This is a genomic window from Mesorhizobium sp. M0296 (assembly GCF_040321675.1).
In the GTDB taxonomy this organism is placed as follows: Bacteria; Pseudomonadota; Alphaproteobacteria; order Rhizobiales; family Rhizobiaceae; genus Mesorhizobium.
Window position 1 is genome coordinate 1 of the sequence record NZ_JAMYRZ010000011.1, and the last position, 55,448, is coordinate 55,448.

The 55,448-nt window shown below is 62.4% G+C and carries 57 protein-coding genes and 1 tRNA gene (1 of these 58 running past the window's edge); 27 read left to right on the plus strand and 31 right to left on the minus strand.

Annotated elements, in window-relative coordinates:
* Positions 1-571: 571 nt before the first annotated feature.
* Together secB and NKI97_RS12915 are read right to left on the minus strand one after the other, a co-directional pair.
* Positions 572-1,075 (minus strand): protein-export chaperone SecB, encoded by a 504-nt coding sequence (gene secB / locus NKI97_RS12910; protein WP_352453643.1) that lies wholly within the window; start codon positions 1,073-1,075, stop codon positions 572-574.
* Between the two features lie 113 nt (positions 1,076-1,188).
* Positions 1,189-1,680, minus strand: a complete 492-nt coding sequence (locus NKI97_RS12915) for an FxsA family protein (protein ID WP_023675916.1) — start codon at positions 1,678-1,680, stop codon at positions 1,189-1,191.
* Positions 1,681-1,879: 199 nt separating this feature from the next.
* Between NKI97_RS12915 and NKI97_RS12920 the strand changes: the two genes are divergently transcribed.
* The 4 genes from NKI97_RS12920 to NKI97_RS12935 are packed head-to-tail and all read left to right on the plus strand — an operon-like array spanning position 1,880 to position 4,669.
* Positions 1,880-2,587, plus strand: a complete 708-nt coding sequence (locus NKI97_RS12920; RefSeq protein ID WP_352453662.1) for a Tim44/TimA family putative adaptor protein — start codon at positions 1,880-1,882, stop codon at positions 2,585-2,587.
* Between the two features lie 23 nt (positions 2,588-2,610).
* Positions 2,611-3,717, plus strand: a complete 1,107-nt coding sequence (gene mltA, locus NKI97_RS12925) for a murein transglycosylase A (protein WP_352453644.1) — start codon at positions 2,611-2,613, stop codon at positions 3,715-3,717.
* Positions 3,714-4,247 carry a Smr/MutS family protein gene (locus NKI97_RS12930; protein WP_352453645.1) on the plus strand — a complete coding sequence of 178 codons (534 nt, stop codon included), beginning with the start codon at positions 3,714-3,716 and terminating at the stop codon, positions 4,245-4,247. Before mltA ends, NKI97_RS12930 begins: the two co-directional genes overlap by 4 nt.
* 53 nt (positions 4,248-4,300) lie before the next feature.
* Positions 4,301-4,669 (plus strand): helix-turn-helix domain-containing protein, encoded by a 369-nt coding sequence (locus tag NKI97_RS12935; protein ID WP_352453646.1) that lies wholly within the window; start codon positions 4,301-4,303, stop codon positions 4,667-4,669.
* A gap of 9 nt (positions 4,670-4,678) precedes the next feature.
* Here NKI97_RS12935 and NKI97_RS12940 read toward each other — a convergent pair whose 3' ends face one another.
* The 3 genes from NKI97_RS12940 to NKI97_RS12950 form a co-directional block, all read right to left on the minus strand.
* On the minus strand, positions 4,679-5,296 hold the full coding sequence (locus NKI97_RS12940) for a transglutaminase-like cysteine peptidase (protein WP_352453647.1): 618 nt from the start codon (positions 5,294-5,296) through the stop codon (positions 4,679-4,681).
* A 211-nt stretch (positions 5,297-5,507) separates the two neighbouring features.
* A complete protein-coding gene (locus tag NKI97_RS12945; RefSeq protein ID WP_352453648.1) occupies positions 5,508-6,785 on the minus strand; it encodes a polyhydroxyalkanoate depolymerase in 1,278 nt (425 codons plus the stop codon).
* Between the two features lie 255 nt (positions 6,786-7,040).
* A complete protein-coding gene (locus tag NKI97_RS12950) occupies positions 7,041-7,400 on the minus strand; it encodes a septal ring lytic transglycosylase RlpA family protein (protein WP_352453649.1) in 360 nt (119 codons plus the stop codon).
* A gap of 307 nt (positions 7,401-7,707) precedes the next feature.
* Here NKI97_RS12950 and NKI97_RS12955 point away from each other — a divergent pair, with 307 nt between their 5' ends.
* Positions 7,708-7,893, plus strand: a complete 186-nt coding sequence (locus NKI97_RS12955; protein ID WP_352453650.1) for a hypothetical protein — start codon at positions 7,708-7,710, stop codon at positions 7,891-7,893.
* Between the two features lie 59 nt (positions 7,894-7,952).
* Here the strand turns inward: NKI97_RS12955 and NKI97_RS12960 are convergent, their stop codons facing one another.
* From NKI97_RS12960 to tauA, 4 genes are all read right to left on the minus strand, one after another.
* Positions 7,953-8,141, minus strand: coding sequence for a hypothetical protein (locus tag NKI97_RS12960; RefSeq protein ID WP_352453651.1), 189 nt, complete (start codon positions 8,139-8,141; stop codon positions 7,953-7,955).
* Between the two features lie 19 nt (positions 8,142-8,160).
* Complete coding sequence (locus NKI97_RS12965; protein ID WP_352453652.1) at positions 8,161-9,027, minus strand: ABC transporter permease subunit; 867 nt, start codon at positions 9,025-9,027, stop codon at positions 8,161-8,163.
* Positions 9,024-9,797 carry a taurine ABC transporter ATP-binding protein gene (locus NKI97_RS12970; protein WP_352453653.1) on the minus strand — a complete coding sequence of 258 codons (774 nt, stop codon included), beginning with the start codon at positions 9,795-9,797 and terminating at the stop codon, positions 9,024-9,026. Before NKI97_RS12970 ends, NKI97_RS12965 begins: the two co-directional genes overlap by 4 nt.
* A 108-nt stretch (positions 9,798-9,905) precedes the next feature.
* The gene (gene tauA / locus NKI97_RS12975) at positions 9,906-10,919 is read right to left on the minus strand and encodes a taurine ABC transporter substrate-binding protein (protein WP_352747305.1); all 1,014 of its coding nucleotides are present in this window, start codon (positions 10,917-10,919) and stop codon (positions 9,906-9,908) included.
* A 197-nt stretch (positions 10,920-11,116) separates the two neighbouring features.
* On the opposite strand from tauA, the gene NKI97_RS12980 reads away from it, so the two are divergent.
* The 4 genes from NKI97_RS12980 to NKI97_RS12995 all read left to right on the plus strand — a co-directional run bounded on the left by NKI97_RS12980 (position 11,117) and on the right by NKI97_RS12995 (position 14,125).
* Positions 11,117-11,449, plus strand: coding sequence for a hypothetical protein (locus tag NKI97_RS12980; protein ID WP_352453655.1), 333 nt, complete (start codon positions 11,117-11,119; stop codon positions 11,447-11,449).
* A 147-nt stretch (positions 11,450-11,596) separates the two neighbouring features.
* Complete coding sequence (locus NKI97_RS12985) at positions 11,597-12,049, plus strand: RrF2 family transcriptional regulator (protein WP_352453656.1); 453 nt, start codon at positions 11,597-11,599, stop codon at positions 12,047-12,049.
* Between the two features lie 49 nt (positions 12,050-12,098).
* Positions 12,099-13,445 (plus strand): FAD/NAD(P)-binding protein, encoded by a 1,347-nt coding sequence (locus NKI97_RS12990; RefSeq protein ID WP_352834534.1) that lies wholly within the window; start codon positions 12,099-12,101, stop codon positions 13,443-13,445.
* A gap of 335 nt (positions 13,446-13,780) precedes the next feature.
* Complete coding sequence (locus NKI97_RS12995; protein WP_352834537.1) at positions 13,781-14,125, plus strand: winged helix-turn-helix transcriptional regulator; 345 nt, start codon at positions 13,781-13,783, stop codon at positions 14,123-14,125.
* Between the two features lie 117 nt (positions 14,126-14,242).
* Here NKI97_RS12995 and NKI97_RS13000 read toward each other — a convergent pair whose 3' ends face one another.
* Both NKI97_RS13000 and NKI97_RS13005 read right to left on the minus strand, forming a co-directional pair.
* A complete protein-coding gene (locus tag NKI97_RS13000; RefSeq protein ID WP_352834540.1) occupies positions 14,243-14,890 on the minus strand; it encodes a cysteine hydrolase family protein in 648 nt (215 codons plus the stop codon).
* Positions 14,887-15,216, minus strand: coding sequence for a hypothetical protein (locus NKI97_RS13005; protein WP_023718782.1), 330 nt, complete (start codon positions 15,214-15,216; stop codon positions 14,887-14,889). Before NKI97_RS13005 ends, NKI97_RS13000 begins: the two co-directional genes overlap by 4 nt.
* A gap of 269 nt (positions 15,217-15,485) precedes the next feature.
* Here NKI97_RS13005 and NKI97_RS13010 point away from each other — a divergent pair, with 269 nt between their 5' ends.
* Positions 15,486-16,910, plus strand: coding sequence for a pyridoxal-phosphate dependent enzyme (locus NKI97_RS13010; RefSeq protein ID WP_352834543.1), 1,425 nt, complete (start codon positions 15,486-15,488; stop codon positions 16,908-16,910).
* Positions 16,907-18,088 (plus strand): cystathionine gamma-synthase, encoded by a 1,182-nt coding sequence (locus tag NKI97_RS13015; RefSeq protein ID WP_352747314.1) that lies wholly within the window; start codon positions 16,907-16,909, stop codon positions 18,086-18,088. The genes NKI97_RS13010 and NKI97_RS13015 overlap by 4 nt, the downstream gene beginning before the upstream one ends.
* 132 nt (positions 18,089-18,220) lie before the next feature.
* Here the strand turns inward: NKI97_RS13015 and NKI97_RS13020 are convergent, their stop codons facing one another.
* The 3 genes from NKI97_RS13020 to NKI97_RS13030 form a co-directional block, all read right to left on the minus strand.
* The gene (locus NKI97_RS13020; RefSeq protein WP_352834546.1) at positions 18,221-18,694 is read right to left on the minus strand and encodes a DUF4411 family protein; all 474 of its coding nucleotides are present in this window, start codon (positions 18,692-18,694) and stop codon (positions 18,221-18,223) included.
* Entirely contained in the window at positions 18,694-19,896 is a 1,203-nt protein-coding gene (locus NKI97_RS13025) for an ImmA/IrrE family metallo-endopeptidase (RefSeq protein ID WP_352834547.1), read from the minus strand. The genes NKI97_RS13020 and NKI97_RS13025 overlap by 1 nt, the downstream gene beginning before the upstream one ends.
* Positions 19,897-20,096: 200 nt before the next feature.
* A complete protein-coding gene (locus NKI97_RS13030; protein WP_352834550.1) occupies positions 20,097-20,429 on the minus strand; it encodes a TM2 domain-containing protein in 333 nt (110 codons plus the stop codon).
* Between the two features lie 318 nt (positions 20,430-20,747).
* Between NKI97_RS13030 and NKI97_RS13035 the strand changes: the two genes are divergently transcribed.
* From NKI97_RS13035 to NKI97_RS13055, 5 genes are all read left to right on the plus strand, one after another.
* A complete protein-coding gene (locus NKI97_RS13035) occupies positions 20,748-21,725 on the plus strand; it encodes a GlxA family transcriptional regulator (RefSeq protein ID WP_352834553.1) in 978 nt (325 codons plus the stop codon).
* 294 nt (positions 21,726-22,019) lie between these two features.
* Positions 22,020-23,324: a M24 family metallopeptidase gene (locus NKI97_RS13040; protein WP_352834555.1), complete on the plus strand. Its 1,305-nt coding sequence runs from the start codon at positions 22,020-22,022 to the stop codon at positions 23,322-23,324.
* 20 nt (positions 23,325-23,344) lie between these two features.
* A complete protein-coding gene (locus tag NKI97_RS13045; protein ID WP_023678943.1) occupies positions 23,345-24,022 on the plus strand; it encodes an isochorismatase family protein in 678 nt (225 codons plus the stop codon).
* A gap of 16 nt (positions 24,023-24,038) precedes the next feature.
* On the plus strand, positions 24,039-25,031 hold the full coding sequence (locus tag NKI97_RS13050; protein WP_352834557.1) for an alpha/beta hydrolase: 993 nt from the start codon (positions 24,039-24,041) through the stop codon (positions 25,029-25,031).
* Between the two features lie 318 nt (positions 25,032-25,349).
* Entirely contained in the window at positions 25,350-26,990 is a 1,641-nt protein-coding gene (locus tag NKI97_RS13055; protein ID WP_352451905.1) for an ABC transporter substrate-binding protein, read from the plus strand.
* 139 nt (positions 26,991-27,129) lie between these two features.
* Here NKI97_RS13055 and NKI97_RS13060 read toward each other — a convergent pair whose 3' ends face one another.
* Together NKI97_RS13060 and NKI97_RS13065 are read right to left on the minus strand one after the other, a co-directional pair.
* Complete coding sequence (locus tag NKI97_RS13060) at positions 27,130-28,644, minus strand: pyridoxal phosphate-dependent decarboxylase family protein (protein ID WP_352834560.1); 1,515 nt, start codon at positions 28,642-28,644, stop codon at positions 27,130-27,132.
* Between the two features lie 25 nt (positions 28,645-28,669).
* Entirely contained in the window at positions 28,670-29,755 is a 1,086-nt protein-coding gene (locus tag NKI97_RS13065; RefSeq protein ID WP_352747330.1) for a PLP-dependent cysteine synthase family protein, read from the minus strand.
* A 213-nt stretch (positions 29,756-29,968) separates the two neighbouring features.
* On the opposite strand from NKI97_RS13065, the gene NKI97_RS13070 reads away from it, so the two are divergent.
* Positions 29,969-31,999, plus strand: coding sequence for a transcriptional regulator (locus NKI97_RS13070; RefSeq protein WP_352834563.1), 2,031 nt, complete (start codon positions 29,969-29,971; stop codon positions 31,997-31,999).
* Between the two features lie 122 nt (positions 32,000-32,121).
* Here the strand turns inward: NKI97_RS13070 and NKI97_RS13075 are convergent, their stop codons facing one another.
* The 3 genes from NKI97_RS13075 to NKI97_RS13085 are packed head-to-tail and all read right to left on the minus strand — an operon-like array spanning position 32,122 to position 34,137.
* Positions 32,122-32,451: a hypothetical protein gene (locus NKI97_RS13075; protein WP_352458185.1), complete on the minus strand. Its 330-nt coding sequence runs from the start codon at positions 32,449-32,451 to the stop codon at positions 32,122-32,124.
* A 25-nt stretch (positions 32,452-32,476) separates the two neighbouring features.
* Positions 32,477-33,169 carry a L,D-transpeptidase gene (locus NKI97_RS13080; protein WP_352451899.1) on the minus strand — a complete coding sequence of 231 codons (693 nt, stop codon included), beginning with the start codon at positions 33,167-33,169 and terminating at the stop codon, positions 32,477-32,479.
* On the minus strand, positions 33,166-34,137 hold the full coding sequence (locus NKI97_RS13085) for an ABC transporter substrate-binding protein (protein ID WP_352451898.1): 972 nt from the start codon (positions 34,135-34,137) through the stop codon (positions 33,166-33,168). The genes NKI97_RS13080 and NKI97_RS13085 overlap by 4 nt, the downstream gene beginning before the upstream one ends.
* 887 nt (positions 34,138-35,024) lie before the next feature.
* Between NKI97_RS13085 and NKI97_RS13090 the strand changes: the two genes are divergently transcribed.
* The 8 genes from NKI97_RS13090 (at position 35,025) to NKI97_RS13125 (ending at position 42,412) form a co-directional block, all read left to right on the plus strand.
* Positions 35,025-35,432 (plus strand): hypothetical protein, encoded by a 408-nt coding sequence (locus NKI97_RS13090; RefSeq protein ID WP_352451897.1) that lies wholly within the window; start codon positions 35,025-35,027, stop codon positions 35,430-35,432.
* A gap of 33 nt (positions 35,433-35,465) precedes the next feature.
* A complete protein-coding gene (locus tag NKI97_RS13095; RefSeq protein ID WP_352451896.1) occupies positions 35,466-35,906 on the plus strand; it encodes a hypothetical protein in 441 nt (146 codons plus the stop codon).
* A gap of 114 nt (positions 35,907-36,020) precedes the next feature.
* Entirely contained in the window at positions 36,021-37,016 is a 996-nt protein-coding gene (locus NKI97_RS13100) for a PDZ domain-containing protein (RefSeq protein ID WP_352834568.1), read from the plus strand.
* A 38-nt stretch (positions 37,017-37,054) separates the two neighbouring features.
* On the plus strand, positions 37,055-39,367 hold the full coding sequence (locus NKI97_RS13105; RefSeq protein ID WP_352834571.1) for a lysozyme inhibitor LprI family protein: 2,313 nt from the start codon (positions 37,055-37,057) through the stop codon (positions 39,365-39,367).
* Positions 39,368-39,472: 105 nt separating this feature from the next.
* The gene (locus NKI97_RS13110; RefSeq protein ID WP_352451892.1) at positions 39,473-39,880 is read left to right on the plus strand and encodes a lysozyme inhibitor LprI family protein; all 408 of its coding nucleotides are present in this window, start codon (positions 39,473-39,475) and stop codon (positions 39,878-39,880) included.
* A 181-nt stretch (positions 39,881-40,061) separates the two neighbouring features.
* Positions 40,062-40,499, plus strand: coding sequence for a hypothetical protein (locus tag NKI97_RS13115; RefSeq protein WP_352747342.1), 438 nt, complete (start codon positions 40,062-40,064; stop codon positions 40,497-40,499).
* A 23-nt stretch (positions 40,500-40,522) separates the two neighbouring features.
* Positions 40,523-40,960 carry a DUF4087 domain-containing protein gene (locus tag NKI97_RS13120; RefSeq protein WP_352451890.1) on the plus strand — a complete coding sequence of 146 codons (438 nt, stop codon included), beginning with the start codon at positions 40,523-40,525 and terminating at the stop codon, positions 40,958-40,960.
* Positions 40,961-41,236: 276 nt separating this feature from the next.
* A complete protein-coding gene (locus NKI97_RS13125; RefSeq protein ID WP_352451889.1) occupies positions 41,237-42,412 on the plus strand; it encodes a hypothetical protein in 1,176 nt (391 codons plus the stop codon).
* 133 nt (positions 42,413-42,545) lie between these two features.
* On the opposite strand, the gene NKI97_RS13130 is transcribed toward NKI97_RS13125, so the two are convergent.
* The 9 genes from NKI97_RS13130 to NKI97_RS13170 all read right to left on the minus strand — a co-directional run bounded on the left by NKI97_RS13130 (position 42,546) and on the right by NKI97_RS13170 (position 51,229).
* Positions 42,546-42,630, minus strand: a tRNA-Leu gene (locus NKI97_RS13130).
* Positions 42,631-42,703: 73 nt separating this feature from the next.
* Positions 42,704-43,324 carry a 2,3-bisphosphoglycerate-dependent phosphoglycerate mutase gene (locus NKI97_RS13135; RefSeq protein ID WP_352451888.1) on the minus strand — a complete coding sequence of 207 codons (621 nt, stop codon included), beginning with the start codon at positions 43,322-43,324 and terminating at the stop codon, positions 42,704-42,706.
* A 59-nt stretch (positions 43,325-43,383) separates the two neighbouring features.
* Positions 43,384-44,217 (minus strand): 4-hydroxy-tetrahydrodipicolinate reductase, encoded by an 834-nt coding sequence (gene dapB, locus NKI97_RS13140; RefSeq protein ID WP_023678962.1) that lies wholly within the window; start codon positions 44,215-44,217, stop codon positions 43,384-43,386.
* Positions 44,214-46,073 carry an ABC transporter ATP-binding protein gene (locus tag NKI97_RS13145; RefSeq protein ID WP_352451887.1) on the minus strand — a complete coding sequence of 620 codons (1,860 nt, stop codon included), beginning with the start codon at positions 46,071-46,073 and terminating at the stop codon, positions 44,214-44,216. Before NKI97_RS13145 ends, dapB begins: the two co-directional genes overlap by 4 nt.
* 119 nt (positions 46,074-46,192) lie before the next feature.
* A complete protein-coding gene (locus NKI97_RS13150) occupies positions 46,193-47,218 on the minus strand; it encodes a glucokinase (RefSeq protein WP_352451886.1) in 1,026 nt (341 codons plus the stop codon).
* 121 nt (positions 47,219-47,339) lie between these two features.
* Positions 47,340-48,434 carry a penicillin-insensitive murein endopeptidase gene (gene mepA, locus NKI97_RS13155; protein ID WP_502901473.1) on the minus strand — a complete coding sequence of 365 codons (1,095 nt, stop codon included), beginning with the start codon at positions 48,432-48,434 and terminating at the stop codon, positions 47,340-47,342.
* 56 nt (positions 48,435-48,490) lie between these two features.
* Entirely contained in the window at positions 48,491-49,399 is a 909-nt protein-coding gene (locus NKI97_RS13160) for an SDR family oxidoreductase (protein WP_352834577.1), read from the minus strand.
* Entirely contained in the window at positions 49,396-50,556 is a 1,161-nt protein-coding gene (gene queG, locus NKI97_RS13165; RefSeq protein ID WP_352834579.1) for a tRNA epoxyqueuosine(34) reductase QueG, read from the minus strand. Before queG ends, NKI97_RS13160 begins: the two co-directional genes overlap by 4 nt.
* The gene (locus NKI97_RS13170) at positions 50,537-51,229 is read right to left on the minus strand and encodes a glutathione S-transferase family protein (RefSeq protein ID WP_023678968.1); all 693 of its coding nucleotides are present in this window, start codon (positions 51,227-51,229) and stop codon (positions 50,537-50,539) included. The genes queG and NKI97_RS13170 overlap by 20 nt, the downstream gene beginning before the upstream one ends.
* A gap of 162 nt (positions 51,230-51,391) precedes the next feature.
* Between NKI97_RS13170 and NKI97_RS13175 the strand changes: the two genes are divergently transcribed.
* Together NKI97_RS13175 and NKI97_RS13180 are read left to right on the plus strand one after the other, a co-directional pair.
* On the plus strand, positions 51,392-52,198 hold the full coding sequence (locus NKI97_RS13175; protein WP_023678969.1) for an undecaprenyl-diphosphate phosphatase: 807 nt from the start codon (positions 51,392-51,394) through the stop codon (positions 52,196-52,198).
* A gap of 94 nt (positions 52,199-52,292) precedes the next feature.
* The gene (locus NKI97_RS13180) at positions 52,293-53,543 is read left to right on the plus strand and encodes a flavin-containing monooxygenase (protein ID WP_352451881.1); all 1,251 of its coding nucleotides are present in this window, start codon (positions 52,293-52,295) and stop codon (positions 53,541-53,543) included.
* Positions 53,544-53,850: 307 nt separating this feature from the next.
* On the opposite strand, the gene NKI97_RS13185 is transcribed toward NKI97_RS13180, so the two are convergent.
* From NKI97_RS13185 to NKI97_RS13195, 3 genes are all read right to left on the minus strand, one after another.
* Positions 53,851-54,087 (minus strand): metallothionein, encoded by a 237-nt coding sequence (locus NKI97_RS13185; RefSeq protein WP_254817997.1) that lies wholly within the window; start codon positions 54,085-54,087, stop codon positions 53,851-53,853.
* Between the two features lie 83 nt (positions 54,088-54,170).
* Positions 54,171-55,139, minus strand: a complete 969-nt coding sequence (locus NKI97_RS13190) for a complex I NDUFA9 subunit family protein (RefSeq protein WP_352834582.1) — start codon at positions 55,137-55,139, stop codon at positions 54,171-54,173.
* Positions 55,140-55,331: 192 nt separating this feature from the next.
* A protein-coding gene (locus NKI97_RS13195) for a YraN family protein (protein ID WP_352451879.1) crosses the window boundary here: on the minus strand, positions 55,332-55,448 show its 3' portion. Its footprint extends 261 nt past the window's final position; only the last 117 of its 378 coding nucleotides appear in the window; the start codon falls outside the window, past its right edge — the gene reads right to left on this strand; its stop codon occupies positions 55,332-55,334.

Below are 55,448 nucleotides of genomic sequence, written 5' to 3' on the forward strand. Positions count from 1 at the left end.
CCTGACGCCTCCTCGCCGCCCTCAAGGCCGCTTCGCGCCGCCTACGGCGGTGGCCTGCGGCCAGCCCTGACCGCGGCTCAGCACGGCGCTGACATGCCCGGATAGGCCGCAACGGAGGAACACCGAACACAAGCTCTTGCAACGGAAGGAAGATGGCGTGATCGATCGATCCGTGACGCGCGAAACTCCGAGGGATCCATTGGCCAACGAAACCGCTGGCATGATTGGAACGGGCGTCGCGAACCCCACCTTGGCCAGCGGCCGCAAGGACCGTGCTCAAAGGCCGGACATATGGACGCAAGCGATCGAAAACGACGCAAAACAACCGTTGCAGGCAGGGCGCCGTCCACATATGGATCCCAGGGTCTCCGCGACGTCGCTTCGCTCCTGCTCCGCCCTGGGATGACGAAGGCGCAGTGATATTCGGCTAATCTCGAAGATATTCGACTTGCCGCTGAAGAGAACCATCGACGCTTGCGTCCGATTGGCCTTCAGCCTGTCGGGCGGGACATCATTATAAAAAACCCGGCTTCGCGCCGGGTTTTTCCAAACGCTAGCGAGACAGCCGCGCTCAGCTCACCTTGACCTTGGCGGCGGCAGCCTGGTCTTCGGCCAACTTCTGCTGGAACATCTGCGCGAAATCGATCGGGTCTAGCATCAGCGGCGGGAAGCCGCCATTGCGTGTTGCCTCGGCGATGATCTGCCGGGCGAACGGGAACAGCAGCCGCGGGCATTCGATGAACAGGATCGGCAGCATGTGCTCCTGCGGGAAGCCGCTGATGGAGAAGACGCCGCCATAGACCAGCTCGACGTTGAACAGCACTTCCTGGTCGAACGACGCTTTGGCGTTCAGCGTCAAATTGACGTCGAACTGCTTGTCCGAAAGCGGATTGGCGTTGACGTTGACGTTGATGGCGATGCCCGGAGCCTTGTCGCGGCCGCGCAACGAGTTCGGTGCGCCGGGGCTTTCGAAGGACAGGTCCTTCACATATTGCGCAAGCACGTTGAGCGAAGGCTGCGCCGCATTTCCATTACCGTTGGCTGCGCCGGTCGGCGCGTCGTCGTTGCTGGCCATAAGCTGTGGTCCTTTTGCCTGGGCAGCGTTGCTGACCGGATTGAAATTCGGGCGTTCGCTATCATGACCGGCCCGACAAGACAAGTTTGCAAAAGACGCCGGTTGCCTTGCAGCTACTCGTCCTTGAGGCGGCGCCAGGGAGAACCCGGTCCGCGCGTATGGTCGTCGGCCCGCGAATAGTCGCCGTCGTCGAGATCGATGGTCTTGCCGCGTTGCCTTGCCCGCAAACCACTGCTGAAATCGGTTGCCAGCACGATGCGGCCTTTCAGCATCCGCCAGGCAAGATCGCGCACCGGCGGCAGGAACAGCAGAAGGCCGAAAATATCCGAGATGAAGCCGGGGATGATCAAAAGGATCGCGGCCAGCACGATCATGGCGCCATGCGCAAGCTGGCCGCTCGGATCACGCCCGGCATCCATTTCGGCACGTACCCTGGCCATCACGCCAAAACCCTGGTGCCGCAGCAGCAGGGCGCCGGCGACACTCGAGGCCAGCACCAAGCCGACTGTCGCCAGCGCGCCGACCTGGCGGCCGACAATAACGAAACCGGCTATCTCCAGCAGCGGAAGCGCGAGAATGAACAGGGGAAGCAGCGAAATACGCAAATCTTGACCGATCGTTTTCGATGTTTTGCCGGCCGGCGAGCAATCGCCGCTGGCACCAGAGCTGTTAGATAGGTATGGCTGCCTTTGATTTGAATGATTGCGCCATGCGTTCTATATGCTTTGGATACTGAACGCTATGTGATCGCGGCCCTTGCTTGGCCGCTGGTCCGGCCAAAGCAGGGATTGATTGGCGCAAGATATGGGCTTCTTCGACTTCGGCACGATTTTCTTTCTGATTGCGGCGGTGGTGATCTTCTTCCAGCTGCGCAACGTGCTTGGCCGACGCACGGGCAACGAGCGCCCACCCTTCGATCCATATACGGCAGCGCGCAAAAACGACAAGGATGCCGCCCAGAAACCCGAGAACGTGGTCTCGCTGCCGCGCAAGCGCCTGGCGGGAGAGCCGGCGGCCGATGCCTATGTGGCGATCGATGCCTTTGCCAAGCCGGATACCGATCTCAACCGGGGCCTGCGGGCGATCAAGGACAATGATCCGACCTTCGATCCGAAGACCTTCGTCGACGGCGCCAAGATGGCCTACGAGATGATCGTCATGGCCTACGCCGATGGCGACCGCAAAACGCTGAAGAACCTTTTGTCGCGCGAGGTCTATGACGGCTTCGTCGCGGCCATCGGCGACCGTGAGGCGAAAGCCGAAAAGATCCAGTCCTCCTTCGTCGGCATCGACAAGGCCGACATCGTTTCGGCCGAGATGAAGGGCAGCGAGGCGCACATCACGCTGCGCATCGTCAGCGAACTAATTTCGGCGACCCGCGACAAGGCCGGCGCCGTCATCGACGGCGATCCCGAAACCGTCGCCGAGGTCAAGGATGTCTGGACCTTCGCTCGTGACGCGCGCTCGCGCGATCCGAACTGGAAGCTCGTCGCCACCGAAGAAGAAGACTGAACTGGACGGCGGCGGAGGCTGTCGTGTCGCTTTCTCGAGCCTTCAGCGAAAAATCCTTTGGCGAATTGCCGGGCTGGGGCGAGGACGACCATTTCCCTGCCTTTGAGGCCTTTCGCCGCTCGGCCTTTCATATCCTGACCAAACCCTACCGCTCCGGCGCGCTCGGCGTCGATTACAATGGCTTTGCCGACGCCTATGCCGAAGCGCGCACCGTTTCGCCGGCGAATCGGTTGCAGGCCCGAAGCTTTTTCGAGCGCCACTTCGTGCCGGCCCGTATCGATGCCGAAGATGGTGGTCCGGGCCTGGTCACCGGCTTTTACGAGCCGGAGGTCGAAGCCTCGCCGGTACGCACGCAACGGTTTTCGGTGCCGTTGCTGTCGCGCCCGGCCGATCTTGTCGACGTCGACGACGGCAATCGTCCTTCCGGCATGGATCCTTATCTCGCCTTCGCACGTGCGGCGCCGAACGGCCCGGTCGAATATTTCGACCGCGGCGAGATCGAATGCGGCGCGCTTGCCGGAAAAAGGCTGGAAATCGCCTGGCTCGCCGATAAGGTCGACGCCTTCTTCATCCACGTGCAGGGTGCGGCGCGGCTCAAGATGACCGACGGCAGGCTTCGCCGCATCACCTATGCCGCCAAATCCGGCCAGCGCTTTACCGGACCGGGCAAGATCTTGAGCGAGGAAGGCGAGATCCCGCTGCAGAAAGTGACGATGCAGTCGATCCGTGCCTGGTTCAAGGCGCATCCGGAACGCGTCGACGAGATCCTTTGGCGCAACCGCTCCTACATTTTCTTCCGCGAGATGGGCGTCGACGACCCAGAGCTCGGCCCGATCGCTGCCGCCAAGGTGGCGCTGACACCCGGCCGCTCGATCGCCGTCGACCGGCTGCTGCACACGTTCGGCACGCCCTTCCATATCGATGCACCGTCGCTGACCGTCTTCGACGGAAAACCGTTCCGGCGGCTGATGATCGCGCAGGACACCGGCTCGGCGATCACCGGGCCGGCTCGCGGTGATCTGTTTGCCGGGTCGGGCGATGCGGCCGGCGAGATCGCCGGCGTTATCCGCAACGCCGCAGATTTTTATGCGCTGATCCCCCGGTCGCTGGTTTCAGGAGCAGGCCGATGACCCGGCGCATCGACAGGCTGAGCGAGGACGACCGGGTGCTGTGGAACCTGGTGGCGCGCACGGCAAAGCCGCTCAAGGGCAAAACCGCCGTCGAAATTCCGCACGTTGGGCCGGAGATCGACGAGACCAGGCAGCCGCCGCCGGCACAGGTCGCGGGCAATGCTGCCACGGCCGCAAAGCAGAAGGCGCAGCATGTCTCCCACGCACTCGACGAACCGACGCTGGACAAGCTGTCGAAGGGCCGGCTGCCGATCGAAGGCCGCGTCGACCTGCATGGCCTGACCCAGGACGAAGCCTATTCGCTGCTGTTTTCCTTTCTGCACCGGGCGCATGCCGGCGGCATCCGCTATGTCCTGGTGATCACCGGCAAGGGTTCCTCGTCGGGCGGCGATGGCGTCTTGCGGCGCGCCGTGCCGTCATGGCTGTCGACACCCGCCTTCCGGCCCCTCGTCTCCAGCCACGACCATGCCGCCCGCAAACATGGCGGCTCGGGTGCGCTCTATATCCGCTTGCGGCGGGCGCGCTCATGAGGACATGCCCATGAGGGACGCACCTATGAGGATGCACCCATGAAGGTGCGCTTGTGACCCCATTCGGCGAAAAGCTTCGCGTGCTGCGAAACGAGCGCGGCGTCAGCCAGAAGGACATGGCCAAGGCGATCGGCGTCAGCGCAGCCTATCTCTCGGCGCTGGAACATGGCCGCCGCGGTGCGCCGAGCTGGACGCTGATCCAGAAGATCATCGGCTATTTCAACATCATTTGGGATGACGCCGAGGAACTGGCGCGGCTGGCTGAAACCTCGCATCCGCGCGTCAAGCTCGACACGTCGGGCCTTAGCCCGGCGGCGACCGAGCTTGCCAATCTCCTGGCCGACAACATTGAAAAGCTCGACGACGCCGAGCTTCGCCGCATCATTGCGTCGATCCGCGCCGCGCTGGCACGGCCGAAATGAGTTGCTTGGTTACTGGACCGAGCCGACCAGCACCTGCTGGCCGCCGCGGATCGAGACCCAGCGGCCGGTATTGTCGATCGCCTGCCGCTTGAGGAAACGATAGCCGGTCTGGTCCCAGGAACGGACCTGGTCGGTCAGATTGTCAAGGATGTAGTCGCCCTTGTCGGTGCGCACCGTCAGCACGGCGTGGCCTTCGCCATCCGGCTTGCGCACGACGGTCATCAGCAGATCGGCAAACGAGACGCCAAGCCGGTTCAGCTCACGGCGCTTTTCCAGGACATAGTCCTCGCAGTCGCCGACACCCTTGTCGGGATAGGCCCAGACCTCGTCCTTGCCGTAGATGTCGAAGTCGCTCTCCGGCTTGACGGCGGCGTTGACCTTTGCCGTGACGCTGAGCAGCTTGCGCCACAGCGAGCCGGTCAGGCTGGCGGGCGACAGATCCTTCGGGCGGATCGAGCATTCGGACGCGTAGCTCTTGCAGAAATCATAATGGCCGATCGGCTGCGAGGTCGGGCCACCTGTTATCATCGGGCTGGCTGCCGAGGCCGAACCGGCCCAACCTGCCGCCACAGTAAGTCCGGCCAGCGCGCACAGGCGCAGCGTTCTCGCCATTGGTGAGGAAATCATTGTCCCCGCTTGTCCCTTGTTGTTAACGAAACGTTAAGGGGTATTTACAGCCCGTGTCAATTATGAGGATGGATTGATTTTTGCGGCATGGTTACCCGCGTGGCGCCAACGCGACTATTGTGCAACAGGTCGACGGCCGCACGGCCCCGCCGACCGATGATTTTGGCATTGACCGACCTGATGCGGATTGACGGGCATCATCACTGGTCGCCTATTTCTTGCCGGTCCTGACCAGCTTGGGCTTCACCGCAACCCGATTCTGACGGCCGTAGCTGGTAATGAAATCGACGATGCGCGGCACGATTTCGGAGCGGAAGCGCGAGCCGTTGAACACCCCATAATGGCCGACCGCCGGCTGCATGTAATGGGCGTGCCTGTCGGCCGGGATGTTGATGCACAGGTCGTGCGCCGCCTTGGTCTGGCCAAGGCCGGAGATGTCGTCGTTCTCGCCCTCGACCGTGAACAGGGCGACATTGCGGATCGCCGAAGGGTCGACCGCCACGCCGCGATGCGTCATTTTGCCCTTGGGCAAGGCCTGGCGGACAAACACGGTGTCGACGGTCTGCAGGTAGAATTCCGCCGTCAGATCCATCACCGCCAGATATTCGTCGTAGAACTCGCGGTGCTTCTCGGCATTGTCGCCGTCATGCTTCACCAGATGCATGAAGAAGTCCTTGTGGGCGATGATGTGGCGGTCGAGGTTCATGCTCATGAACCCCGAAAGCTGCAGGAAGCCAGGATAGACCTCGCGGCCGAAGCCCGGCACCGGCCAGGGCGCGCGCATGATGACGTTGTCGCGGAACCAGTCGATGCCCTTTTCCTGCGCCAGCAGATTGACAGCCGTCGGATTGCGGCGCGTGTCGATCGGCCCGCCCATCAGCGTCATCGTCGAGGGCACGAACGGATCACCCTTGGCTTCCATCAGTGCCGCCGCCGCCAGCACCGGCACCGAAGGCTGGCACACCGCCATCACATGGGTGTCGGGGCCTAGCGCATGCAGCATGTCGACGATGTAGTCGATATAGTCGTCAAGATCGAAGCTGCCGTCGGCCAGCGGCACCATGCGGGCGTCGACCCAGTCGGTGATATGCACGTCGGCATAGGGCAGCATCGCCTCTACCGTGCCGCGCAGCAGCGTCGCGTAGTGGCCCGACATCGGCGCGACGATCAACAGCTTCGGATCCGGCCGGCGCCCGGCCGGAACCGCCCGCTCGAAACGGACCAGGTTGCAGAACGGCCGCGACCAGACGGTGCGTTCGCTGACCTCGACGGTTTTCCAGTCGACCACGGTTTTGGTCAGGCCGAATTGCGGCTTGCCGTAGCGGCGCGTCGTGCGCTCGAACAGTTCGGCCGTTGCCGCAACCGAGCGGCCCCAGGACGTGTGTGAAACCGGATTGAGCGGATTGGAGTAGAACAGGCGCATCGCATCGGCATAGAGGCGGGCCGGCTGCAAAGCTGCGTGGTTCAGTTCGTAGAGCTGGTAGAACATCGAGAACCCCGCTGCCGACTGCGATCGAAGGGCCGACGAGCAGCGCCGAGCCTTGAATGCCTTGCGGGGAAGTTAGCAACAATCTGCTGCGATGCAATACGTCAACTTGCGTGATTTATGCTCGTTCTTTCGTCCAAGGCGTTGAGAATCCGCCTGGAACGGCAACAGCCGGCTCAATGTGCACCTGCGAAGGCCTGGCAAGCAGCACGGCTATTGGGGACGAGCGTCGGAGGCGGTGTCCGGCCGTGGCGGCCGTTAGACCCGTGCCATGCAGACAGCGGTGTGACCCGAGCTGATGAAGCCAAGCTGGCTGGCGGCGCCCTTCGACAGATCGAGCATCCGGCCCCTGATAAACGGGCCGCGGTCGTTTATACGCACGACGACGCTGCGGCCATTGTTGCGGTTGGTCACCTTCAGCTTGGTGCCGAACGGCAGGCTGCGATGCGCTGCGGTCAGCGCCGACGGGTTCATGCGTTCGCCGGAAGCGGTTCTGGAATGGAGTGAGTACCAGGAGGCACGGCCGCACTGAGCGGCGGCGCTGGCACTGGATGCGCCGACCATCAGGCCAGCCGCGATAGTGGCCGCGACAAGCGCGGTCCGGTTGCTTTTGTTCATGTGTTGGGGACTGGCTCCGTTGACAGACCCGCAGCGGTTAGGGGCGAATGAGGCAGCAAATGCGGCAATGATCTGTCGGTTCCATGACAATGTTACACGTTTGGAGTCGGTGCGAAACAATTTGTCAGAGATTTCCCGCAGAGCGGCACAGCTTCCTTGATGATCTTTGCTCCGATCGCCGCATGTGTTGCGCAAGATCAGAGGTTAGCATCTAAGTAGAAGATGACGTGATCGGGCCGCTTCTTTTCGCTCTTCCACCGGTACGAGGGCACGGCTGGCGATCGACTTTGAAAAGGAGTTTGCAACGATGAGATTGATCAAAAATCTGCTGGCCTTGATTGTGCTCGCCATCGGCGTGCTGTGGTCATTGCAAGGCATCGGTTGGGTCCAGGGCAGCTTCATGACCGGCCAGTCGCAATGGCTCTATGCCGGCATCGTGACGGTGCTGGTCGGCCTGGGCGGCCTGGCCTGGGCGAACCGCTCGCGTGGTTGAGCAGGCGTCCATGCTCAAGCTCCCTTCAGAGCAGCACACAGCGGACCGTGGCAGCCCGGTCACCGCGACCAGTATTGCCAGCCCCAGTAGAAACTTTCGTCGCGCGGTGGCAGGCGGTTGCGCTCGGCATCCAGCTGGACCGGCGTCGGCGTTTTGCGTTCGCCGTCAGGCGGCTGTTTGTCTCCGGCCTTGATCAGGCGGAGCCAATGGCCGAAATGCGCAAACAGTACAGCGGTGGAATGGGGCATCGTCACGTCTCCGGTCCGGTTACTCCCGCCCCGCCCACGGGACGAGCACCCGCTCGATCCTGCGGATGATGAATTCGAGCACGAAGGCAATGGCCGCGATCACCAGTATGCCCATCACCACCACGTCGGTGACGAGGAACTGGGCAGCGGACTGGATCATGAATCCGAGCCCGCGCGTCGCTGCCACCAGTTCGGCGGCAACCAGCGTCGACCAGCCGGCGCCGAGCGCGATGCGCAGACCGGTCAGGATCGAGGGCAGCGCGCTGGGCAGGATGACGTGCCTGATCACCTGGCGCTGCGTGGCGCCAAGCGAGCGCGCTGCATTGATGCGCTCCTGCGAGACGCCGCGAACACCCGATGCCGTCGACAGCGCAACCGGCGCCAGCATGGCAAGGGCAATCACCAGGATCTTGGACGGCTCGCCAATGCCGAACCAGATAATGATCAGCGGCAGATAGGCGAGCGGCGGGATCGGCCGCAGGAATTCGAGCAGCGGATCGAAGATGCCGCGCCCGATCGTGCTGATGCCGATAGCCAGGCCGATGGGAACGCCGATGACAAGGGCGATGATCAACGCCGCAAACACCCGCCACACGCTGGCGGCGATATGCTGGAGCAGCGTCGCGTCGACAAAGCCGTCACGGGCGACGACGGCAAATTTGTTCCAGACTGCCACGGGCGACGGCAGGAAAACCGGCGACACCAATTGCAGGCGGGCCGATACCGTCCACGCCGCCAGCATCATCAGAATGGTGATCGCGCTAACCACGCGGGCCGAAACGCGGCTGCGTCTCGGCCGCGGCCGCGACCATGGCACCGACAGCGCGTCGCCTCCGTCGTCGACCTTGGAGCGCTGCGGCCGCTCGGTATAGGAGGTAATGGTCATGCTGCCTCCCCTTCGAAGATCGCGTCGGTCAGCTCGCCGCGCGCCGCGGCGAAGGCGGGATCGGCCTTGATGCTGCGAATGGCCTCGCCGGCTGCATAGCGCCGGCTGAAGCCGGTCTCGAAGCTCCACACCACCCGGCCAGGGCCGGGAGCGAGCACAATGATACGGGTTGCCAGCACCAGGGCTTCCTCGATGCCGTGCGTGACCATCAGCACGCCGACCTGGCTTGCCGTCCACAGATCGAGCAGCGTTGTCTGCATGCGTTCGCGTGTCAGCGCATCGAGCGCGCCCAGCGGCTCGTCGAGCAGCAGGAATTGCGGCTCGGCCGCCAGCGCCCGGGCCAGGCCGACCCGCTGGCGCATGCCGCCGGAAAGCTCCCAAATGCGCTTGTCGCCGGCGCCGTCGAGCTTCACCAGCGCCAGAAGCTTGTCGGCGCGCCGCGCCCGTTCAGCCGCCCTGACACCGCGCAGCCTGAGCGCAAAGGCGACATTTTCCCGCGCGGTCAGCCACGGAAACAGCGCGTCGTTCTGGAACACGACGGCGCGCTCAGAGCTTGGCGCCGTGATCGGCCTGCCGCCAATCGTGGCGCGTCCGCGCACAGGCTGGACCAGGCCCGCAGCGACATTGAGCAACGACGTCTTGCCGCAGCCGGAGCGGCCGACCAGGACGACGAAGTCATCCTTGGCGATCTCAATCGACACATTTTCGACCGCCGGCGCCGGCTGACCGTCATAGTGGACCGAGACCTTGTCGAGCACGAGATGCGTCATGGGAACCTCGCCGATATTCCGAATCTGTCTGCCCCGAAGCCGCTCCTCGCAAGCGGTTCGGGGCAGGGAGCACGCGGCGTCAGGGAAGGAGAACCGCGCGCGTTGGCGTCAGTTCGAGGCAAGCGCTTCGCTGACATATTTCGACGACACGTATTCCGAATAATCCGGCAGCACGGCGTCGATCTTGCCCTGCTCCTTGAGGAAGGCCGATGTCGCCTCGACCGCCTTGACCGTGCCGCCACCGAGGAACTTGTCCGAGGCTTGCTCCTCGAGCGTCGGGAAGACATAGCCCCTCAATAGTTGCGGCACGTCCTCCAGCTTGGCGCCGGTGATCGTGGCGATCTTCGCCGCTTGCGGCGACGTCACCGACCAGGCGTCCGGCTTGGCCAGGAACTCGGCATAGGCTGCGCCCGTTACTTTGACGAAGTCGCGCACCGCTTCCGGGTTCCTTTCGGCGAAGTCGGTGCGCACGATCCAGGCGTCGAAGGTCGGCGCGCCCCAGGCGGCGACCTGGGAGGAATCCAGCACGACCTTGCCCGTCGTCTTGATCTGGCCGAGTGCCGGATCCCATACATAGGCGGCGTCGATGTCGCCTCGCGCCCATGCCGCCGCGATCTCCGGTGGCCGCAGATTGAGAATATCGACCGACTTCGGGTCGACACCCTCATGCTTCAGCGCGGCAAGCAGGCTGTAATGCGTCGTCGAAACGAAGGGCACCGCCACCTTCTTGCCGGCAAGGTCGGCGGCCTTCTCGATGCCGGCGCCGTTGCGGGCGACAAGGGCCTCGGATTCGCCGATCAGCCCGACAACGAAGATTGTCTGGATTGGAAGCTCGCGGCTCGCCGCCGCCGCCAGCGGGCTCGAGCCGACATAACCGATGTCGACCGAACCGGAAGCGATCGCCGCGATCACGTCGGCGCCGGAATCGAATTTCCGCCAGTCGATTGTCGCCTTGGTCGCGCTCTCATAGGCGCCGTCGGCCTGCGGCACCTTCGAGGGTTCGACCACCGTCTGGTAGCCGATAGTGATCTTGAGGTCCCGCGCATCGGCCGGGCCGAGGAAGGCGGCGCCCGCCAGAGCCGCCGAGGACAAGAGAACGATACGTCGCGAAATGGTGGACATGAAAGGCTCCTGGAAACGAGAAAAACCCGGATTGCGTTTCATAGTCATCTAACTCTATCGTTCTTGTAGAGTTAAATCCTTCCAATCGGTGCGGTCTTGTTAGAAAAAGTCATCTGGCTATGGCAGTTCCCGCGCTTCTGGGTGATGGCCCGGGTGAGAACCATCGTCCTTGCCCGGGAACCTCTTCCACGTCGTCCATGCGCGCAACAACGATTTTCCCGTTTTCGCCCCTGCATCGGCAAATCCATGCTGTGGATGGCCAGGAAATTGGAATCAAGTTCCCTGTGTTCGCGGTTAAGTCTAGTATCCTTATCGACATTGAAGGATTGGAGAGGACGATGAGCGACGCCACCCTCCTTGTTGCCGCGCGCGGCATGCTTTGGCCTTCAAATTCAGGGGCAGAAGCTGCTGTCGGTATTCTCGCCGATCGGGACATTCCTGCCGCCGGCCCGTTTGCCGGTGCGCCATTCGCGGCGGCTTCTGTGCTTCCAAGAGCACAAGCCCCGGCCAAAATGGCCATTGCGGCGTGAAAACGAAGCAAAATCAACGTTTCTCGGCTTGTATATCATGTCACTAGAATTTATCTGTAGTGACAGCTTGGACGCGGCGGGGAGGCACGCCAGGCGTTTCGCAACCGGTGGCCTTGCGTCATCGCATGACAGAGAAACGTGCGGGTTATGCTCACGAAAAAAGGTAAATACGGCCTCAAGGCGCTCGTCCATCTGGCGCGCCTGCCGGTTGGAAAGCTCGCCTTCGTCAACGACATCGCCACAGGAAACAATATTCCGAAGAAGTTCCTCGATGCCATTCTTGGCGAATTGCGCAATGCCGGTTTCGTTCAGAGCCGCAAGGGCAAGGAGGGCGGCTACCGGCTGGCACGCCCGGCGGACGAGATCAAGGTCGGCCACGTCGTGCGCGTACTCGACGGGCCGCTTGCCCCCATTCCTTGCGCCAGCCGCACCCAGTATCAGCGCTGCGAAGACTGCAACGAGGCGACATGCCAAGTCCGACACCTGATGCTGGAGGTCCGGCAGGCCATCGCCGAGGTGCTGGATCAGCGCAGCCTCGCGGAAATGCGCGACATCGCCGGCGACGAGGATTTTTCGGCGGCGTTGAAAATCCAGGCCTGAACCAATCTCTCCTGAGCCGGCGACGATCGCCAGGACAGCTGGTGTGCGCATGACCGGGCGCGCTACGCCAAGTTCGATCATCATTGTCGGCGGCGGCGCCAGCGGCGTCGTGCTTGCCGCGCATCTGCTGAAGTCGCCCAATCCCGATCTACGTGTCAGCCTGATCGAAAAACGCCCGCATTTTGGGCAAGGCATGGCCTATTCAACGCTGCTGTCGGCGCATGTGCTGAATGTCAGCGCGTCGGGCATGAGCGCCTATGCCGACGATCCCGGCAATTTCTCGCGCTGGCTGCTTGAACGCGGCCTGGCAACGCCGGAACAGGCGCCGGTCTATGCGCCGCGCAGCGTCTACGCCCGCTATCTCAAGGAGTTGCTCGACGAGCTCGAGGCGCGTGAGCAGCAGACGGGCCGGCTGCGCTTGATCCGCGAAGAGAGCCTGTCGATCTCGCCGACCGCGTCAGGCGTCGAAGTGGCGCTGGCCAACGGCACCAGCGTGGTTGCGCATCTTGCCGTGCTCGCCACCGGCCACGACGAAGAGCCGGGGGCGGGGCAGGGGCATGCGATCAGGATGGGATCCGAGGCGGACACTGCGCTCGACCCCGAAGCCCGAGTCCTGGTGCTGGGCACCGGCTTGAGCATGGTCGATGCCTTCCTGTCGCTCGAGCAGCGCGGCCACCGCGGCGCGATCGTCGCGGTGTCGCGGCGCGGCCTGCTGCCTTCGCCGCATCGCAAGGGCAATCCGATCAAGCTCGACGTTGCCGACATTCCGCTCGGCACCCAGCTTTCCTATTTCGTCGGCTGGTTCCGCGACCTGATCCGGGAAAACCAGAAGGCCGGCATCGACTGGCGCGACGTCGTCGACGGTCTGAGACCCTTCAACCAGAAGATCTGGCAGAACTGGCCGTCCTCGGCCAAGCGCCGCTTCGTCGAGCACACCAAGGCCTGGTGGGACATCCACCGCCACCGCATGGCGCCTGAAGTCTACGCCCGCATTGCCGAGGCGGTGCAAGCGGACCGCATCCGCCTTGTCGCCGGGCGCGTCGTCGAGATCGCAGCCGGCGACGGCTTCAGCGTACAGGTCCAGTCGCGCCACACGCAGCACCTCGAAAGGTTCGACTTTGCTCGCATCTATGATTGCACAGGCATCGCCAGGGACATCTCGACCACCTCGAACAGCGTGGTGCGGTCGCTGGTCGAGCGTGGGCTGGCACGGCCGGATCCGCTGCGCCTCGGCCTCGACGTGACCGCGAACTGCGAGGTCATCGCCGGCGACGGCACGGTGTCGGCCAAGATCCTCGCCGTCGGGCCACTGACGCGCGGCACCTTCTTCGAAATCGACGCCATTCCCGATATTCGCCTGCAGTGTGCGCGGCTAAGCAAGCGCTTACTCGGATGAGGCCGCCTCTGTCTTGACGCAGTTCCGGACGCAGGACACCTGCCGCCGGGTGAAAAGATCTCGACCACATAGCCTCGTTCGGTGAAGGCGAACCAAGGGTGCGGGAGCTCGCTCCACCAGAAGCCGACCGTCCAGCCCGTGGTGGTCGAGACAGCCGGGTTGGCGATGACGCCACACGTTTCGGCTGTCTCGCATTGACCGGATCGGTGTCGCGGACGCTCATCTTCGTTCTCCTCCATGGATTTTGTAGACGGCCAGGCCGTGAGCCGCGACCCTGGCCAGATGACCGGGCAAATTCTGCTTCCGTCGTCACCGTGCCTTGCCTACCATGGCGCATGACCCAACGCGGAAGACTCTACGGCTGTCCGGTCGAGTTCGCGCTCGACGCGCTCGGCGGCAAATGGAAGACGGTGATCCTGGCGCGCATCAAGGAACAGCCGATGCGCTATTCCGACCTGCGCCCCTCGCTCTCGGACAAGATGCTGACGCAGCGCCTGGCCGAGCTTGTCGAGATCGGCTTCGTCACGCTCGAGACGTCGCCCGACGGCAAGGGGCGCTACGCCTTGACCGGTCGCGGCGGTGATCTCGCCGCTGCGCTCCAGGCACTCTATGACTGGGGCAGCGTGCATGGCCGCGCCGAGGGCGTGCGTTTTCGCACCGATGGCGCAGCCACCACCTAGATCAATTCCGGGAAAAGCGCGGAGCGGTTTTTCAATCTGCAATTGCCTGAAAACAAAGGCATAGAGCGGTTCGGCGTTCCCGTGAAACGGTGGGTCGCGCCGGCAAGCCGACTGCCCTCAACCCGCACCGGCAAGCGCGCTGCAGAAGCTTGCGACGTCGGTGACGACGGCTTCGCCGAGGAAGCGTAGCGTCGCCATCGAGCGGGCGCGCGCTTCGCGGTTCCCGAAGCCACAGGCGTCCTCGATTACCATAGCGACGAAGCCATTGTCGGTCGCCTGGCGAACGGTCGGCTCGATGCCGATCTCCATGGCGATGCCAGCGAGCGCTATCGTGCGCACGCCGCAATCGCGCAAGGCAAAGCCGAGCGCGGTGGAATCGAAGGCCGACATCGTGAGCTTGTCGAACACCGCCTCGTCATCGCGGGGTTCCAGCTCGGGCACGATCCGCGTCGCTTCGGCATCGCGCAGGAACCACGGCTCGACCGTGTCGGGGCTGTCGCGCCGCTGCCAGGCCATGGCGGTGCGCAGCTGCGTCGCGCCCATCCATTTGCGCGGCAGCGACAGATGGCGCGTGAACGCCACCCGCATTCCGGCCATGCGCGCCGCTTCCAGCACCGTGCCGGTACGCTCGACGATGGTCGCGGCGCCGGCCACCTGGCGGCAGATGCCGACCTGCATGTCGTAGACCACCAGCGCCGTGCCGCGCGGATCGCACCACTCAGCCAGGCTGGCCGGGATTTCGATCCCGTCGCTCGCCCGGATCATGCCGCAGTCCGGTCCCATGGCTTGGCGATATCGACCGTCGGATCGAACAGGAATTCCAGCGGCAATGGCGCGTCGAAGGCGATGAAGTGCCATTCCAGCAGCCCGGCCTTGGACAGCGGGAAGTCCTCGGTGTAGCGCCGCGCTTCCGCGACGCTGTCGAGCTCGAAGACGATGATGACGCCGCCAATATCGCCGCGCGCATAATTCTCGCGCACGATCCCCGCCTTCCAGAGCCGCCAGACATTCGAAACTTCGTCGCGCAGATAAGGCCGCAAATCGTCGAGCGTGACGCCGGGCTTGAAATTGTCATAGGCAAGAATCTTCATCGGCCATTCCTTGCATTGCTGTTCGCCCAACGCCGGGTAGCATGGCGGAATCGGCGGCGGCAACGAACGAGATGGTGCGTTTAGTCCCAGGCAGGTTCTGCAAATCTTTTGCCCTGCCTGCAGGCCGGCGAAGCTTTCGCGAAATTCCATTCCCCTGCTGGCGGCCGGATTGGCACGATCTATCTTCTTTCCAACTGCAAACGGCTGGAAAAGACGGTAGGTTGCCGTCTTCCAGGGCGGTTGCTCATTCTGGCAACGGAGCATCTGACATGAGCAAGCACAAGATCGTGGCACCGGACGATGCATCGTCCCGCCTGCGCCCGCCCTATGCCTCGGTTCTCGACCTGATCGGGCAGACACCGGTCGTCGAGCTGACCAAATTCGACATCGGCAAGTGCCGGCTGTTCATCAAGCTCGAAAGCCAGAATCCCGGCGGCTCGATCAAGGACCGCATAGCGCTGTCGATGATTACCGCCGCCGAAAAACAGGGCAGACTGAAGCGCGGCGGCACCATCGTGGAGGCGACTGCCGGCAATACCGGTCTTGGCCTCGCCCAGGTAGGCATCCCCAAGGGCTACCGCATCATCCTCGTCGTGCCCGACAAGATGTCGCGCGAAAAAATCCAGCATCTGCGGGCGCTCGGCGCGGAAGTGCGCATGACGCGTTCCGATGTCGGCAAGGGCCATGCCGAATATTATCAGGACGTGGCCGAAAAGATCGCCGCCGAGTTGCCCGGCGCCTTCTACGCCAACCAGTTTGCCAACCCGGCCAATCCGCTGGCCCACGAAACCACGACCGGGCCGGAAATCTTTCAACAGCTCGGAGGCGATGTCGATGCGGTGGTCGTCGGCGTCGGCTCCGGCGGCACGCTGACCGGGCTCGGCCGTTATTTTGCGAAAGTCTCGCCGAAGACCGAGATGATTTTGGCCGATCCGGTCGGCTCGGTGCTGGCGCCGTTGATCAAGACCGGCAAGATGATAGAGGCCGGGAGCTGGACCGTCGAAGGCATCGGCGAGGATTTCGTCCCGCCCAATGCCGATCTGTCGCTGGTCAGGAAGGCCTATTCCATCCCCGACAAGCAGAGCATGCTGGCGGTGCGCGACCTGCTTTCGAAGGAAGGCATCCTCGCCGGCTCGTCGTCCGGCACGCTGCTTTCGGCAGCGCTTCGCTATTGCCGCGAGCAGGCGGTGCCGAAGCGCGTCGTTACCTTCGTCTGCGACAGCGGCAACAAGTACCTGTCGAAAGTCTTCGACGATTTCTGGCTGGTCGAGCAGGGCCTGGCCGAGCAGGAGCAGCATGGCGATCTGCGCGACCTGGTCATGCGCACGCTCCGCACCGGCGATGTCGTGTCCGTCGGCCCGGACGAAAGCCTGCTCAACGCCTATGGCCGCATGCGCCGATCGGATGTCTCGCAGCTGCCGGTGCTGGACGAGGGCAAGCTCGTCGGCATCATCGACGAAAGCGATATCCTCGCCAAGGTCGAAGGCCCCTATGACAGCCGCTGGGACCGCTTCAAGGCCCCGGTCAGTACGGCTATGACCTCTACCCTGCACACGCTGCAAGCCAGCCAGACGCTGGACGCGTTGCTGCCGGTCTTCGATCGCAACGAGGTCGCCATCGTCTTCGACGGCGACGAATTCATCGGCCTGATAACACGCATCGACCTGATCAACCATCTGAGGCGCGCCCGATGACCGTCAAAGCCACCGTATCGGGCAAAAACCGCCTCGCCTTTTCGACGCGCACTATCCATGGCGGCCAGAGCCACGACCCGACGACGGGCGCGGTGATGGTACCGATCTATGCAACTTCGACCTACGGTCAGCAGAGCCCGGGCGTGCACAAGGGCTTTGAATATGCCCGCAGCCAGAACCCGACCCGCTTCGCCTTCGAGCGCGCGGTGGCCGACCTCGAAAGCGGCACCGCCGCCTTCGCCTTCGCTTCGGGGCTGGCGGCGATCGCAACCATTTTCGAATTGCTCGATTCAGGCGCGCATATCGTCGCGACCGACGACATCTATGGCGGCACGTTCCGGCTGCTGGAACGGGTGCGCAAGCGCTCGGCCAATTTGCAGGTCGACTTCGTCGACTTCACCGACCTTGCCGCGGTCGAGGCGACGATCCGCCCGGAAACCAAAATGCTCTGGGTCGAGACGCCGACCAACCCGCTGCTGCGTGTCGTCGACCTCGAAGGCGTCGCAGCACTTGCCAGGCGCAAAGGCGTGCTCTCAGTCGCCGACAACACTTTCTGCAGCCCCTATCTGCAGCGGCCGCTGGAGCTCGGCATCGACATCGTGGTCCATTCGACGACGAAATACCTCAACGGCCATTCCGACATGGTCGGCGGCGTCGCCGTGATCGGCGACAACAAGGATCTCGCCGACCGGCTGAAATTCCTGCAGAACGCCATCGGCGCCATTTCAGGGCCGTTCGACAGTTTCCTGGCGCTGCGCGGCTTGAAGACGCTGGCGCTCAGGATGGAGCGCCATTCGTCGAACGGCCAGAAGATCGCGCACTGGCTGGAAAGCCGTCCCGACATCCGCCGTGTCATCTATCCCGGCCTGCCCAGCCACCCGCAGCACGCCATCGCCAGGCGGCAGATGCACGCCTTCGGCGGCATGATCACGGTCGAGCTCGACCGCGACCTCGCCGGCACCAAACGCTTCCTCGAACATACGCAACTGTTCACGCTGGCCGAAAGCCTCGGCGGCGTCGAAAGCCTGATCGAGCACCCGGCGCTGATGACGCACGGTTCGATCCCGGCGAAAAAACGCGCCGAGATCGGGATATCCGATTCGCTGGTGCGCTTGTCGGCCGGGATCGAGGATGGCGACGACCTGATCGCGGATCTGGATCAGGCGCTGGCGAGTTGAAGGGGCTGTGTGGCGGGCAACCGCTTCCGTATCAGGGAAGTGTCTCGCCATGGGGATCCTCGATCGGTTGAGACGTACGTGCGCCGTGCCGATCGATATATAGCGACCGGCGACGGGTTTCTGATCGTCTACCTACGAAAAGCGCCAATCTTCCTTTTCGATCAGGTCTGCCAGCCCGATGCAAGTTATGCCCTCGAAACGGCAAACATCGGGAATCCTCATTCTACCGGGATGTTCTTCGGTGACTACGGCGCAGGAATTTCCTTGAGATGACGCAAAGGCAATTACGAAAGGATCTCCGCCTGAGCGCCCTTTGACTGTGTCGACTAATCGAGGATATGCGGCCATTATCCGTGCCAAATGCGCTTGGCAATCGTCATCTACCTCGACGAAAAGAACCTCTTGCCGTTCCTTGCACCATTTGAATAGATCGTCGTCTTTTTTTGCGATTTCGTGAAGCACCTCGATAGAAGCTTTCAATCGACCTTCTACTGCCAGCGCTTCCAGCCTGTCCCAGACGAAGCCAAAGTTTTTAGGTCGGTAGACCCGGCACCAACCATGCATTAGGGAACTGCTGTCGATGCTGTAGCTCGGCCACAGATCCATCAGCGAAACCCGGAAAGCAGCTCAAGCTTCGGCAGGTGTTTGGCTTTGATGCCGAGATACCCCGAGACTTCACTGAGCGTCAGATTCTCCTGGTGGTAATTCCCGATGATCATCTGGACCAAGGGTTTGCCGAAGTTGCTAAGCGTCTCTTGAGGCATATTCCTGGGGATGCCAGGGCCCTCGCTGGCTTCCTGTTTTTGTTTTTTCAGCCATGCCTGCCTTTCAGCCTGATATTGCCCCCGTTTCATCGTGTAAAATTCAGGCGTCGTGCGGTCGAACGTCAGCAGCCTGCGGAGGATTGCCTCGCGGCTTACCCCGAATGATCTGGCGATGTCGCTAATCTCATTGTCCGACCAATCCGTGCTGCGAAGCGGCCGGCCAGATATCCGAGGATCGTTCAGCACAGCATCGCGCGGCATTAATGAGGCTGCCGCTACATGATTACAGAAGATTTCTAATCGCTGGTCTTCAGCCGGCCGCGCCGCGTCAGTGTCTAGATCCGACACGCCGCTCACCTTCAGGAGCAGATGCGCGAGTTCGTGAACCAAACTGAACGTTCGGCGCGTAGGTGGATCCTTTCTGTTAACTGCAATGATTGGGAGTATATCGTCAGCTATGGCGAATCCTGAAGCCTCTTCAGTATCGAACCTCGTGGTTTGAAAAATCAGGACACCCTTCGCTTCTATGCGACTACGCCACGCGTTGAAGGATGCTCGTCCGTCGCTGTCGCGCCACGCATTTTGCAGGGCTGTAGTGATACCCAATGCGGATCTTATTGTTTCACCAACGTTGTCAGGCCGATCATTCAACGCGGCCTGCATATCAAATCGAATTAATTCTTGTCCGAGATCGTCGGCTAGTTCTCTCGCAAGCTCCCGTCGTTCAGTGGCCATCCTGATTTCTAGCTGCAGCCCTGGCGGATAACGACGGAATCCCACCCCTGGCAGGCGCCGCAAATCTCTCATTACCTGAAAAGTTTTCGGAGGCTCCGGCAGGTAGAATACGGCAAGAGGTCGCTTGAACAATTCTGCTATTTTGCGCAACTGCGGGAGCGTGGGCATCTCCTCGCCAGCTTCCCATGCGAGATAAGCGTCCTCTTCGTGCTTGAGGCGCGAAGCAGCTTCCGCTGGCGTAAATCCCGCGCTTTCTCTCGCCCACGTTATTAGAGCCGGCCGGATGTTGGCTTTGACGCGCTGTGCCATGTGTACCAGTCTCGACCTTAACCGCCGATCATAAAGCCGATAGATTGATAGTTCCTTTTTGCCAAGGGCGAAAGCCGGCACCACCGAACGTAGCGATGATGGTGCCTCTCGCTAGGCTTGCCCGCGCAGCGGCTTGCGCACGATCGGGCACGATGCCGAGCTGCCAATCTTTCTCTGGCTGGTCCCCGCATGTTAACGCATCATGAGCTACTCATGATCAAAGCGCTGCTGGTCAAGCCTCGTCGGACCTCTTCTTTGTGTGACTGGACCATGCCCGGGATCAAAAAGGCGTCGATAAGAACCCAAATAGCCAAGGTGATGAGAAGGAAAGCGCCGACGAAGATGGGCAAGGTTATCCATCCAAAAATGAAAAGCATCAGCTGAGCGATACCGCTCCCGGTGCGACCAAGGTAAAAACGGTGAACGCCGAGGCCCCCAAGCAAAAACCAAATCAGGTATGCAGCGCCCGTTGATTTTGCCTCATTAGTCACTCGTTGCTCGATAAGTATCTGCTGCTGCGTGGTAAGTGTCATGCCCCCACTCCCTAAGAAATCTCGCCCAAGCCTACGTACAATTGCGCAACCTATTAATTTGCGCAAGTTTCTGTCGCGCGCATTCTGGGCGCCGCTATGCAAGATGATATTGCCTTCCGCGTCCCCTCCGGGTAGTTCTGCGGAGGGCTTGGGAGGCCGGAAGGCGTGATAATGAAGTCGAATTCCTGGATCGTGAGAGCGCGAAATCTCCGGGACATCGCTTCGCGCTGACGCCGCGCTTGGATGCGATGGCGCGGCAGGAACTACACATCGCGCAGGAATTGTGGCTCCCTGCCGACCGATCGGGCATCCTTACCAATGACCACCCCCACACGCGACCCATCCAGACCCACCGACGGCCCCCTCACCTTTGCCGTGCTTGTCTTCCCCGGCTTTCCGATGATGGCGTTCAGTTCGGTCATCGAGCCGTTGCGGGCCGCCAACGTGCTTGCCAAGCGAGACTGCTACCGCTGGATCATTGTCGGCGCCGCCGAAGGTCCGGTCGAGGCTTCGAACGGCGTCGTCATCCAGCCGGGCTTTTTTGCCGGCGATGCGCCGAAGGTCGATCGCATCGTCGTCTGCTCGGGCGGCGATGCCGATCATCTCGTCGCGCACGATGCGGTGAGCTGGATCCGCAGGAGCCTGCGCGGCGGCGCCCATATCGGCGCGGTGGCGGATGCCGCCTTCTTCCTGGCGCGGGCCGGCTTGCTCGACGGCCATGCCTGCACCTTGCACTGGACCAGCCAGGCGGCGTTCACCGAAGCGTTTCCGGACATCGAACTGAGGCGCGATCTCTACGTCATCGACCGTAAGCGATTCACCTCGGCCGGCGGCGTCGGCAGCCTCGACATGATGCTGGAGATCATCACCAGCGATTATGGCGCCGAACTGGCCGCCGGCGTCGCCGAATGGTTCGTGCACAGCCCGCTGCGCTCCAGCGTCGACCGCAAGCTGATGCCGCTCAGGCTGCGGACCGGCGTGCAGAACGAACTGGTGCTGTCGGCCATCGCCATCATGGAGGATGCGGTGGAGGAGCGGCTCGGCATGGCGGAGTTGGCGAATAGGCTTGGCGTCTCCTCCGACAAGCTCGAACGCAATTTTCGCTCCGAGCTCAGCATCTCGCCCAACGGCTATTACCGCCGCCTCAGGCTGAAACGCGCCGCCGACCTCCTGGCGCATTCGACGCTGATGGTGCGCGACGTGGCGCTGGCCTGCGGCTTTGCCTCAATGTCGAGCTTTGCGCGGGCGTTTCGGGAGGAGCATGGCCATGCGCCGAAGGTGATGCGGAGGCATTAGGTATTTCGGATGTTGGCGGGACAGCGCCCCCCTCTGCCCTGCCGGACATCTCCCCCACGAGGGGGGAGATTGGCAGCTTCGATGCTCCGCTCCTCCTGCGACGGTGGAAATTCACGAAAGCGGCGATGACGAGCCGATCTCCCCCCTTGAGGGGGAGATGTCCGGCAGGGACAGAGGGGGGCGCCGTAGAACGCTACGGAACGACTTCAAGCGGTATTTCGCACAACATCTGCGGTATCTCGCACAGCCTCTACGCGGCGCATGGCCCATCCTCGCCGCTTCCAGGAGGCACCCATGAGCATTGTCGTTTTTGACCCCGACAGCACCGAGGACGTCGACTTCAAAGACCGCATGCGCCACCCGGCGGCGGCGGATCCGGCCGGCGGCATGTGGCTGTCGGACACCGAGCCGTCCTTCATCGACGCCGGCGCGCTGCGCAAGGGCCGGCTGGCCAGGCTGCGCGCCTGGATGCGCGAGGCCGGCTATGGCGGCGTCGTTTTGTTCGACCCCTACAACCAGCGCTACGCCACCGGCTCGCGCAACATGTTCGGCTATTTCCTGCGCAACTCGACGCGCTACTTCTTCATCCCCACCGAAGGGCCGATCGTGTTGTTCGAATATCCGCAGAGCTACCATGTCTCGATGGTGCTCGACACGATCGACGAGGCGCGTCCGTCCAAGCTGGTCTGGTCATCGGTGTCAGGCCGCGACGACGAGACCGCCGGCCCGTTCGCCGATGAGATCGCCGAATTGCTCAAGGCGCATGGCGGCGGCTCGATGAAGCTCGGCCTTGACCGCTGCAGCCATCTGCAGGCACTGGCGCTGGAAAAGCGCGGCTGCGACGTCCGCGATTGCCAGGGCGAGATTTTGGCGGTGCGCGCGGTCAAGACGCCCGAGGAAGTAAAATGCCTGCAGGTGTCGATGGCTGGTGCCGAGGCTGCGGTCTATGCGGTGCGCGAGGCGGTCAAGCCCGGCGTTTCCGAAAACGAGCTGTTCGCCATCATGTATGGTGAGGTGATCCGGCAAGGCGGCGAGTTCATCGAGACCCGGCTGCTGACCTCGGGCCAGCGCACCAATCCGTGGTTCAACGAGGCGAGCGGCCGCAAGATCAGGCCGGGCGAACTCTTGGCGCTCGATACCGATACGATCGGCTGCTACGGCTATTATTCGGACTTTTCGCGCACCTTCCGTTGCGGACCGGGCAAGCCGACGGATTATCAGAAGTCGCTCTACCGCATGGCGCACGACCAGGTTCAGCACAATATCGGGGTCGTCAAGCCGGGCATGGCGTTTCGCGAGATTGCCGAAAGGGCCTGGAAGATACCGGACCGCTTCGTCGACCAGCGTTATACCTCGGTCATGCACGGCGTCGGCATGCATGGCGAAACGCCGTTCATAGCGCACGCCATGGACTACGAGACCTATGGCCGCGACGGTGTCATCGTGCCCGGCATGGTGGTCAGCGTCGAAAGCTATATCGGCGAGAAGGGCGGCCGCGAGGGCGTCAAGCTGGAAGACGAGATCCTGATCACCGAGACCGGCACCGAGCTCCTGTCGCGCTTCCCCTATGAGGATGATTTCCTTGACAGGTATGTTTGAGTGCTGACAGGCAGTTTTGCATGAAAAGCCCGATCTCGATCAAGCGCGGCAAGGTGGCGGCGGTGTTCATCGATCTCCAGGAGGAGCATCGGCGGGACAAGCGCTATCTGGTCGAAGGCTATGGCGACATCCTCGCCAACGTCCAGCGGCTGCAGGAGGCGGCGCGGGCCAACAATGTGCCCCTTTACCACTGGGCCTATATCGTCGATCTCGCCACGGCGCGGCCGTTCCACCCGGTCGAGGCCAGCGGCAAGTCGGCGTTTTCCGACAAGGACGATCCGCTGACTGCGATCTGCGCGGAAGTGGGCCCGGCGACAGGCGAGATGATGCTGGTCAAGACCGATGCCAGCGCCTTCCGCGCGGGGCCTGCCGCCGAGCGGCTGAAGGCCGACGGCATCGAGTGGCTGGTCGTTGCCGGCGTCTGGACCGAGGCCTGCATCGATGCCACCGTCAAGGATGCGGTGGCGCTCGGGTTTCGAGTGCTGCTGGTCAAGGATGCCTGCGGCAGCGGCAGCACGGCGATGCACCAGACGGCCATCCTCAACCTTGCCAACCGGCTCTATGGCGGTGCCGTCACCACCACCGACGGCGCCTGCCGGCTGCTGGCAGGCGAGACGGTCGAAGCCTGGCAGGTCGAGGGCTCGGTGCCGCTGCGCTTCAGCTATGAAAATGCTGCCCGGCTCTACGCCGAGCTCTGAGCGGGATCGCGCAGCGATGATCACTGAGGCCGAGCGACCCGGAACGAGAGGGCGCGGAAAATACCAAACGCTGCTCGATCCGGAGCTGTGGGCCTATATCGATCGGGTCAACGAGTGGTATCCGCCCGAAATCGTCTACATGCCGATCGACAGGCAGCGGGCGGTCTATGATGCCATGTGCCGGATGTTTCGCGAGCCCTACCCACCCGGCGTCAAGGCCAGCGACAGCGCGGTTCCTGCCGGCGACCGTGCGATCCCGGTCCGGCGTTACCAGATGGCGGGCACGGCGCCGCAGGCGATGGTTGTCTATTATCACGGCGGCGGCTTCGTCCTTGGCGGGCTCGACAGCCATGACGACATCTGCGCCGAGATCTGCGCCGGCACCGGCTTTGCCGTGCTGTCCGCCGATTACCGGCTGGCGCCCGAGCATCTGCATCCGGCCGCCTTCGACGATGCGCTGGCCGTATTCGAATGGGCGGCGGCGACGGCCGGCCTGCCGATAGTGCTCTGCGGCGAAAGCGCCGGCGGCAATCTGGCCGCTGCGGTGGCACAGGCGACACACCGCCATCCTCGCCATGCGATCGGCCAGGTGCTGATCTATGCCGAGCTCGGCGGCCCGGAACCAGTTGGCAAAGAGAGCGCCGGCTCCTATGTCAAGCACGCCGAAGCGCCGCTGCTGACGTTGCGCGACATCGAGTTCTATCGCCAGATCCGGTCGGCGAAGGGACAGTCGCAAGACGACCCGACCTTTTCGCCGCTCAGCGACACCGACTTCTCCGGGCTGCCGCCGACGGTCATCGTCACCGCGCAATGCGACCCGCTGTCCTCGGAAGGCGAGGCCTATCGCGACCGCATCCTGGCCGCCGGCGGTCGCGCCTGGTGGCATGAGGAGCCGCGCCTCGTGCATGGCTTTCTACGCGGCCGCAAGACCGTGCCGCGCGCCGGCGAAGCCTTCGCCCGCATCGTTGCGGCCATCGCCGCGCTCGGCAAAGGCGACTGGCCTTACTGAGGTTGCGAAGGCCCCCCTTATCCGGCCGCTTCGCGTCCACCTTCTCCCCGCTGGGGAGAAGAGGCTGGCATCAACGCTGGCGACCTCCTCTCCCCCGGGGGAGAGGTCGGATTGCCCCGAATTGCCCTTCGTAATTCGGTTGGCAATCCGGGTGAGCGGGATCTTCCGTTTGCGGAACAGCGCACAAGAACTGCGGAAGTCCGAACACTCCCCTGGGGAAGCCCGCCCTATCATCCCCGAGGCAATGGCGTCCCGGCGATCGCATCCGTCCCCCGCGTTTGGCGATTGGCCGGGGCGCCCAACAACAGGGGAACGACGATGAAATTCATGTTGACCGGCAGATCATTGCATCCGCAGGCCGAGCCCGTCGCCGATGGCTTCAAGAAAGGCCAGATGAACCGGCGCGAATATCTCGCCACCATGGCTGCGCTCGGCGTCAGCGCTACCGGCGCGCTGGCGCTCGGCGGGCTTGCGCCGTCACCGGCCAGGGCCGAGGAGCCGAAGCGCGGCGGCATCTTGCGTGTCGCCATGAACGTCAAGGGCTGGAAGGATCCGCGCACCTTCGACGGCGTCGAGATGTCCAACGTCGCCCGCCAGTGCAACGAATATTTGGTGCGCTGGAAGCGCGACTTCACCTTCGAGCCATGGCTGCTCGAGAGCTGGGAAACCAGCGACGACGCCCGCGTGCTGACGCTGCATGTCCGCAAGGGCATCACCTGGTCGAACGGCGACACCTTCAACGCCGACGACGTGATCCACAATCTGACGCGCTGGTGCGATGCGTCCGTCGCCGGCAATTCGGTCGCCGCGCGCATGGGCGCACTGGTCAACGCCGATACCAAGAAGCCCGTCGACGGCGGCATCGAGCGCGTCGACGACGTCACCGTGCGGCTCAATTTGCCGAAGCCCGACATTTCGCTGATCGCCGGCATGGCCGACTACCCGGCGCTGATCATGCACCGCAGCTATGAAGGCGACGGCGATCCGCTGAAGGCATTGGCGATCACCACCGGGCCTTGCGAACTCGTGGCATGGGACGCCGAGGTCGGCGCCGAAGTCCGCCGCAAAGACAAGCCATGGTGGAAGGGCGAGTTCTACCTCGACGGCATCAAATGGGTGGACTACGGCTCCGACCCCAATGCGATGCTGTCGGCCTTCGAATCGGGCGAGATCGACACCGACCACGAAACCGCCTCCGACACGGTTGCGCAGACCGACTCCATGGGCCTGAGCAATTCGGAAATCGCCACCGGCTCGACCATCGTCGCGCGGTTCAATATCGGCAATCCGCCCTATGACGACATCAAGGTGCGCCGCGCCGCCCAGCTCGCCGTCGACAACGCCGCTGTGCTGAAGATCGGCATGGACAACCGCGGCAAGCCTGCCGAGAACCATCATGTCGGGCCGATGCATCCCGAATATGCCGATATCGGCCCGGCCGTCCGCAACATTGATCAAGCCAAGGCCCTGCTCGCCGAGGCCGGCAAGGCCGACCACGAATACGAACTCATCTCGGTCGACGTCGACTGGCAGAAGAGCACCGGCGACGCCATCGCCGCGCAGATGCGCGAGGCCGGGCTGAAAATCAAGCGCACCGTGCTGCCGGCCGCGACCTTCTGGAACGACTGGAGCAAATATCCTTTCTCCTGCACGGAGTGGCTCGGCCGGCCGCTCGGCGTCCAGGTGCTGGCGCTCGCTTATAAGTCTGGCGCCGCATGGAACGAGAGCGCCTACGCCGATCCGGAATTCGATAGTCTGCTCGACAAGGCGCTGGCGATGCCCGATCCCGGCGCCCGCAAGGAGCTCATGGCCAAGATCGAACAAAATCTGCGCGATTCCGGCGTCATCATCCAGCCCTACTGGCGCTCGGTCTACCGCACCTACCGCAAGGGCGTGCATGGCTGCGAGCAGCACCAGTCGCTCGAGCAGCATTTCGAGAAGGTTTGGCTCGAGGCGTAGCCTTGCAGACGACCAATTGTCGGGGCCAGCGCCGCTCCTTCTTCCTTCTCCCCTTGTGGGAGAAGGTGGATTGGCGCGCAGCGCCAAGACGGTTGAGGGGTGCGGACGGAGTGCCGTCAGTATCAAGCTGGAACACCCCTCATCCACCTTCTCCCACAAGGGGAGAAGGAAGAGCCACGCCACGCCTTGAAATCTCCAGTCCAAGCCGCACGGTCTCCCGCACCAGCAGGTCCAGATCGTCGCGCCGGGTGCGGTGGTTGTTGATCGCCACCCTGAGGCTATGCTGGCCATGCACCGTCGTGTCGGAAATGGCGGCGATGCCTTCTTCCTGCAGCCTCAGCATGATCTCGGTATTGAGCGCTTTCAGGCGCTCCCCGCCCAGTCCGTCCGCGCGGTAGCGAAAGCAGACGATGTTGATGTTCGCTGGCGCCGCCAGTGCGAGTGCCGGTTCGGCCGCGATCAGCGCGCCGAGATAATGCCCTTGCGCGATGTTCTGGTCGATCAGCCGGCCGAACTTTTCGATGCCGTGCTCTCGCAACGCCATCCACACCTTCAGAGCGCGAAAGCCGCGCGTCGTCTGCAGGCCGTAATCGTGCAGCCATTGGCCGGAGGCCAGGCCGCGCGGCGTCGATTCCAGATATTCCGGCATCACCGCGAACGCGCCGCGATGCACGGAGGCATCCCGGATCAGCGCGCAGCCGACCTCGAATGGCGCGTGCAGCCATTTATGCGGATCGAGCGCGATCGAGTGGGCGTGCTCTATGCCGGCAACGCGATGCGAATTGTCCGGCGCAATCGCAAGCAAGGCGCCGATGCAGCCATCGACGTGAAACCACAGATCCTCTTTTGCCGCCAGGTCAGCCAGCGCTTGCAGATCGTCGATTGCGCCGGTGTTCACCGTGCCGGCCGTACCGATTACGCAGGCCGGCTTGAAGCCGGCGTCGCGGTCCTCGGCGATCGCCGCCCGCAACGCAGCGATGTCGATCCGCAGCCCGGCATCGCTCGGGATGCGACGCAGCGCCCGGTTGCCGAGGCCGAGCACTTCCATCGCCTTGCGGTGACAGGAGTGAAGCTGGTCGGAGCCGTAGAAACGCAGCGGCTTGTCGATGCCGGCAACGCCGTGCTCGCGTATGTCGATGCCGGCCTTGGCGTTGCGCGCCACGGTCAGCCCGATGATGTTGGCCATCGAGCCGCCGCTGACCAGCGTGCCGCTGGCCGATTGCGGAAAGCCCATCATCTGCTTGCACCAGTCGACGACCTGGTTGTCCATCAGCGCGGCGGCATGGTTGCCGCCGCCGAGGTTGGAGCCCTGGATCGCCGCCAGGAAATCGCCGAGCGCGCCGGTGAAATTGCTCGAGCCCATATACCAGGACCAGAAGCGCGGATGGACGTTGCCCATCGGATAGGGCATCAAACTCCTGGTTACTTGGCCATACACCTCGGCTAGCGGCGCCGGCGAACGCGGCAGCGGCGATGTGAAGAAGGTCCTCACATCAACCGGCATCTCCTGCCACACCGGACGCTCTCTGACATCGCGCAGGTAAGCGACGGCATCGTCGACGATCCGATGCGACAGGGCCTGCACGTCGGCCCAGTTCGAGGGGTCAAGCGTTTCCTCGGTGGCCGTGACGGCCAGTCCAGGTTTCGTGTCCATGCAGGCCGCTCCCGATGTGCCGCCGTCACGCCGGAAACTGGCAGCCGGGCGTCGACTGCGACAGCGCAGTCTCCTCGGCATCCATCTCCGCCTCGATGCCGTCGAACAGCGGTGTCGTCATGTAGCGTTCGCCGGTATCGGGCAGCATGCACAGGATCACCGAGCCGGGTGCCGCCTTTTCCGCGATCTGCCGCGCCACCGCGAAGGTCGCTCCGCCGGAGATGCCGGTGAAAATCCCTTCCTTCTGCGCCAGCGCCTTGGCCCATTTCATGCCCTCGGGCCCGGCAATCGGCACCACCTCGTCATAGAGGCTTGCGTCTATCGCCTCCTGCAGCACGTCCGGAATGAAGTCGGGCGTCCAGCCCTGGATCGGATGCGGCTCGAACGCCGGATGGCTGGCGGCAGGCGCGCCGCCGGTGCCGCGCTGCTGCGGCTTGCCGCTGCCGATAAGCTGCGCATTGGCCGGTTCGGCGAGCACGATCCGGGTCTCCGGCCGCTCGCGGCGCAGCACGCGTCCGACGCCGGCGACGGTGCCGCCCGTGCCGTAGCCGGTGACGAAGCAGTCGAGCCGCGAGCCGGCGAAATCGTTGATGATCTCGCGCGCCGTCGTCGCTTCGTGAATGGCGGCGTTGGCCTTGGTTTCGAACTGGCGGGCCAGGAACCAGCCATTGGCTTCCGCGAGCTCCACCGCCTTCTTGTACATGCCGAAACCCTTCTGGGCGCGCGGCGTCAGCACCACCTTGGCGCCCAGCATGCGCATCAGCTTGCGGCGTTCGATAGAAAAGCTGTCGGCCATCGTCACCACCAGCGGATAGCCCTTCTGGGCGCAGACCATGGCAAGGCCGATGCCGGTGTTGCCGCTGGTCGCCTCGACCACGGTCTGGCCAGGCTTTAGAGCGCCGCTGCGCTCGCCTTCCTCGATGATGTTGAGCGCCAGCCGGTCCTTCACCGAGGCGGCGGGATTGAAGAACTCGGCCTTCACATAGATCGTGGCATGGTCCGGTCCGAGATTATTGATGCGGATCACCGGCGTATCGCCGACCGTGTCGAGAACGCTGTCGAACAGACGGCCGCGCCCGGCGGTGGTTCTGATTTTCTGTTGATGCAACATGTCGATCTCCTCGCTTTGTCGTTGTCTCTTGTCGTCACGGGCCGGTTACAGACCGGTGGCTTGGGCGGCGAGGTTTCGAGACCTTGCCGCGCTACATTTGCCTCCGGCAATGGCGGCATCCGGAGCGGGAATTCGCTGCCGGATGCACCGTGTCGCGTTTGGTGATAAAACAAAGGCCGACTGGCCAGCGTGGGAGCAGGCGTGGAAACTTACGTGGAATCCACCCGATCGAGCCTCGGCGGCGAGGTGGCCGGCTTTTCCGTGCGTCTGCTCGGACCCCTGACGATCGCACGCAACGGCATCATCATCCAGCTCCCAAAATCGCGCAAGCTGTGTGCGCTGCTCGCCTATCTGGCGCTGGCGCCGCATCCGGTCGGCCGCAGCCGCCTCTGCGAGCTTTTGTGGGATGTGCCGAACGACCCGCGCGGCGAGCTTCGCTGGTGCCTGAGCAAGCTTAGAGGCATCCTCGATGAACCGCATCGTCGCAGGGTCGAGACACCAGGCGACACGATCGCGCTTGATCTGAGAGGTGCTTCCGTCGACGCTGTCGACATAGCCTCGGCCGCCGCCAAGGGCGTTGAGACGCTCGGTCTAGAGCGGCTGCAGGCTCTTTCCGGAATGTTCGCCGGCGACTTTCTCGATGGGCTGGAGATCGACCGCAGCCCGCATTTCAACAGCTGGCTGATCGCTCAGCGCCGCCGCTTCGGCTCTTGGCACGCCGCAATCCTGGAACATCTCGTCAACAAGCTTCCGGTGGATGCCGACAGAATGTCTTCGCATCTGGACAAATGGCTGGAACTCGCTCCGTTCGACGGGCGCGCGCATGTGGCTCTTCTGAAAGGGCTGGCGCAGCGCGGCCAGTTTGACGCGTGCGAGGAACATCTCGCTTCCGCAGCGCAGCTGTTTGCTTCGGAGGATCTGGATTTCGGACCCGTTCGTGAGGCATGGCGCACGATCCGCAACGAACGACCTGCCGCTACGCTCTGGGCGCGACCGTCACTCGTACCCGCGGCCCCTCACGCGTCAATTGTGCTTCCCAATTCCGACACTGCTGCATCGCAGAAGGCTTCGCTTGCGGTGATGCCGTTTGCCGAAGAGACGGCTGACGGCGGTCCACGCGGAGGCATCGCCGATGGCCTGACCCACGATACCATCACCCGCCTGGCCAAGCTCAGGGATTTCTTCGTCATCGCGCGCGGTTCGGTGTTTGCGCTCGCCGAAAAAAACATTGGGCCGGAGGATGCCGGCCGTCGGCTCAATGTCGATTATGTCGCCACCGGCACGGTACGCAGCCAGGCCGGCCGCGTCACCGTCGCGGTCGAGCTGGTCGAAGTGCGCACGGCCAGGATCGTCTGGGCCGAGACGTTCGAGCGCAAGCCGAACGACATCTTTGCCGTGCTCGACGACATCGGCAACAGCATCGTCTCGTCGATCTCGGCCGAGATCGAGACGGTCGAGCGCAACCGCGCCATGTTGAAGGCGCCCAATTCGCTGAACGCCTGGGAAGCCTACCACCGCGGTCTCTGGCACATGTATCGCTTCACCCGCGCGGAAAACGAGCAGGCCCGGCATTTCTTCGACATAGCCTTGAAGCTCGATCCGACGTTCGCCCGCGCCTATGCCGGCCTCTCCTTCACCCATTGGCAAAATGCCTTCCAGCGCTGGGGCGACCGCGATCACGAAAGCGCCCTGGCCTTCGAGGCAGCCGGCCAGAGCCTGCTCGTCGACGATCACAATCCGGCCGCTCACTGGGCCATGGGACGGGCGCTGTGGCTGCGCGGCGAGCAGGACGGCTCCCTCATCGAGCTGGAACGCGCCGTAGACCTCAGCCCGAATTTCGCGCTCGGCCACTATGCGCTATCTTTCGTCCATTCGCAGTCCGGCGACCCGCAGGCTGCGATCGGCTCATCCGACCATTCCAGGCATCTGAGCCCCTTCGATCCGCTGCTGTTCGGTATGTTGGGCGCCAGGGCGATGTCGCATGTCCGGCTCGGCCAGTTCGACGAAGCCGCCGAATGGGCGCTGAAAGCAGCCGCGCGTCCCAACGCCCACGCCATCATCCTCGCGATTGCCGCGCATTGCCTTGCGCTGGCGGGGCGGCTGGACGAGGCACGAAGTTTCGCCGCTGCGCTGCGCAAGATGCTGCCGAACTACTGCGCCGACGATTTCATCGGCACGTTCCGTTTCGGGCCGGACGCCGAGGCGCTGTTCCGGCAAGGCGCCAAGCGGATCGGGCTGGGGTGAGGCAGGCGCGCGGTTTGCCAGGCTCTCCAAACCGCTCATCGCGGCTGGCCGCCCCAAACATCGTCATGTCTGCAGCCATGGCGCATCGTCAGGTTGGTTGCGAATTCGTCGACCAGAGCGGATCAGACGGGCTCAACCGATTTGACGTTGCCGTCGGTATCCACGAGGCAGCTTGTCTTCTTGCCACTGGCATCGAGTTCGACCTGATAGGTCTTGGAATCGAGCTTGCTCGATGAAACCGGAAGTATCTTCGTGCTGTCGACACCGCTCGCCTTGGCGACCGCATTGGCGCAAAGCAGTTGAAGGTCCGCCGGGGCCGTCTCGACCTTGGTCCTGGACATCTGGTCCTGAGGCGGCGGCGGTGGCGTGCTGACACAAGCGCTAACGGCTCCAGCCAGGAATCCGATTGCCGTCACCAGGATCGAAGTTCTCACTGCATCTTTTGCCGACATTGCTTGTCCCTCTCCGAATGCCGCTTCACACACCCTTGTAAAGTGCCGCCCCCTGCATGAGAATGATAACCTTGGCTCCAACCTTGACGCGGGACGCGAGATCGACGATGTCGTCGTTCCTCATACGGATGCACCCCGACGACACGTCGAGCCCGATCGTCCAGGGCTCCGGGGTGCCGTGTATCCGGTAGATCGTGTCCTGGTCGCGCTCATAGAGATAGAGCGCCCTCGCGCCGAGCGGGTTGTCGGGCCCTCCGTCCATGCCTCCGGCGTATTTCACCGCCTTCGGATCGCGAGCGACCATTTCGGCCGGAGGTGTCCAGGTCGGCCACTCCGCCATGCGGCCGACGCGCACGATGCCGGCCCAGCCAAACCCTTCCCGGCCCACGCCGATACCATAGCGCATCGCCCGCTGACCCGGCTGCACAAGATAGAGAAAGTGCTGGTTGCCATCGATGATGATCGTGCCTGGCACTTCCGCGGTGCGGAATTTGACCATCTGCGGACGAAATGCCTCGGGCACCTCATTATGCGCGGCATAGTATTTGCGCGCCTTGGTGCGATCGTAGTCCACCCATTTGTGGCTTTTCGGGTCGAAAACCTGTGTTCCCGCAGCCAGCGCCGCCACCGCGACAAGACCGAACGCCGCGGCGACGACTGCCGTGAGGGAGCGCCGCCGGACGGTGCCGCGTTCCGCGAACATAGGATTTCCGCTCATGGATTTGCCCACCCGTGCACCCGTGCGCCTTGTGCGGCAACCCATTGTTTGGCGTATTCGTAAGGATCCTGACGCTCTACCTGGAGCGCATAACTCATCTTGGTGATTTCCTCGGGCCTCAGGTCGACCCGTTCCAGGAACGCCACAACCTTCGGATATTTTTTGCGCAGCGAGGTGGCGTAGGCGATATGAAAATGTGCGGTATCCCATGCCACCGGCGCGCTGGACTTCGAGACCCAGAGCGGATCTTCTGACGGCAGCACGATCTTCCACTTTGCCGGGTCGAAGGGCGGCTCGGTAAGGCGGACAATGTCGTGCAGCTCAAATACATAGTGCGGTGCGTAGCAGGCAAACACCATCGGATGATCCGTGGCGACGGCGGCATCGACAGCCGCCATTCCGGCATCCTCCGGCGTCTCCAGCAAGGTCATTGTCTTGGCATAACCATAGCTGTTGGCGCGGACGCGCTCGATAGCGGTTGAGGACCAACCCTCAGCGCCGATCCAGAGTTCGCCGCGTCCGTCGCCATCGGTATCCAACGCGGCCGTTTTCTTCGTATCGCTGAGATCGGAAACGTCGTGAATTCCAAATTTGTCGGCTGCCTCACGCGTCGCGCATATGCCTTGCCATGCCGGCACACCGATAGGGCTGATGGCCACCGTGCCGGCCCCGTCCACATACTTCTTCACCAGATTGTCCAGATTGGGCAGCCAGATTTCGGGATGAATATCCACCTCACCCGAATTGAGACCGGCAAAGGCAATAAGCGTCCCCATCTCGCGCACGTCGGCATCGAGCCCGAAATTTTCCTTCAGGCTGACCTTGAGGATATTTGCCGTCGCCTGGCCCGACGGCCAGTTCGGCTTTGCAATGACGAGATCAGCCGCGTGGATCGGGATGTTTAGCGCCAGCATCGTCAATGCCGCCAGCGACACTTTCCGCAGGCACTGCCGAAATCGGTTGTGCATCTCTTCCCCTCGCTTCGGTGCTGAAATGAACCGGGACGGGAACAATCTGTCGCGGCAAGCACCGGACCCATCTTCTGACGGGCAACTGCTGAAGCTGCGGCAGTGCGTTCGCCAAAGAGAGCGCCTTCACGTGCCGCCCCTGCACGCTACCCGATGACAATCCGACTGGGAAGATGCTCACAACGCGGCCGCGGCGCCCCCACTGCGCCCCTATTTGGCACGCCGCAGCGTTGAAAAGTCGGGCAAAGGGGCGCGTTTCTTTCGGCCCTCGCAACGGTTGGCTGGGTTCGAAAAAATACCACAATAGATCGCGATTATGGCGATCGTATAAGATGTGGTATCGTCGCGCCTTTTTTGTAGAGCTGGGCGCAAAATTCAAAACAACATAGAATATTACTTGCACTAACTCGGCTTAATGAGAGCAAAACTAAGGAAGCATTCCGGAATCTTGCTACTGATCACATTTCAGTATCTGCTAAGATAGTCCGTGCTGATTCCGAATTATTAAGCATTTGCAAAATTCAATCCTGCGATATTGGGATTTGTCCTTGTCATAGGCTGACTCGGATGCATTTCTTGGAAGCACAGCCGCGTCAGCGGATCGTTGAAACATGCTTGGGCGGAAGGGGCACTAAGCAGGGAGAGGAATGTTGACAGTCGCTAATGCGGCGGCCCCCGCTGGGAGCGTTCCCTCCCACAAGAGATTACGGCAACCGTCGGCTAAGTCGTCGAATGCATCGCCCACATCCTGGCTCTCGTTTGATGGCCGGCGAAGCTTTGCCCTCCTCCGATTGGCGCCAGCCGTCGCGGCAAAAGCGAGGATCGCCGCCTGCAATGGCCTTCCGATATGGACGATGTCCGCCGCCAGCCAGTCGGAGGAATGAATCATGAAACTCGTAATCTGTGCGGCCTTGGCCACTGCTTTGATGGCGATCGTCGGTTGTACCACCGACGACTACGATGGTTGTCGCGGAAAGGGCTGCCTGGTTGATCGGTCCCATAAAGGGAGCCGGAAGATAGACGACCGGCCGCAGTTCGACAGGAACGGCAATCCCAACTTCGATACCAGGGGCCGTTACATCGGCTGCCATGGGCTCGGATGTAAAGTCGACGATCCTGATGACGGGGATCAAAGTATCGACGACAGGCTGCAGTACGACAGAGAAGGCAATCCCAACTTCGATACGCAAGGCAACTACCAAGGCTGCCGCGGCATCGGCTGCGAGGTCGATACACCGGACGATGACAGTTCATCGAACGACGACAGTTCATCGGACGATGACGATTCCGATTAAGGGACTCGGGGGCGAACAAGGAGAAAGCCAATCATGTCTGAATTCAGCGGCCTGGTCCGGCGACATGCCAAAATCGTTATGGTCGGCCTTGCGGGGTTGGGAATGGCGCTGACGTCCGCTTTCGCTGCGAATAACGCCTGTGACGGTATAAAGGTCGAAGTGACGAAGGCGCGCAAGCAGGAATATGCCCCTCTCGTCGTCTCGGCGATGACCAATAAGTTCAAGCCCGCTCAGGCAAAGTTCTTCTCGATCATGGAGAGCGGCAGCTGGAGCGCCGCCTACGTCTCCACGCCGGTGAGCGACGACGGCGTGATGTTCTTCCAGACAGTCGACGGAAAGAAGCAGTTTCGCGACGTATGGGGCGGCTATGCCGATCCGTCGGAGAAACCTGAACTGGTGTCCTGGGCGAAGAAGCTCGGAGCGCCGCAAGACCTGGCAAAGTGTTTTGCCGAGGAAGTTACGGAACGACGGTGATGATCGCTGGAAATTGCCGCTGACCGTTGGTGCAGGGGGAGAATGATTGGTGAGCGCTCCGCGGCGCCGGGGGCTCTGAGATCGACTCCAATCATCAGCTGCAGGACGTGCAAAATGCAAACCGTTCGAAAATCCAGACTGATAATGCAGTTCGCCCGCGCATTGGCAACTTCAGTGAAAATGACGGCTGTTGTGAGTGTAGCTGTCCCGCACACGATCAATGTTGCGTATGCCAGCAAGTATGATCTGCCGAAACCCTACATCTCCCGGGCTCTTGATGCGGTTCTGATACCGATCAATCACGCCTCTCGGCACCGCTACCAGATCCCGCCCAAGCTTCGCGGGGTGTATGTCTTGGCCGTTGCACCCCATGGGGTTGCCGCGCGGCAAGGCATCCGACCGGGTGACGTGCTTGCCACAGTGCGGCATCAACCGATTTCGACGCCGCTTGATGTCGACAGACTCGTTTGGGCCGCCCTTGCCGCGAGTGCCACCAGTTTCCTGTTTGGCGTGAACCGCGGGACAGAAGTCGCAGATGTCGTCGAGGTCAACACCAACATCACCGTCAACAACTTCAACACCAACATCTCGGTCAACAATATCTCGCAATGGACGAGCGTCGACAATCGAGAGGAGTGGACACAGATCGTCGATGAGTATGACGACGAGATGGAGACGGGCCTCAATGACACGAGCTATCGCGAGGACGACTCGCAGCCTGGCGACGCCAATCCGGACGCAAATGTGTCTTCTCCCGATGCTGACGACGACGATACCAGCACCGACACTGACGACAATAGCCCGGCCGACAGTACCGACGACAACAGTTCCGATCAGGACGATTCGAGCGATCAGAACGACGATGAAAACTCAACAGACGGTGATGATGACAAGAACAGCACCGACACCGACGACGGTAGCACGGATGACGATGCGTCGGATGACAGCACTGACAACAATGATTCCGATGATCAGGACGATTCCAGCGATCAGAATGACGATGACGACCCGTCGGCAGATGGTGAAGACGAAAACAGCACCGACAGTAATGACGATGCGTCGGATGACAGTAACGACGCTGACGGATCGGACGATGACGATGCCAATTAGCGGCCGACCGTGCCGGCAGTTCTAGACCGAGGACATCGATGAAAACCGCGATGCTGACCGCTGCCATCGTTCTGGCCATGCCGGCTTTCGCATTTGCCCAGGACAAGTGCAATGACGCCGCCAAGGATCAGTCCACCCCGAACGAGTGCGCCGATGCCGCGTCCAGGAAATCCGACAGGAAGCTCAACGAGCTTTACAAGCAGATCGAAACCCGGCTGAACGACGACGCGGATATCAGGACGCTTCTCGTTCAAGCACAGCGGGATTGGGTCAAATTTCGCGACGCAGAGTGCAGTTTCCAGACCGCAGGAGCGGCCGGAGAAAGCGCAATTCCAACGCTCATCGCGGAGTGCATGGACGGCCTGACGCAATCCCGTGTCAAAGATTTCGAGGGTTACCTGGAATGCAGGGAAGGCGATGCGAGCTGCCCCGTTCCGGCAGCGAACACATCACATGCCGTACCTGCCGTGGCCGAGGAGAACGGCCAGACCGGCCTTGCCCAGGCTGCCGACCCGATACCCATTCCATTGCAACATGTTGTTGGGCACCTCGGAACCGGCAGCGATGAAGTCATCTACCATAAACTCGGGATTGCGTTGGGCATCAATGGTGCCAAGCCTCGTCTGTTCGAATTCGACACCGGGTCGGATGAGTTCAACGCTGAGATCGATTCGAGTGTCCCTGGCGTAGAGCCGGTGCGCGGCAGCAAGCCCGAAATGTACCCCTATGGAAACGGCACCTATGGAGGTTGGGTACAACAGGCCCGGGTCAACAGCCTGTCGTATTACGATCCAGATGATCCCTCAGAGCCTGCCGTAACCTTTGACGGCGGCTTTAGCGTAGGTCGGGTGGTGGATTACGTCTTCACCAAGGATTTCGGCGACTTCGAGGATGCGAATGTGACGCAAAAGCCCGTGGGCCACCATGGCGATACGCCGGTTTATGCGGATCTTGATGCGCGCAAGAGCATGAAGAATGGCGAACCCGGTAACGAGGCGCCGTTTTACGGCGTCTTTGGAGCCGGCGATTTTATCGATAAGGGGGACCAGACCGCCGCTCCTGGCAGTCAGACGCAAAGCGGCTATGTGGTCTCCGCCAATGCAAATCTTGGAAAGAGGACGACACCGGGCTGCGCTCCCTGCCTGACGCTGAATTTGTCCCCCAGTCTGAGATCCCAGTTTACGGCCCTGATACCGTGGGGCGAACTGGATTACGAATTCCTCCAGAGACGATTCCCGCGATCAGGCGCGAATGCATCCAGTCAGTACGAAGGGTCTTACCGTTATAAAATTTCCTTTGATCATAAGGGAAAGAAGCAATCGGTTGATTTCAGTGGACCTGTTTTATTGGATACAGGAACGACAAGCTTCATTTATATTACAACAGAATCTAGTTTGAGTAAGCTTCAGTCGAGAGGACTTAATATTGCTGAATTCGGTGATGAGATAGTCGACTTCAAGTTTTTTGGATTCGATGATGGTATAAATAACCGTGAATATGATGATGTCGACATTCTCCGCCAAAGCGATGAGATGAAAGTCGGCGGTCTCATTCTCGGTCTGCCATTCTTCGAGTCCAATTCCATAATGAATGATCTGGAAAACAGGACGACCGCATATTCACCCTATTTTGTCAGCGCTGCTAACTTTACGACAGACGCGGCTGCCAAGGATCAAGTGCAGTTGAATCGCGCGACCAGCGATGCTGGAAGCAACGGATGGCTCGGACTGGCCGGCATCGTCTCCGGCGCCGGCGACTTCACGATCGAGAAGGACGCGGACGTGCGCATGACCGGGGCCAATACTTATACCGGCACAACCCATATCGCGGCCGATGGGTATCTTACCCTGGCCGGTCCGGCCAGCATCGAGCATTCATCGCGCGTCATGGTCGACGGTGTGCTCAACCTCGACCAGAAAGGAAACCACCTGAAGCCCTGGGGAGTGGCGCACTCCCTGAACGATACGGCCATTCGCACCCTTACCGGTAAAGGCGAGGTCTATCTGGGTGCGGGCAGATTGATCCTGACAGAAGCCGACGGGCAATTTGATGGAACCATCGCGAACTATGATGACGCCGGCGACAGCGGCGGCCTCGTTGTCGCCGGTGGCAAGCTGACGCTGAGCGGAAAGAACAAATATTCAGGCATGACCGAAGTGGCGTCTGGGGCGGAGTTGCGCGTGACCGGATTGTTGACTGGTGGCGTTTCCGTCTCGGGACTGCTTGTCGTTGACGGAGAGGTCTCCGGCAAAGTCATGGTCAAGGAGGGCGGCACGCTGACCGGCTCAGGAAAGGTCGGCAACGTCACGGTCGCCGAAGGTGGCAAAGCTGATCCAATGAAAACCAGATAATCAGGCCATGGGCACGGCCGACCGTGGCAATGACGGATAGCTGAAGAGAACATAGGGCGGGGCTGAGCAACTTAAGAGCTTGACTGCAACGGGAAAGGGAAATCGATGAAAATAGCGATACTGACTGCTGCCGTGGTTCTGGCTGCGCCGACATTCGCCCTTGCCAAGGACAAGTGCGCCGAGGCCAAGGATCAGGCCACCATGAACCAGTGCTTCGGTGCCGAGTTCCAGAAATCCGACAAGAAGCTCAATGAGCTTTACAAGCAGATCGAAACCCGCCTGAAGGACGATACGGATACCAAGAAGCTTCTTGTTCAGGCACAGCGGGATTGGGGCAAGTTTCGCGACGCGGAGTGCAGTTTCCAGACCGCAGGCGCGGCCGGAGGAAGCATGATGCCAATGCTCATCGCGCAGTGCATGGACGGCCTGACACAATCCCGTGTCAAAGGTTTCGAAGGCTATCTGAAATGCCAGGAAGGCGACATGAGCTGCCCTGTTCCGGCCGCGAACTGACACATGCCACAGCTGATCGGATCACGATGAAGCCGGCGGCGAGCGTGACGTCGCCGCCAGACATGAAAGGATGCGAGGGGCATCATCATTGCGTGAGAGACTTGAAGGAGGCGGATCGTGAAACCCTATAAATCGTCACTCGCAATGACGATTGCGGCATCCTGTACTGTTGGCATGTGTCGTGCCGGCAACAGCCCAGGCTGACATGAGCTTCGACGTCAACGTCACGCTTTCCAAAAAGGCAGCTGCCAAGCTCGCGGCTGAAAAGGAGGGGATCGTTGTCTTCGCCTCCTATTACGGCGACCCGAAGCGGAGCGCCGCGAAGCGCGTAAACGAAATCGGCCAGATCGATCTCACGCCGCAGGACGAAGAGGTGGAGATACCGGGTACAGCGGGCCACGCCCACGTCAGCGGCGCAAAGGTCGACGCGAAGCGTCTCGACTGGCTTGCCGGGCCGGCCAAGGTCAACGTCAACGTTGCGTCGGCGCGCAAGAGCAGCCCGGACAATCTGCTCAACTGCGATTTCATCGACGGTCCACTAAGCGATGTCCAAAGGAAGCCTGTGACGCTTCATTGCGGATTGATCGAAGAAAATGTGGACACGAAGTTGAGGCCATAAGGCTAACAAAATCATGCCGCCTCGTGACCGGCGTCAACGCAGATTATCGGCGGCATTACCTGCTTTGCTCAAGGGAGGTGAAGATTCTCATGCGTCCATTGTTCGCAATCTGTTTCTGCCTGACCATCATGTCCTTGTCTGCCGCCGCCTATGCCGAGCGCCGTTGTGGCTGGTACTCCAGCCCGACACCCGGCAACCTCGTCCTGACCGACAGTGACGGGGATTGGTGGATCCAGATGCAGGGACGCCCGGATCCCAAAGGCATCGACAATGTGCCGGCCTTTGACGAGCGGCAATTCGTCGAGACCAATGTGCCTGGTTCGGGTCACGGCTACGGATGTGCGTGCATGAACGTCGTAACCAACGCCAAGCAACAGAAGATCACCAGAGTGATCTCGGGCCAAATCCTTCCGCTGCTGCGCTGTCGCAACGACAGATCGCTGCCTAACCCCGACGGATAAGCATAACCAGGAACCAGTCGCAGTCAGCAAATGGCGCCTCGCTGAGCAAGACGCTGCCGAACTACTGCGCCGACGATTTCATCAACTCTTCCGTTTCGAGCCCGACGCCGAGGCCTGTTTCGGCAAGGCGCCAGGCGGATTGGCTGGGGTGATGGCGGGCGCGCCTTACTAGTGGTCCCGACCAAGGCAAAACTTGAAGTTGCTCTCACCAAATCTGCAACGAGGATTCGACAGTGTCGTGCGCCGAAGCTAGGCTACTTGGGGGTATTATGGGCCATGTCTCGCATCTCTTTCGTTCGCGTCCTGTTGTTTGTTGCATCGATGCTGCTGGGCGCTCCGGTGGCCCATGCCGGTTTGCAGTTTCAAGCCGGGCAGACCGACTCCGGATTCCAGTATATCCTCGTGTCGGGTGATTTCTCGTATCAGGACGACCTATCGGTCTTCGAGGCACTGGCACGGTCCAATGCATCAGTCGCTGTCACCTTCCAGTCCCCCGGCGGCAATATCCAGAAGGCTATGGAGCTTGGCCGCCTTATTCGCAGGCTCCGCCTCAGCACGGCTCAATTCAGGGCTGTCGAGTGTGCTTCGGCCTGTTCCCTGGCGTTCCTTGGTGGCGTTGTGCGCTTTGCCGAGCCGGGTTCCATCGGCGTCCATAGATCCTCATTCAGTGGCGACATTCCCGTAAACAGCAAGGACGCCGTTTCCGGCATCCAGCAGATGACCGCCGACATCATCACCTACATGATCGAAATGGGCGTGGACCCCGCTCTGCTTCAGCTTTCGCTGCAATATGACAGTGACGACATACGTTATCTTTCTAGGAGCGAGATGGCGAAGTACAAGGTCGTTACCTTGGAACCCGAAGCGAGCTGGCCGCAGGTCGCAAGCCAGGCACCATCCTCGACGCCATCCTCCCAGCAAGCGCCGTTACAACCGCCTGTCGCCTCTTTGCCACCTGCTTCCACGAATCCTTCACTCGTTATTCCCCAAGCCCGCTCGGGCCGTATTCTCCGCTCCCAGGACGCGGCGCCTTTAAAGGCGCTCCCAGAGGTAAGATCCGCCACGCTCGCAAATGTGCGAAACGGCAGCGCAGTCGTAATCTTGGGTAATGTCGAGCGATGGTACCGTGTCCGTGCAGGCGGTCAGGTCGGCTACATGCATGACACCTGGGTCTACGTCGACCAGTATGAGAGCGGCCCCTTCGGACAGCGTCATATCCAGGTCAAGAGCTTCGACAATCTCGCCGATACGGAGGCCTATGTGCGATCGGCATCAATCCCGCTTGTCGCCTACCTCGCCACCAACGGGTGGTTCGCCATTACGCTACGCGGCACCTATGCCCAGGATGCCGCTAAGGACCTAGCCAAGGCGATGAAGGAAAACGGGGCGATCCCCGACGACGCCTACGTCACTTATGGCAACACTTACGTCCGCAATGTCTGTTGTCGCTAGCCGGCACGTTTAACAGCAAGGGCAGCACTTCACCCGGCCGGACCCCAAAAAGGCCACGAAACAACAAAAAAGCCCGGAAAACCGGGCTTTTTTAGCGCTTACGGACCTACTTGGACGGTCCGAAACGGGAATTTGGTGCCCAGAAGAGGACTCGAACCTCCACTCCTTGCGGAACACGGACCTGAACCGTGCGCGTCTACCAATTCCGCCATCTGGGCTGGTGCGCGCTCATTAAGCGGGCGAGGGATGAGTGTCAACGCGCTTTTTTGAAAGCCGCGTTCCTTCTCCGGCTCAATGCTCCAGCACTTCCTTCGACGCCACCGTGGAATCGGCGTTGAGCGTGTAGATGATCGGCACGCCGGTGCCGAGCTCGAGCTTGACGATCTCCTCGCCCGATTTGCCGTCCAGCGCCATGATCAGCGCGCGCAGCGAATTGCCGTGCGCCGCCACCAGCACGGTGCCGCCGCGCAGCACATGCGGTTGCAGATCGTGCAGGTAATAGGGCCAGACGCGCGCGCCGGTGTCCTTCAGGCTTTCACCGCCGGGCGGCGGCACGTCATAGGAGCGGCGCCAGACATGCACCTGCTCCTCGCCCCATTTCTTGCGCGCATCATCCTTGTTGAGGCCGGAGAGATCGCCATAGTCGCGCTCGTTCAGCGCCTGGTCGCGAATGGTCTCGAGATCGCTCTGGCCAACGGCGTCGAGAATATGCTGGCAGGTCTTCTGCGCCCGGATCAGCGACGACGTGAAGGCGATGTCGAATTTCATGCCGCGCGCCCTGAGCTTGGCGCCGGCCGCCTTGGCCTCGGCATGACCCAGTTCGGTCAGGTCGACGTCGCGCCAGCCGGTAAATAGGTTCTTCAGGTTCCATTCGCTCTGGCCGTGGCGCACGAGCACGAGAGTTCTCGACATATTTGCTCCTTCAAATCTTGTGGATCAGCCAAATCTTGTGGATCAGCCAAATCTGTGGATCAGCTTGTCAGGCCGAGCACGTCCCGCATCGAATAGAGGCCCGGCTTGCGGCCGCGCGCCCACAGGGCTGCCTTGACCGCGCCGCGGGCAAAGATCGCCCGGTCCTCGGCATGATGGGCAAGCGTGATGCGCTCGCCGGTACCGGCCAGCACCACACTGTGGTCGCCGACCACCGAGCCGCCACGCAAGCTGGCGAAACCGATCGAGCCTGCCTTGCGCACGCCGGTATGGCCGTCGCGCACGCGAACATCGTTGCCGGCAAGTGCTACGCCGCGCCCGGCAGCGGCGGCCTCGCCGAGCAGCAGCGCCGTGCCCGACGGCGCATCGACCTTGTGCCGGTGGTGCATTTCCAGGATCTCGATGTCGAAATCGTCGGCATCGAGCGCGCGCGCCGCCTGCTCAACCAGCACCGCCAGCAGATTGACGCCGAGGCTCATATTGCCTGACTTGACCACCGTCGCGTGCCGCGCCGCCGCCGCGATCCTGGCATTGTCTTCAGCCGAGCAGCCGGTGGTGCCGATGATATGGGCGATGCGCGCCTGCGCCGCGTAGCCGGCGAATTCGACGGTCGCCGCCGGCGTGGTGAAATCGAGCACGCCGTCGGCCTTGGCGAAGGCCGGCAGCGGATCGTCGCCGATCGCCACCTCGAGCCTGCCGACGCCGGCCAGCTCGCCGGCATCCTTGCCGATATGGGGCGAACCGGCCCGCTCGATGGCGCCGGCGACGCGGGCGCCCGGAATCGTGTGGATGGCGCGGATCAGCGCCTGGCCCATGCGGCCGGCCGCGCCCACCACCACCAGGCCCATTTCACTAACGGTCGGCGTGTCGCTCATGAATGTCTCCCGGCCGCCTTTTTCGCGCGGACATTTTGCGCCGCAGTCTGGATTGGCTTGCCGTCGTCGACAAGCCCCAGCCCTTTCCTGCCTTGCACCCGATGGAACCGCGCATAGACGCTGTGCGGGTCGGCCATCAGCGAGGCATGCGTGCCCTGTTCGACCAGCCGGCCCTGCTCCAGCACGATGATATGGTCGGCATTGACCACCGTCGACAGCCGGTGCGCGATGACAATGGTAGTGCGCCCTTCCATGACATGGGTCAGCGCTTCCTGGACGCGGGCCTCGGCCTCGTTGTCGAGCGCCGAGGTGGCTTCATCGAGCAGCAGGATCGGCGCCTGCCGAACGATAGCGCGGGCAATCGATACGCGTTGGCGCTGGCCACCCGACAGCGTCACGCCGTTCTCGCCGACGGGCGTGTCGTAGCCTTGCGGCTGCTGGCGAATGAAATCGTGTGCCGCGGCCTGTTGGGCGGCGCGTTCAATCTCTGCGTCGGTGGCGCTCAGCCTGCCGTACCGGATGTTGTCGCGGATGGTGCCTTCGAACAGATAGGGCTGCTGCGAGACATAGGCGATCGAGCCGCGCAGCGAATGCTTGGTGACCTTTGAAATGTCCTGGCCGTCGATTTCGATGCTGCCCGACTCGACATCGTGGAAGCGCTGCAGCAGCGCAACCAGCGTCGTCTTGCCGGCGCCCGAGGCTCCGACGATGGCGGTCACCTTGCCGGCGGCGGCGACAAAGCTCAGATCCTGCAGGACCGGCGCCCCTTCGACATAGCGGAAGGACACGTTGTTGAAGCGCACTTCGCCAGAGGTGAATTTCGCCTCGGCGGCTCCTGGCACGTCACCCTGCTGCGGCTCAAGGTCGAGAAGCTCGTAGATCATGCGCGCATTGACCAGCGACTTTTCCATACCGACCTGCATGCGCGCCAGCCGCCTGGCCGGATCATAGGCAAGCAGCAGGGCGGTGAGGAAGGCAACGACGGCGCCCGGCGGCTGGCCGCCGACGGTCGCCCGGTAGCCGGAATAGGCGATGACGCCGGCGACGGCGAAGCCGGCCAGCATGTCGGAGATCGGCGTCAGCCGTTCCGAGACGCGGGCGATCTTGTTTGCCCGCTGCTCGGCGCCGGCGACGAGGCCGCCGATGCGGCGCGACAGCTCGTCTTCCAAGGTGAAGGCCTTGACGATAGCGATGCCTTGCGTCGCTTCCTGCATGGCGCCGATCAGCCGCGAGTTGATCTGCACCGATTCACGCGTGATGCGACGCACCCGACGCATCAGATAGGTCACACTGTAGATCAAGGGCGGCCCGATCAGCAGCGACATCGCCGAGAGCACCGGGTCCTGCCAGATCATGACGCCGACCAGCGCGACAAGCGACACGGCATCGCGCGCCAGCGATGTCAGCGTCATCGACAGGAGATCGCGGATGCCGTTGACGTTCTCGTTGATCTGCGCGGCGAGCCGGCCCGAGCGGGTGTCGTTGAAGAAGCCGACGCCGAGCTTCATTAGATGGTCGAAGATGCGGCGCTGGTAGCGCGCCACCAGATTGTTGCCGATCTTGGCCAGCGTCACTGCCTGGCCGTAGCTGGCCAGCCCGCGCAGCATGAAGGCGGCCAGGATCGACACGCTGATCAGCGCGATAAGATCGCCGCGCTGCTTATAGAAGATCTGGTCGACGACATCCTTCATGATCCAGGCGGTGAAGGCGGTCGTCGCCGCGATCGTCACCAGGCACAGCACGGCAAGAACATAATACCAGCGATAATCGCGGCTGTTTTCGGCGATGATGCGGCGGATCACCGCCACGATCTCGCTGGGACGGACTTTCCCTTTGGTTGGTGCTGGAAGTGTCAAGTTGGAGCGCTTTGTGGTTTCGGTTCGGCCGGGCTGCAATTCGGCAACCTCTTAACGCCCCGATGGCGGCTTGCCTATGGCCGGGGACGGCGAAACTTCGTCGCGGCGCAGCTTGTGTCCTAGACCCGCCAGCGCCGCCCCGCCGTCTGCACGCCGAACAGCGACGGATTTCTGGCATAGGCGGCCAGCCCTAAAAGCGCCGCCAGCGGATGGGTGATGACATAGACCGGCATGCTGCGCATCAGGGCGCTGTGCGGCGCCTTGTCCTCGAAGGCGGCGCGGAAATTGCCGGTGCGTAGTGCCGGCAGGATTTTTTGCGCGATGCCGCCGGTGAGAAACACGCCGCCGCGGCTCATGAACACTAGAGCGAGATCGCCGGCGGTGCGCCCCAGGCAAGTGACGAAGATCGACAGCGCCTCTTCGGCCACCGGATCGTTCTTTGCCAGCGCCGCGGCGGTGACCTCGGCAGGCGTTGTAAAGGGCGACGGCTTGCCGTCCGCCTTGGCCACCGCCCGGTAGGCATTGACCAGGCCGCGCCCGGACAGGATCTGTTCGCCGGAGATGCGGCCCTCGAGCTTCTCGATATGCGGAAACACCTGGAAATCGCGCGGCGAGCGCGGCCCGATATCCATATGGCCGCCCTCGCCGGGTACCGGTATCCAGTGATGCAGCGCATAAACCAGCCCGGCGACACCGAGCCCGGTTCCCGGGCCGAGTACCACCCGCCCGGAATTCGGTTCCGGCTCGTCGCCGCCGATCTTTTCCATATGCTCTTCGCCGAGCGCGACGACAGCCAGCGCCTGCGCCTCGAAGTCGTTGAGCACCACGACGTCGCTGAGACCGAGACTGGCGAACATCTGTCTCGGCTTGACGATCCATGGGCAATTGGTAAGCGGGATCTCGTCGCTTTCGACAGGACCGGCTACCGCCAGCACAGCTGAATTCGGCCGGACCGACGAGCGGTCGAGCACGGCCGACTGGATCGCCTCGTCTATCGTATTGAAGTTGGCGGTCTGGACGATCGTCGGCTCGCCGGCCTCGGAATTTGCGTCGAGCACAATCGAGAAGCGCGCATTGGTGCCGCCTATGTCGCCGATCAGGATCGGAAATCGCAACAGAGTGTCGTCGTCGCTTACGCCTGGCATGCTCTCGTCCGTTCCCGACGCGTATCGCCGTTCTCTCGTTGACTAGCGCATGACCGCAAAAAGGGAAATCGGTTTTCGAAGTGGAGATGCACGGATGCAGACAGCAAACACGCTGCCCGCATCAGTGCCCCGGTCGTGGCCGCGGCAGCGGAATGCCGATCTCGGGGGTCGCCACAAAGGCGTTCGCCGAGGCCGGAAGCGCTGCCGCGCCGGCTGCGACCGTCGGCGGCGGCGAAGACTCTGCCGCGAGAGCGGGTTCTGCTGCGATCGGTACGCCGTCACCATAGTAGGTGACTGCTTCGGCCGAGGGCGGAGCCGGCGCGTCGAGCACGAACTGGCATTGTCTGGGCAGGTTCGCCATCGTCATCACGTCGCGTGCCTTCGGCTTGTCCGGGTTCTTGTTGGGGCGCCACGGCCCCTCGGTGAACCACCAGGCCAGCGCCTGGTCGCAGCCATCGCCCGGCGCCGTCGCTTCCTGCGCCTTGCAGTCGGGTGATCCAGCCTGGCAGCCGATGCGAATGTGGAAGTGATAGTCGTGGCCCCAGAACGGCCTGACCTTGCGCAACCAGCCGCGGTCGCCTTTGACCGTGTCGCAGAGCTTCTTCTTGATCCCTGGATTGACCAGGATGCGCTCGACTTCGGGATAGCTCGCGGCACGCTTCAACAGCCGCGTGTGCATCGGCGTCCACAGGCCGTCCTTCACCAGATGGGTTTTTTCATCGACCATCAAGGTAGCGCTGATGTTTTCGCGCTCTTCGGCCGAGAGCTTGCGGTCGGGCATCGGCGTCAGCCAGATGTCGGCGTCGAGGCCGATCTGGTGCGAGGCATGGCCGGTCAGCATCGGCCCGCCGCGCGGCTGCGAAATGTCGCCGATCAACAGGCCCGGCCAGCCGTCGGCAGCGGCGTCGCGCGACAGTTTCTCGATCAGCGCGATCATTGCCGGATGGCCCCAGCGGCGATTGCGCGACGGTCGCATCACCTCCCAGTGCCGGCCGTCCATGGGCAGGGCGACGCCGCCGGAAAAACAGCCTTTGGAGTAGAAGCCGATCGATTGCGCTGCTGCGACCGCCGGCAGCCTTTTGGCGCCAAACAGGTCTTTTGCCCGTTCCTCGGCGCCCGCCGTCTGCGTTGCCGGCGCTGTCAAGCTGGTGACGGCCAGTGCTGCCGAAAGCAGCAGTGTTTTGCCGGGCAAGGCTCGCTTTAACGTCTTCCCCAAGCTGGACCCCTCCGCGATTTGAACCGCATCATACCACGCCCCGCGCAACGTATCGATCATGACCGTTTCATCGGGCTGCGCGCCTCGCCGTCGCGCCAGTCGCCGCTCGCCCACATGGCGTCGAGCGCCGAACGGTAGTCGGGGAAGCGAAACCCAAAGCCGGCCGCCTTGATCGCCGCGTTGGCGACACGCTTGTTCTCGCCGTAGAAGGACCGCGCCATGGGCGAAAGTTGGGCGGTCTCGAACGGAATTTCGGGCGGCGGCTCAATGCCCATCAATCGGGCGGCATAGGCGACGACGTCCTGCGGCGGCGCCGGCAGGTCGTCGGTGACGTTGAAGATGCCGCCGCGATTGCCTTCGGCCAGATGCCAGAGCGCGCCGGCAATGTCGTCGCAATGGATGCGGTTGAACACCTGGCCCGGCTTGACCAGCCGGCGGGCGGTGCCGTTTTCCAGATTGACCAAGGCGTTGCGGCCTGGCCCATAAATGCCGGAAAGCCGCAGGATCGCCACCGGCCGGCCGGTGTCGTGGCCCAGTTTCAGCCAGTCCTGCTCGGCGGCAACCCTCATCGCTGATCGCTTCGATACTGGCCGGCATTCGGCGGCCTCATCCACCCAATTTCCGCCATGATCGCCATAGACGCCGACGGTCGAGAGATAGGCGATCCATTCGAGCTCCGGCATGTTGGCCGTGACCACCTCGCGAGCCGCACCCAGCACCGGGTCGCCGGCCTCGTCCGGCGCGACCGAGACGACGAGATGGGTTGTCTTCCCAAGCGCATCGCCGATTTCGGAGGTCAGCGTGCCATCGAAACGCAGCGGCACGATACCGGTTTGCCGCAGCGCCGCGAATTTTTCCAGCGACCGTGTTGTACCGAAGATCGCTGTGTCGGCATCCTTGTTGGCGCGGGCGAAGGCCTTGCCCGAATAACCGGCGCCGAAGATGAAAATCTGCTTTTTTGTCATGTATGCGCCTCGATCGGCTTTGGCAGGGCCAGAAGCCATTCGCCTCTCACCGCCTCGTCATCTTCTGCTTGCAAAGCGGCTGCGGCACGTTCGGCAAACTCCCGACCCGGCACCAGCCGCGACTGCGCCCATACCGCAGCCCCGCGAACCAGGGGCGAGGCGTCGTCGAGCAGCGCGCGGACGGCGCCCGCAAGCGACAAATCCTGGCAATTGCCGGCCGCGATCAGCACGTTGCGGATAAAACGGGCGCGGCCGATGCGCTTGACCGGCGAGCCCGAAAAAAGCACGCGGAAGGCAGCGTCGTCGAGGCGCAGCAGCTCGGCGATCGGCGGTTCGCGCAAGTCCGCGCGGGCGGCAAGCTTTGCCTCCGAAGCGGCTTGGGCGAACTTGTTCCACGGGCAGGCGGCCAGGCAGTCGTCGCAGCCATAGATGCGATTGCCGATTTTTTCCCGGAACTCATGCGGGATCGGTCCTTTGTTCTCGATGGTGAGGTATGAAATGCAGCGCCGCGCATCGAGCCGGTAAGGCGCCGGAAAGGCATCCGTCGGGCAAACGTCGAGGCAGGCCCGGCAGGAGCCGCAATGGTCGTCCTCAGGCGCGTCCGGCACCAGTTCGGCCGTCGTGAAGATGGTGCCGAGGAACAGCCAGGAGCCATGCGTTCGGCTGACCAGGTTGGTGTGCTTGCCTTGCCAGCCGAGGCCGGCCGCCTCGGCCAGCGGCTTTTCCATCACCGGCGCGGTGTCGACAAACACTTTCACGTCCCCACCGGCTCGCGCCACGATCTTGCCGGCGATCTCCTTCAGCCGGCCCTTCATCACGTCATGATAGTCGCGGTTCTGCGCATAGGCCGAGATCGCGCCGCGGTCGCGCTTTGCCAGGATGTCGCGTGGGTCGTGGTCGGGGCCGTAATTCATCGCCAGCACGATGATCGAGCGGACCTCTGGCCAAAGCGTCGTCGGTTTGCCTCGCCGCTCGAGCGTTTCGGCAATCCAGCCCATCGAGCCGTGAAAGCCGTCGGCAACGAATTCGGCCAGCCGTTCCGGCGCCTGCGGAATCGCATCGGGCGTGGTGACGGCAACGGCGTCGAAGCCGGCATTCCGCGCCTCGCGGCCGATCAGCGCGCGCAGCTTTGCCGTATCAGAAATCGAGATCCGCATAATGTGACACCGGCGACAGGCCGCGCACCCGGTCGGACAGAAGCGGCCGGAACGAAGGCCGTGATTTCACCCTTGTATACCATTCGCGCGCGGCGCTGTGTTCGCGCCAGTCGATCTCGCCGAGATAGTCGAGCACCGACAGTGCTGCCGCCGCCGCGAGATCGGCATAGGTGACCTTGTTGCCGGCCAGCCAATGACGGGTGCCGGCCAGCCAGTTGGTGTATTTCATGTGCTGGCGGATATTGGCGCGGGCGGCGCGGATCGCCGCCGAATCGGGCGATCCGCCGCCTGCCGTTTCCGGCATGACCGGCTTCAGAACGCGTTCGCGCACCAGATGCCGGGTAACCTCGCTTTCCGCCTTGTTGAGGTACCAGTCGGTCAGCCGGCGGATTTCGGCGCGCTCCATCGGATCCTCGGCGAATAGCCGCTTGTCGCGCTTGAGTACGCCGCGCGTCTCGTCGAGATATTCGGCAATGACCACTGCGCCGACGATCGGCACGTCGCCTTCGGCGAGCAGGATCGGCAGCGTGCCGGCCGGGTTCAGCGCCAGGAACTCCTTGCGCCGCGTCCACGGCTTCTCTTCGATCAGCGCCAGTTCCTCGCCATACTCGCCAAAGGCGAGGCGAACGAAGCGGCAGCTGGCGAACATCGGATGGTGGAAAAGCGTCAGCATGGTCCCGCGATAATAGAGCGCACTGGCAAATCGCCGGCTGCGCCGGTAAGTCTTGGCCGCCCGATTCAGCGGGCTGTCAGGGTGCTGCGACCTATAGGGGGAGTTCCGCGCCATGACAAGCAAGCCCTTTTCTCAAGCCCTCACTCCAACGCCGAGGTTGCCATGGAAAGCCAGACCGTCGTCGAAGCGCTGCTGCTCGGCCTGCTCGAGGGCCTGACCGAGTTCATTCCGGTATCGTCGACCGGTCACATCCTTCTTGCCGGCCATTTCCTCGGCTTTCATTCGACCGGCAAGGCCTTCGAGATCCTGATCCAGCTCGGCGCCATATTGGCGATCCTCAGCGTTTATTTCCGCCGTCTCTGGAAGATGCTGCTCGAGCTGCCCTACGATCGGCTGACGCGGCATTTCGTCCTTGGCATTCTCATCGCATTCCTGCCGGCGGCCATTATCGGCGCGCTGGCGCATGACTTCATCAAGACGGTGCTGTTCGAATCGCCGCGGCTGATCTGCATCATGCTGATCATCGGCGGTGTCATCCTGCTGCTAGTCGATCGCATGAAGCCGAAGCCGTATTACCACGATGTCGAGCGGTTTCCGACTAGGCTTTATCTGCAGATCGGGCTGTTTCAGTGCTTGTCGCTAATCCCCGGCACGTCGCGCTCGGGCTCGACCATCGTCGGCGCGCTGCTGCTCGGCGTCGACAAACGGGCGGCGGCGGAATTCTCTTTCTTCCTTGCCATCCCGACGATGGTCGGCGCCTTCGCCTTCGACCTGTTCAAGAACCGCAATGTGCTGAGCAGCGCCGACCTGCCCATCATCGCCGTCGGTTTCGTCGCCGCCTTCGTCACGGCATTGATCGTCGTGCGCTTCCTGCTCGACTACGTCTCGCGCCACGGCTATGCGCTGTTCGGCTGGTGGCGGCTGGTCGTCGGCATCGTCGGGCTGGCGGGGCTGGCAATCTGGGGGTGAGCCGGCGCGGATAGCGCAATCCCAGCCGGAACTCTATTCTTGCCCGAAGCCGAGCCATACGATGTTGTGGACGTATGGTTGGCAGGGGGAATGCATGAGCGAAGTTCTTGACGCCCTCGTTATTGGCGCCGGTCCGGCGGGACTCGGCGTCAGTTACTTCTTGAAACGGCAGGACCGCGACCACCGCGTGCTCGATCGAGGCCGGATCGGCGAGACGTGGCGAACGCAGCGGTGGAACTCGTTTCGACTGAATTCGCCGACCATTCGCTCCATCTTACCCGGTGATTCCTACGAGGGGCCCGAGCCGTGGGGCGCGATAACCCACCACGAATTTGTCGCGTATCTCGAAGGCTATGCCGAGCGGCACCGCCTGCCGGTAAGCACCCAAACTCCGGTGCAAGAGCTGACGAGAGACGACGGGATCTTTCGCATCACCACGACGGACGGGGCATTTCTGGCGCGCAACGTGGTGATCGCCACCGGCGACCAGAATCGGCAGGTCCGGCCAGCAGGGTCGGCGGATTTGCCAACCGCAATTGGCCAAGTCGATTCCTCGGCTTATCGCAACCCGGCCGAGTTCGAGAGTGGCGCGGTGCTGGTGGTCGGCAGCGGCCAGTCGGGCGGCCAGATCGCCGAGGATCTGGCGTTGGCAGGACGTGTGGTCTTTTTGGCGACCAGCCGCAACGGCCGTTGGGTGCGGCGCTACCGCGGGGGCAACATACTTAAATGGCTGACGCTGTCCGGTTTTCTCGACGTTCCGCGCAAGGAACTCGTCCTCCCCTCCGGCAAGCTGCAGGCCCGCGCGCTGGTCGGCGCGACCCATACGATCAGCCTGCAATCGCTGAGCGCGCAGGGCGTGGTGCTGCTCGGCCGCTTCAGGGGTGTGGAGAACGGCAACCTCGTCTTCGGCGACGAGCTCGACGACCATATGCGATTTGCCGACGAAGTCTCCGCGAATGCCAAGCGCCTGGTCGACGGGTACATTGAGCGCGCCGGCCTCGATGCGCCACTGGCCGAGGATGATCCGGCCGAGACGGTTGACCCGCGCTTGCCCGATCCTCCGATCCGCTCCCTCGACTGGACGGCAAGCGGCATCAGATCAGTGATCTGGTGCACGGGCTTCACCGGCGATTTCTCATGGGTCCGGCTCCCCGGCGCGCTCGATGCAGCCGGCCAGCCCGTCCACGAGGACGGCGTCAGCGCTATTCCAGGTCTCTTTTTCGCCGGCCTCGATTTCGGATCGACGCGGAAGTCGGGCACCATACCGGCCATTCCAGAGGAGGCGGCCGCCGTCGTGGAGCGACTTGTCCAAGCGGGAGCCGACTTGCCACGGAACGGCGTCTAAACGAGCCGTCGAACGCGGGTTCTTGAACGTGCAAGAACATGACAGCTCTGGCGCGATCAAGACGACGCACGCTGCCTTTTGTCGAAGCGCACCGACAATTTTCCGTAGTCCATTGGTGCGACAGCCAGAAATCGCGGGCACCTTCGATACGGGGCTCCGATTCGCGGCCGACTGCATCCATTGCCTCCATCAGCGTGCGGCGGCCTTGACCTCGGCTGGTCGTCGTCGTGCTGACAGCACTGGCCATATGGGATGAGCCGGCGCAGTCGTTCGGAATGGTCGACCTGGAGACGCCAAAGGAGGTGCGTCAAGGCGCACGATCGGTCAGCGCGCTCGCGCCTTCCTCCGCGGCGCAATGTGCGCAGCAGTAGATGATGTCATCCTGTTCGACGCCATGTCCGATGATCCGGCATCCGCAATGCGGACACGTCGGAGCAAGTTTCTGGACCGCGCATTCGAAGCTGTCGAACGTGTAGGTCTCGTCGGCCATCGTCACGTTGAAAGCCTTGTCGTAGTCATTCCCGCATTGATCGCATCTGGCCATAGTTCTTTTCCTTCTTTCACTGGCTTCAAGCTCGACCAACCTGTCGCGCGGCGATAGGTTCCCGCCAGGATCAGGGGGCCGTCCTAAGCCGGAGACGAGAGCGAGCCTACGCGACGGCGCTGTTCGATCACGCGGATCACCTCGTCAATATCCCGCGGCTCGATGTCGAGTTCCTTCAGGCCAGGCGCGTCGATTGCTGCCACATTGTCCTGACGCATAAGATCGATCTGGTTGCGCGTTATGGGGGCAGCCGGGAGGAGTTCCGCGACGCCAGCCAAGGCGTTCCATACCGCAAACGGCACCGGCATCAGCTTGACGTGCGTATCGAGCTGTCGGGCGATCTCCCGAAGCAGTTCCTTATAGGTATAGATACGCGGGCCACCGAATTCGAATATGGATGAACCCTGGGTTCGCCCGTCGATCAGCCGGCTCACTGCTTCTGCGACGTCTGCCACATAGACCGGCTGAAGCCGTGTGCCACCATCGCCGAACAGCGGATAGACCGGCAGGAGGCGTATCATCCTCACAATGGTCGTGAGGAAAGCGTCGTCAGGTCCTGTCATGACGGCGGGACGCACAATGAAAGCGCCGGGAAATGCGCTTTCCACGGCACCTTCTCCGCGCCCACGCGCCCTTATGTAATTCGAATCCGATTGAGGATCGGAGCCGATCCCTGAAATCTGGACGAACTGGTCGATCGCGCGGTCGCGCGACGCGGCAGCGAGATCGGCCGCGGCTTTCACATGCACGCGTTCAAAGGTCTGGACGCCGTGCTCGACGTAAAGACTGACAGCATTCACGACCGCCTGTGATCCGGTAATGGCCGACCCGATCGAGGACGCATCCAAAATATCCGCCTCGACTGCTTCGGGCATCCTTGTAATCGAGGAAAAGACCAGGGGCACGCGAGCCGGATGGCGAGATGCGGCGCGCACCGTGAAACCTCTTTCCAGGAGCCGCTTCACGATCCTGCGCCCGAGAAAACCAGTTCCGCCGAACACGGTGACGATCCGTTCCGGGTTGAGATCGTCGGGATCCATTTGCCTCGCCATCCCTTTGTCCTCGCATAGCTGCCACGAGGACTGCCCTGGCCGGCATTTGAACCAGCCCGTCGAACATCAGGACGATTGAGGAACAACGCAGGAACGCTTTTGTTCCAGTCAGCGCTGGGCGGATGCTTGACAGATCGGCAAACCATGATCTGAACCGCAGGCGCAGCAAAACGGCCCCACTTCGAGAATGGCCTAGTTTCGCCCGTAAAACACATTCTCGACATGCACCGGCCAGCGCCACGGCAGTACCGCCACCATGTCGAAGCGCACCGATAATTTTCCGTAGTCGGATTGGCGCGACAGCCAGAA

Bases quoted from the DNA above. Each gene is read 5' to 3' on its own strand.
- NKI97_RS13030 (WP_352834550.1), bottom strand. From the start codon at position 20,429: ATGACACTTACCACGCAGCAGCAGATACTTATCGAGCAACGAGTGACT.
- NKI97_RS12945 (WP_352453648.1), bottom strand. From the start codon at position 6,785: ATGTTCTACCAGCTCTACGAACTGAACCACGCAGCTTTGCAGCCGGCC.
- NKI97_RS12995 (WP_352834537.1), top strand. From the start codon at position 13,781: ATGACCCAACGCGGAAGACTCTACGGCTGTCCGGTCGAGTTCGCGCTC.
- NKI97_RS13035 (WP_352834553.1), top strand. From the start codon at position 20,748: ATGACCACCCCCACACGCGACCCATCCAGACCCACCGACGGCCCCCTC.
- NKI97_RS12955 (WP_352453650.1), top strand. From the start codon at position 7,708: ATGAGATTGATCAAAAATCTGCTGGCCTTGATTGTGCTCGCCATCGGC.
- NKI97_RS12960 (WP_352453651.1), bottom strand. From the start codon at position 8,141: ATGCCCCATTCCACCGCTGTACTGTTTGCGCATTTCGGCCATTGGCTC.
- secB (WP_352453643.1), bottom strand. From the start codon at position 1,075: ATGGCCAGCAACGACGACGCGCCGACCGGCGCAGCCAACGGTAATGGA.
- queG (WP_352834579.1), bottom strand. From the start codon at position 50,556: ATGCGGATCTCGATTTCTGATACGGCAAAGCTGCGCGCGCTGATCGGC.
- NKI97_RS13020 (WP_352834546.1), bottom strand. From the start codon at position 18,694: ATGGATCTGTGGCCGAGCTACAGCATCGACAGCAGTTCCCTAATGCAT.
- NKI97_RS13105 (WP_352834571.1), top strand. From the start codon at position 37,055: ATGAAAACCGCGATGCTGACCGCTGCCATCGTTCTGGCCATGCCGGCT.
- NKI97_RS13055 (WP_352451905.1), top strand. From the start codon at position 25,350: ATGAAATTCATGTTGACCGGCAGATCATTGCATCCGCAGGCCGAGCCC.
- NKI97_RS13090 (WP_352451897.1), top strand. From the start codon at position 35,025: ATGAAACTCGTAATCTGTGCGGCCTTGGCCACTGCTTTGATGGCGATC.
- NKI97_RS13080 (WP_352451899.1), bottom strand. From the start codon at position 33,169: ATGAGCGGAAATCCTATGTTCGCGGAACGCGGCACCGTCCGGCGGCGC.
- NKI97_RS13100 (WP_352834568.1), top strand. From the start codon at position 36,021: ATGCAAACCGTTCGAAAATCCAGACTGATAATGCAGTTCGCCCGCGCA.
- dapB (WP_023678962.1), bottom strand. From the start codon at position 44,217: ATGAGCGACACGCCGACCGTTAGTGAAATGGGCCTGGTGGTGGTGGGC.
- NKI97_RS13040 (WP_352834555.1), top strand. From the start codon at position 22,020: ATGAGCATTGTCGTTTTTGACCCCGACAGCACCGAGGACGTCGACTTC.
- NKI97_RS12950 (WP_352453649.1), bottom strand. From the start codon at position 7,400: ATGAACAAAAGCAACCGGACCGCGCTTGTCGCGGCCACTATCGCGGCT.
- NKI97_RS13085 (WP_352451898.1), bottom strand. From the start codon at position 34,137: ATGCACAACCGATTTCGGCAGTGCCTGCGGAAAGTGTCGCTGGCGGCA.
- NKI97_RS12980 (WP_352453655.1), top strand. From the start codon at position 11,117: ATGCGCGCAACAACGATTTTCCCGTTTTCGCCCCTGCATCGGCAAATC.
- NKI97_RS12970 (WP_352453653.1), bottom strand. From the start codon at position 9,797: ATGACGCATCTCGTGCTCGACAAGGTCTCGGTCCACTATGACGGTCAG.
- tauA (WP_352747305.1), bottom strand. From the start codon at position 10,919: ATGTCCACCATTTCGCGACGTATCGTTCTCTTGTCCTCGGCGGCTCTG.
- NKI97_RS13190 (WP_352834582.1), bottom strand. From the start codon at position 55,139: ATGGCGAGGCAAATGGATCCCGACGATCTCAACCCGGAACGGATCGTC.
- NKI97_RS13125 (WP_352451889.1), top strand. From the start codon at position 41,237: ATGTCTCGCATCTCTTTCGTTCGCGTCCTGTTGTTTGTTGCATCGATG.
- NKI97_RS13025 (WP_352834547.1), bottom strand. From the start codon at position 19,896: ATGGCACAGCGCGTCAAAGCCAACATCCGGCCGGCTCTAATAACGTGG.
- NKI97_RS13095 (WP_352451896.1), top strand. From the start codon at position 35,466: ATGTCTGAATTCAGCGGCCTGGTCCGGCGACATGCCAAAATCGTTATG.
- NKI97_RS13065 (WP_352747330.1), bottom strand. From the start codon at position 29,755: ATGTTGCATCAACAGAAAATCAGAACCACCGCCGGGCGCGGCCGTCTG.
- NKI97_RS13060 (WP_352834560.1), bottom strand. From the start codon at position 28,644: ATGGACACGAAACCTGGACTGGCCGTCACGGCCACCGAGGAAACGCTT.
- NKI97_RS13160 (WP_352834577.1), bottom strand. From the start codon at position 49,399: ATGACAAAAAAGCAGATTTTCATCTTCGGCGCCGGTTATTCGGGCAAG.
- NKI97_RS12985 (WP_352453656.1), top strand. From the start codon at position 11,597: ATGCTCACGAAAAAAGGTAAATACGGCCTCAAGGCGCTCGTCCATCTG.
- NKI97_RS13110 (WP_352451892.1), top strand. From the start codon at position 39,473: ATGAAAATAGCGATACTGACTGCTGCCGTGGTTCTGGCTGCGCCGACA.
- NKI97_RS13180 (WP_352451881.1), top strand. From the start codon at position 52,293: ATGAGCGAAGTTCTTGACGCCCTCGTTATTGGCGCCGGTCCGGCGGGA.
- NKI97_RS12930 (WP_352453645.1), top strand. From the start codon at position 3,714: ATGACCCGGCGCATCGACAGGCTGAGCGAGGACGACCGGGTGCTGTGG.
- NKI97_RS12990 (WP_352834534.1), top strand. From the start codon at position 12,099: ATGACCGGGCGCGCTACGCCAAGTTCGATCATCATTGTCGGCGGCGGC.
- NKI97_RS13185 (WP_254817997.1), bottom strand. From the start codon at position 54,087: ATGGCCAGATGCGATCAATGCGGGAATGACTACGACAAGGCTTTCAAC.
- NKI97_RS12965 (WP_352453652.1), bottom strand. From the start codon at position 9,027: ATGACCATTACCTCCTATACCGAGCGGCCGCAGCGCTCCAAGGTCGAC.
- NKI97_RS13050 (WP_352834557.1), top strand. From the start codon at position 24,039: ATGATCACTGAGGCCGAGCGACCCGGAACGAGAGGGCGCGGAAAATAC.
- NKI97_RS13075 (WP_352458185.1), bottom strand. From the start codon at position 32,451: ATGTCGGCAAAAGATGCAGTGAGAACTTCGATCCTGGTGACGGCAATC.
- NKI97_RS12940 (WP_352453647.1), bottom strand. From the start codon at position 5,296: ATGATTTCCTCACCAATGGCGAGAACGCTGCGCCTGTGCGCGCTGGCC.
- NKI97_RS12920 (WP_352453662.1), top strand. From the start codon at position 1,880: ATGGGCTTCTTCGACTTCGGCACGATTTTCTTTCTGATTGCGGCGGTG.
- NKI97_RS13000 (WP_352834540.1), bottom strand. From the start codon at position 14,890: ATGATCCGGGCGAGCGACGGGATCGAAATCCCGGCCAGCCTGGCTGAG.
- NKI97_RS13010 (WP_352834543.1), top strand. From the start codon at position 15,486: ATGAGCAAGCACAAGATCGTGGCACCGGACGATGCATCGTCCCGCCTG.
- NKI97_RS13135 (WP_352451888.1), bottom strand. From the start codon at position 43,324: ATGTCGAGAACTCTCGTGCTCGTGCGCCACGGCCAGAGCGAATGGAAC.
- NKI97_RS13150 (WP_352451886.1), bottom strand. From the start codon at position 47,218: ATGCCAGGCGTAAGCGACGACGACACTCTGTTGCGATTTCCGATCCTG.
- NKI97_RS13005 (WP_023718782.1), bottom strand. From the start codon at position 15,216: ATGAAGATTCTTGCCTATGACAATTTCAAGCCCGGCGTCACGCTCGAC.
- NKI97_RS13175 (WP_023678969.1), top strand. From the start codon at position 51,392: ATGGAAAGCCAGACCGTCGTCGAAGCGCTGCTGCTCGGCCTGCTCGAG.
- NKI97_RS13045 (WP_023678943.1), top strand. From the start codon at position 23,345: ATGAAAAGCCCGATCTCGATCAAGCGCGGCAAGGTGGCGGCGGTGTTC.
- NKI97_RS13170 (WP_023678968.1), bottom strand. From the start codon at position 51,229: ATGCTGACGCTTTTCCACCATCCGATGTTCGCCAGCTGCCGCTTCGTT.
- NKI97_RS13015 (WP_352747314.1), top strand. From the start codon at position 16,907: ATGACCGTCAAAGCCACCGTATCGGGCAAAAACCGCCTCGCCTTTTCG.